We start from the raw sequence: 56,209 nt of genomic DNA on the forward strand, positions 1-56,209 counted from the left end.
CGGGGCGCAAGCCCCCTAAAGGACACTTGTAGACTACGAGTTTGATAGGCTGGGTGTGGAAGGCTCGTAAGGGCTGTAGCTAACCAGTACTAATCGTCCGTGCGGCTTAACATCCTTTGCTCCTGATAGACGTGGTCTTAATAAGAACAAATGAATGACGAACTATGTCTTCGTCGATCAGGGACGAGTCCCATATGATCGCCTAGAATAGGAACTCACTGGTTTGATTCTTCAGAAGTTCCCGGTGGCCTTGCCGGAGGGGTCACACCCGTTCCCATACCGAACACGGAAGTTAAGCCCTCCAAGGCCGATGATACTGCTGCCGTGAGGCAGTGGGACAGTAGGACGCTGCCGGGTTACAAAAGAGCCTGCTCGAGAAATCGAGCAGGCTTTTTTATTTTCAATTAGATAGCTTGGTGCATCCAGAGGGATGAATCCACATCGCTTTACTGATTCATGGGAAAATGGGCGGGCTCGATCTTCTCATGCGTGATAAAAGAGATAAAGGCACTCCTCACACGGTACCTTCTCGAATGCTTCCAGCTTTACCACTAGGATGGAAGTCCGCCTTGGACGACGTGTGTCGTGCCGATTCCTATCGAATCTTAGAGAATTTCCTGGGCCAAGAGGCGGAGGAAGGAGAATCCATCCTGCCGTCTCTGAATGACGTGTTTAAGGCGTTTGACCTCACCACCTACCAATCCCTTAAAGTTCTCTTACTCGGCCAGGATCCCTATCACACGCCTGGCATGGCCCATGGCCTCTGCTTTTCTGTTCCACCTCACATTCGCCCTGTGCCACCTTCACTCAAGAATATTTTCCTTGAACTGCGGAATGACCTTGGGTGTCGCATACCAAATAACGGATGCCTTGAGCCTTGGGCTCGCCAGGGGTTGCTCATGCTCAATACTGCGCTGACCGTACGGGCCCATCGTCCCAATTCCCATAGAATTCCATGGCAATTTTTCACGGATGCTGTGATTCGGGTTGCCAATGCAAAAACGAGTCGAATCGTTTTTGTATTTTGGGGTGCAGAAGCGAAGAAGAAGCACGTTTTTGTGACGAATCCACGACATGTCGTAGTTTCCTGCGCCCATCCGTCGCCGCTCTCCGCGAGAAAGTTTTTTGGCTCCCGCTGTTTCTCAATGATCAATCAGGCGTTAGTCGAAGCTGGGGAGACGCCGATAGACTGGCAGATCCCCGATCGATAAATTTCTCCCGACCGAACAATCCCAAAAGAATTGGCGTTGGACTGAGGCCTGTGGGTCCTCGACCTTGAGGTGGCATGCTTAGAATTGCGTTGCCAGCATTGTGTTCGTACGCCTAGATCAGCAGCGTCGTGAATACATTCTTGCTGTAGGCATAGACGGTGATGTTCGAATGGTTGAGAAGGGTTGCTCTTAAAGCGAAATGGTGAGGTTATAAAACGAAGCCTTGGTGATCCGAAGAAAGCTGTCACGCTCCGTATCTCGGCGTGTGGATAGTTTCCCGGCATTGCCCAGAAAGATGCTTGGGTATTATTGTAGGACCGCCAGTGCACTTCATAGTCGAGTCAAAGGCTAGGAGCATGCAGGAAGTGGGCAATTTGGGACCGGCTCAGTCCTGGGGATTGAACAGCCGAGGTGTCTTCACGTAATTGCTGAAAGCCCTGGGCAAGCGCACGCGGGGATCTGGAAACAAATGCGTGTGGTGAAGCGATTTGTCAGGCTCTGGATCTAGAAAGATCGGCAGGCTTGCGAACGAATGCGCATGACGGCTTTCTGGTGAAACCGTGTTTTGTAGGTTTGGATGAGGCGTTGAAGGCCGCGTTCTCGAGCCTCCCCTCCGTCGTGTGCGAGTTGCAGGAGATACGATGTTTCTGGTGCAACCGAGCCGCCCGAGTTTCTCCAGCGTCCATGCCCCGTCCAGGAGGTGAGTCCCTCAGGAAATTCCGCCCCCACTGTGTCGGTCAGGAAAGCCTGCCATTCCTGTTCCGTCACGACCCCATCTGGCGTCGTTGTGCCGAAATATAGCGAGTCGAGGACGATCGGATGTGTCCCAGGCAAACAGGTGGGTGGCGTGGATGCGCAGCCAATGCAGATCAGAAGCATGAGCAGAGTGAAAGACAGCCGAGCATGTCGCATGGAGGGGTAAGGTCCGAGCATACGGTAGTCATCTCCGCCGTTGCGTGGTGTTATGGCTTCGCGGAGTGCTGCGGCGCTTCTTTCGAATTATCGGTTTCTTTGTCACTGCCGATCATCTCGTCCAGGGTGAGGCCTTGACTGGTGTCGGTTTTGCCGCGGGTGGTTGAGTCGGATGCCGCCGCAACCGGTAGTGCGACTGCGCAGGTAAGCAGATGTATTGAGAGAAAACAAGGCGTCTGCTTCATGCGGTGTTCCTGTGTGCTTCGGCAAAGTATAGGAGAATGTCAATGTTGAACCAATCTGCTCCGATCTATTGTAGTGCCTACTCAGCGCTGCGGGAAACTGCGGACCTGTTGACCAGTCGAGGCACCATGGAGTAGAGTGATCGTATTATAGCAGTGCATCGGTCCACCATTGCTGTACCTCCTCTACCGTGGACCGCGCGATCGCATCGCGACCAGGTCCAGTTTGGAGCTGACTCCGTTCGGATTCACCCTCCCCTCGGTTCTCTGATCCCGTCTTAATGCGATCCACAACGAAAGGATACCTGCGTGCAGACGACTCCGTGTACGGGTTTTGAGTCTATTGGTGTGTCTCCGATCCTGTTGCGAAACTTGACCAAGGCAGGCTTTACTGAACCAACGGCCATCCAGGCTCAGGCCATTCCCCAGGCCTTGGCGGGTCGGGATGTGTTGGGCTGTGCGCAGACCGGGACGGGAAAGACCGCGGCTTTTGTGATTCCCATGCTGGAGCGATTGATCGGAACTCCCAAAGGGCAGCCGCGCGCACTCATTTTGGCACCCACTCGTGAATTGGCCATCCAGATTCAGGCGACGATCGATACGTTGGGCCGTGACCTGCAGCTGTTTGCCACGACGGTTGTCGGTGGGGCCGATATGCAAGCCCAGGTGCGAGGATTACGGCAACGCCCGGATATTATCGTGGCCACTCCAGGGCGCTTGCTTGATCATATGTGGAACGGCACGATCAGCTTGCTCGCCATGACCATCCTGGTACTTGACGAAGCCGATCGGATGTTGGATATGGGGTTTGCGCCGCAAATCAATCAAATCCTGGACGCCATGCCTGAAGAGCGACAGACGTTGCTGTTTTCCGCGACCATGCCGACGGATCTTGCGCGGTTGGCACAGGCCAGCGTGAAAGACCCGGTGCGGGTTATGGTGACCAAGTCAGCCACGACGGCCGACGGCGTCTCCCAAGCCGTGCATCACACCACGCACGACCGTAAAAATTCGTTGCTCATGTCACTTCTACAATCGGAAGACGACACCGTGCTGGTCTTCACGAGAACCAAGCATCGAGCGGATCGACTCGGCAACCTCCTGGGCTCCGCCGGTCATCGTGTTGCGGTGCTGCATGGAGGACGTACGCTCCCGCAACGCCGGGCGGCACTCGAGGGATTCCGGCGGGGAACCTTTCGCGTGTTGGTGGCGACGGATATTGCCGCACGAGGTATCGATGTGGCAAATATTGGACATGTGATCAATTACGATGTGCCGAATTGCCCGGAAGACTATGTGCATCGGATCGGGCGTACGGCCAGGATGAGAACGACAGGCCGTGCCACGACGTTTGTCACGGTGGAAGATCAAGACCAACTGCGGGCCATCGAACGCTTGCTCGGGCAGGCGGTGCCCCGCGCAGAAGGAAGCTCACCAACGCAGAGTGCATCGCGACCAGAGGGACATTCACCCCGAAGTGATGTGGCGCAGCGCCGCCGGCGCGGGCATTCTGCTCGAGGGTGGCGCCAGACCTCGGATAGCGGCTCCAGGGAAGGCGATGGGGAGATCAGGAACGGAAGTGACATCGAACCGGTGTCTTAACAGCACAAGCCTACGTTGCAAGGGAGGAACGAAGTGAGTGACCAGAACCAGGATGGGGCGCGGGCGGCAAGTCAGTGGGTGCGAATTCCGGACGGCACGATGGTACAGCACCGTCTCGATGGGCAGAAGGGGCACATTGATGGTTTGACGGAAATCGTCAACGGCCCGAGCCGAAACCCCGATGGGCGGACGCAATATCGGATCAATGTCGGGAAAGGGGATCGAGTTCTGATCGCAGAAGAAGATCTCCTGATCTTGACCGATTCTGAGGGGCTGGTGCGGATGGCAAAAGAGAAGGGCGAATATCGCTCCCTCGTCAGCAAGCAGTTACGTGGAGTGTTCGGAGAAGATCGTTTTATCGTGAAGTCGTCATAGTCCGGGCCGAGAGTCGTGGTTTGCCCAGGAGCCGCTGTTTAATACAGGGGCTCCTGCGGTCCCCACCGCAATCCTTCCAGATCAGGATCTTCCCCAGTCGATGTCGCCGGCCGCTCGGGTTTTTCGGCCTTCCGTTGGACGCGGCGAGCCTCTTTCTCACGCTGTTTGGCCTGTTTGGCTTTTTCTCGATCGCGTTTCGCGATGGTGGTCTTGCCTGCTCGTGCGATGGCGTCCTCCTTCTGTTTGCGCTCCGATGAGACAGCGAACTGACTTGCCTGATTACGACTGAGATGGTCGACGAGGCGTGCCGCTAGTCTTGGTTCGCGGACGAGAGCGAGCGGGACGCTCCGGCGGCTGCTCCGAACGAGCGCGGGTTTCCTCGCCGAATCCAGTACTCGCCAAGGCAGTGACCTCGCGCCGAATCTGCTCCATCGACCGCTCCTGGGAGACGGCGGATGGATCGATGAGGCCGAGCTCGGTCCAGGGAATCCTAAGCTTCGGGACGGACCGTTTCTGCTTACGATGCGATTTATTGCCACGCCAGACAGACGTCATTTTCATCATGCACTCCTTTCGACGAACGATAGAATGGCGATGTCCAGGCCATTCAACTGGTGCAGGAGGCAAGCATGCCGTGGCCCGCGATGGTGCCGATGTCCGGATCCGGAGTAAAGACACGTGTCCGTAGGAGGAGCGTACAGTAAAGACACGCTCGCAAGGCGAGCACTCGGAAACGCGAAATGTGGGGAATTCGCTCGTAGCTCGTACGGTTGATCACTTTATCATGCTTTCGACAACCGGGTCAAACGAGCGTCCTCTGTGCGGGGAGAAATCCCGAGAACGCGCGTTTCCCATGCCGACGTGACACAGTGATTCAGTTCACCACCTGTGAACGATGTGCAAGTTATCGATCGGGCATGGATTGTGATTCAGGCGAACTGGTTGCGGGCCGCCGGATGCCAAGTTTTCTCAACCGGCTCCGAAGCGTTTCCGGGTTGAGTCCCAACAGATGTGCGGCCCCCTGTTCACCATAAATTCGCCACTTTGTCCGCTGGAGGACCTCCGTAATGTGGTGTCGCTCCAGATCGCCAAGATTCACGGGCGTGACGCCATGTTGCTTGGGAGGGGTGTTGACGAGTGGAAGCAACATTTCCTCTACGGTCACTCGGGAGGAATGGGAGAGAATGATGGCTCGTTCGATGACGTTTTGCAATTCGCGCACGTTCCCCGGCCAGTTGTAGGTCAACAAGCGGGCCATCGATTGCGTGTCGAAGGTGAGATGGGGCCGTTTGAGCTTGGTGCCGATCTGCGCGAGAAAATGCTGCGCGAGGAGCGGAATGTCTTCGCGACGTTCTCGAAGCGGGGGGACCGAAATCGGGAAAATGTGAAGGCGGTAGTACAGATCTGCCCGGAAGGTACCTTGCCGGATGGCGGCCGACAGGTCGGCATTCGTGGCGGCAATGACGCGAACATCGACGGCGAGGGGGTGGGTGCTGCCGATGCGATCCACCATGCCATCCTGGAGCACGCGTAGCAGTTTGGCTTGAGTTTCCATCGGCATTTCGCCGATTTCGTCCAGGAACAAGGTGCCGGTGTGGGCCAATTCAAAGCGTCCCGGTTTCCGCAGTTGCGCCCCGGTAAATGCGCCTCGCTCATGACCAAAGAGCTCGCTTTCGATCAGACCAGAGGGAAGCGCGGCGCAGTTCACCCGAATAAACGGCTTGTCGCAGCGAGTGCTGAGGTCGTGCAGGGCTTGGGCCAACACCTCTTTCCCGGTGCCCGTTTCCCCGAGGAGGAGGACGGTCGTATCGGTAGGCGCCACGGCCTTGAGCAGGTCCACCACCTTTGTGAACGACGGGGATGTCCCCACGACGAGGCGAAGGTCGCGGCTCGCCTTCACCTCTGCGGCGAGGTACTCGTTCTCCCGTCGTAGTTGTTCGCTGAGTTGTTTGATTTGCTGATAAGCCAGCACATGGTCGATGGCATAGGCAATCTGCGTGGCCACCTGCTGGAGGAATTTGCAGTCGTCCGGGTCGGGCGTCCCCGGTTGGACGCCACCGATGTTGAGTGTGCCAAGACAATGTTCCCGAACCAGTAGCGGCAGGTTGATCATCCGTCCCAAGCCTTCACGGACGTAATAGCCATCCTCCAGAAACACCTGTTGCTGTTGTAGATCCTCTCTGATGTGCGGGCGTCGATGGTCGTACACCCACCCGACGGCGCTGCCCTTCCGTGGAATGACGCTATCGTGCGCAAGCGCCGGTGTGGCCATGTTGGTAATGACGGCGTAAAACCGGAAGGAATCGGTACTCGGTTCGTATAAGGTAATGCCGGCTCGGTCCCAGGGAATGACCTTTTGAATCTGATCGGCAATCACCCGCCACAGGCTTTCGATGTCCCGTTGCGAGTTCAGGGCATTCGTCACTTCCAGCAGCGTCTCGAAGTTGAGGGTGGCGCGTTGCATGGGTGCTTAGAAATTGGTCCAGAGTTGCACGATGCCCCAGTCCTGGTCTGTGGCTTTGCCCAGCTGTTCCCGGATGTAGGGCCCGGAAAAGAAATGGCCGTAGATGACCGCCAGTGAAATCTTCCCGTCGGCGAACATATGACTCCATGCGACATCGAGCTCGTCGCCGATGTGGGTGGTGGTATTGTCGGAGCGGGAGAAGATCAGCGGCCCTTGCGAACCACGGTACCAATTATCGCGCGCGCTTGCCAAGTACTTGCGCAACGCCCAGACTTCGAGGTGATCCCGGGCGGTCGGACGGGCTTGGAAGTTGACCTGTGGTTGGACGCTGTTGCGCCAGGCCCCGTTCAACATGTAGCCGACGTGGAGAAAGTTGGTCGGAAAAAAATTCTCAAAGGTGTTGGCATTGCCGCCGCAGCTTCGCGCGAGAGTCCCGCCTGGCGTGACGCAATTGCTGTCGCCGTCTCCTGAGGCATAGTCGAACCCCATCGCCACGCGAGGTTTCCAGGGATGTTGATACCATGTGTGGCCTAATGAGGTACCGGAGGCCCAGGCATTGATCCTGAGGTTTCGTTGGTTGTCTCCACTGAATCCGTCGCCAACGTGACCGAATTGGTACGCGGTCTCATGGAGGATGTCCCAGTTGCCGTGACGAACTTCGAAGCGAAGGCCGACCATATGTCGGAGTTGTGACGCGGATTTCGCGAGATATTGCCCGGGATTGGCCTGCTCAGGGAGTCGATTGGAATAGAGCACGTAGTAGGGTTCCACGACCATGTTCGGGAGGCTGCGGAGCTGGTTGTAGAACACCACCATGTCCACATCACTGCCCGCGTCAGTGGCATGTTGTGCCAATGTAGAATTGCAGGACTGGGTGGACGGGGCCGAAGTACACGTCAGGAGATTCGGTGTGAGACTTCCGCCTGGGTCGGCTTGGCCCAGATCCGTTTCCGAGTGTCGAAACCAACCGAGCTTCGTATCAAAGGCCGGTGTCGCATAACTGAGCATGATGCCGTCGTGAGAGTAGCCGGTATTGGCCCAATCAAAATGGCCGAACAGCCGTTGGTTGCCGAACACGAGGTATTGGCGTCCTACCTTCACGCCCAGCCCGTCGATGCCGCCGAGGTTGCGAATCAATCCGTACGCTGCGCGTAAGCCAAGCCGGCACTGTCCGGGACGTAGCACGGCGCAGTGATGATTGGAGGCATCCCCACCCTGGAGTGCATTGGTCGGATTGCCGCTGCCTCCCCAGGTCGCCGAATCTTGCAGCTCCACATAAAAGTTGACGTCTGGGGAGGGGTCGTAGCCGAGCCCCACGCGTGCCCATTGCTGGATGAAGAAGTCGTTTGCCTTGCTCCCGCTGAACGCGGACGTGCCGGACCCGGTCGTATTGAGGCTATTGCAGGTGCCGGCGATCGGGGGGCCGCCTCCGAAGCAGACACCGTTTCGCCATTCGGGTCTGACTCGAAGGTCTGCACGCATCCAGAAGTGCTGAAGTGCGAACAGCGATCTACCCGGCCCGGTGTGAGGGCTACTGGCCTCGTTGCCGTAGGTCTCGTACGACGAGGTAAACACCGGTGAAGGGGGCCCATAGCCGATCTGTCCGGCCTCGGCATAGACCAACGGGGCGTCGAGAACGGCCCAGAATTGGTGCATCAGGGCGAGGCACAGCAGAAACAGATTCTGCATGACGACATGAGGGCGCATCGGTAGTCACAGAACATGGAATCCTTCATCTCTCCCTGGAGGACGACGTGCGGGCCGGCGATCCACTCAGTTAGTCCCCGGCCCGTCAAGAGATTCGCTGTTCGACGCAGCGAACGATGGTTAGAAACTCATGCCGGCTCGTTCTTCCATGTTGCGCATGAATTCTTCATGCTCCTTCACGGAGTCGGCGCCTTTTGCGCGAATGTGCCGATCGCGGGCGTGAAATTCATCGGGCGTCACGCGGTAGCAGTAGTCCCACAGGGCCTCGGCGCTGTGTTCGTCGATGCCGCCCACTCGTGCCTCTAACATGACCATCAGCGCATTGACGCCATCATAGGTGGCGCGACGATTTCCGGATCGATGCAATTCGCGGATCTTGCTGGTTTGAGCAACATAGGCTTGAAAATCACCGGGAATCAGGCTTTTTTCAGCCATGGTTTGGTAGGTGACGACCTGACCGAGCAACTCTTCGGCCCAGGCAGCGGATTTCTGTTGGCTATTCCATACGACTGGTTCAATGCTGCTGGAAAATCCGTGGGCCGATGGAAGGCTCAATAGGGCAGAGGCTCCGAGCAGCAACGCCGTGGAATAGATGGTGAGATGTCGGGTCATAGTCTCCTCCCTGAGATGTATCCGGGGCGTCATGCCGCCGGGTGAAGGTGTGCTCGCGTACTATTCAGCGTCAACGTCCATGATTCACAGAGTTAGCAATGCCCATGCCGTGAGCGATAGACGAGATGCGCCTGCTAACGCATTGATTTATCGCGAGGACTTTCCGTCAACACGAGTAGGGCCCGCCGAGACCGTTTAGAGGCACGGTGGCAACGTGAAATGAAACGGTCTCCTTCGGCAGGGCAGGGCACTCCCATGCGGTCGATGGCCATCGAAGCATGAGGGGGTGACGCGGGGGACCGGCGCGCGGGGATGTCGGGATCAGTGCGTGAAAAAGTGTGAAAATGATTCGCAAGTCCGGGTGTCTTCTGTAGGGTAAGGGGAGCCTCTCTCTGCGAATGAGCAGGACACGGCGCTGAAGCGAGATCAAGAAAAGAAAAGGCTCATGGGCATAGCCCACATGGGGTGGCGGTTCAGGAACGGCGAGCGTTCGGCAGGGTATGATGAATAACAGTGTGTATCCCTATCTGTTGTTCTGGGGGATCGGTCTCCTCTGTTTTGCGGCGGAGTGGCTGTATCCTGCGCGTCCCATTCTCTATCGATCGGTCCTTTGGAGAGATCTCCTGGCGTTGGGGCTCTACAATCTGTCGTTTCTGGTGGTCGTGCAGGTGACCGACCGGATACCGATTCCGCAATACCTCCCGGTGGCTTTGTACAATCTGCCTTCGGTGGCGAAACTGGTCCTGTTTTACGTTGTCGAAGATTTCGCTCTCTACTGGGTGCATCGATTGATGCATACCCGGCTGATCTGGCCTGTGCATCGATGGCACCATTCACCGACGTCCCTCTATTGGCTGGCGGGGATTCGCGCGACGATCCCACATATCGCGCTGTTCAATCTGACCTATATTGTGGCACTGCCCCTGCTCCACGAGGCTTCAGGGTGGGTGTTTCAGGTCATCATGGTCGAGCACATTGTGCGGAACAATTGGATGCATTTGAACGTGACGTGGAATTCGGCGTGGCTGGAACGGGTCTTCGTCACGCCGCGCTATCATCACATCCATCACAGCAGCGATCCAGCCCATCAGATGAAAAACATGGGCGCGCTGCTGACGATCTGGGATCGACTCTTCGGTACTTACTACGATCCCGATCAGATCCAGAGACCGCTCTCCTTTGGGTTGAACGAACAAGTCGCCCCTGTCAGGCTGATGATAGGCGTGTAGAAGGTGCTCCCTTCAAGGCTCTTCATAGAGCCCGTTACCCTGAGAATTTCTGAATACAGACGAGGTATCGCCGCCCCCCCATGCCGGACCCGGAACGCTCGAGCCTCGGTCACGGTTGCTGTTGGGGAATTTGGTACAGCGCAAACTCTTCCGCCTGCACGACGGGAATGAAGTCTGAGGGCACCGGGGGACGCAGTGTTTGGGTGCGACGCACGATTACATAGTCGTATTGGGTGCGAAACCGGTCCCACGGAATGGGGACGGCTTGCGCGAGAAACTCTTCGACCGTCAGCAGGGGGCGCATCGCCGGGGTCAGTTGCACCGGCTGTTGTCCTGGGGTTGTGAACAAATTGGACACAAAAGCGGATCGACGGATGATGCCCCAACAGGACAGGTTGACCAGTGGTCTCGTCTCGGGGATCCTCGAAGCACGTGGCGAGTTGGCGTCGTACGAAGCAAGTTTAATCGCCGACAGCAACCGGGTTCCTTCCGGGAGTTGATCGAGCGCCGCGATGAATTGACGATAGTGGCGATCCGTCTCCACCCATCCCTCCGTCACCACACCCATGCGTACCACAAAGAGCAGGCTCAGCGCGCAGGCCAGGGGAACAAACCAGCGCCGACGCCAGTCCGGCCAGTCTGAACTCGCGATCGCTAGTAGAACCACGACCACAGGCATGCGGACATCAACGACCGCTGTCGTTCCGATCGATGCCGGCATTGCCAATGCGGCTCCCAGCGTCGCGGCCAATGGAAGGAACATGGAGCGGTGGAGAAACCACCGTCTCCGCCAAAGGCCCACCCCAATGAGGCCCACCAGTGACATCCCAGTCATCCGATCCAACCCCTGGTGTTCCGTGCGAAGCACTCCCTTGAAGGCTTCGATCTTGGTGTTCAGGGGGAGAAACGTCACTGCCGGCGGGGGGGGCAGTCCGCGAAGCCAGAATGGATAGTCGGCGGGAACGGTTCTGAACGTGGGTGCGAGGGCTAAGAAGATCAGCGGCAGGACGATCGTCGGCAGCGCCTTCATGAGCGAAGCTTCGCGCAAGCTCTCGCCCGCACGCCGTTGATTCCACCAAGACGCACTTTCATATGACAACACCACAAGTGCGAATACGCCGAAGGCGAATAGATGGGCGAAGAAGAGCAGCACCGCAATTACGGAAAAGAGTGGAACCAGCAGGTGCGGGGAACGATCGCGTAACGCGATCCAGAGGGCGCAAGCAAACAGGGCCAAGCCGAGACCGAACAAGTAATTCAGGAATCCCCACAGGAACACACTGTTATAGAGAAAGAAGAACGCCAAGAGTGGCCACGGCGACCACCGTCGATGAACGGCCAGATGCAAGGCCATCGTGCCGCCTGCCAGGAATGTAAGAATCACACCGAGAAACAACTTCCCGGCTGTTTCGATAGACACGACGGTCAACAAGGGCGGCAGGAGCAGATCGATGGCCAGATTGGGCATGAGGCCCCAGTGGATCTCGTAGTACTGCCGGAGAAAGGGGTGCTGTCCACCATCGGCCAGAATGTGGACACGAGCCATGTGGTTGGGATAGTCCACCAGCGGCGGTATCTGCACCAGCATGAGAGGGATCAGGGCGACGAGCAGCAAGGCGCCGGCCGCGCTGAGAATGCTCAAGCGGAGGTGTCTGTCGGAGGAACTGTCTATCGTGGCCCTCCCCTTTCTGGTCGATGGCTCGATTGGTGTGGCAAAGAGCGGTTTTTCACAGAACGGACAGGGCGAGAGGGTCTAGCGGAGCCCATTCTCGCCGCGACTCACGAACTGTTTACGAAACCCCACGACTTTAGCCAAGTAGTCCCGCGTTTCCTGGTAGGGGAGTCCACTGCGAAGGCGTTCGTAGAGTGCCGCGGGCTGGAGGCCGTTGATCTGTTGCAATGCGGTCCGTTGATCTTTGGAGAAGGTCTTGAAGACGTTACCGGCTCCTGTGTTGTAGGCAGAGATGACACAGTATTCACGTGAAACAAGATCCGCGACGTCGTCGAGCTGCGAATAGGTCAAGACGTTGAGGTAGGCGGTGCCCAACTCGATGTTGTTGTCAGGGTCGAACAGGTAGTCGCGGGTCGGAGCTTTATCTTCCCCCTTGGCTTTGCGATACGCATCTCGTCCCCCGCTGGTCGGTACCAGCTGCATTAATCCATAGGCCGGCGCAGAACTTACCGCAAAGGGGTTGAAATTGCTCTCCGTCCGGATGATGGCAAAGACAAGGCTGGGACTGATCTGATACCGCTCGGCAAACTGCCCGACGACAGCACGGTACTTCTCGGCCTGCTTATGCGAGAAATTAGCCACCATGGGAATAGTGACCGTGTGTGCGGTTTTCTCCCCATTCTCCTGATCGACTTTTCGCGTGGTCGTGCTTTTGGTGAGGAGCGAGTCCGCGAATTGTTCCGCCTCGGTCGGCGTGCGAACCGGTTTTCCTGCCTGATCTACCACCAGTCCAAGCAGGTAGGGCTCCTTATCTCCGGTCAGGGTGACTTCTTTGTCTGAAAACAGGTCGACGCTACGAGGATCATTCGGGGTAAGCAGGGTGGTGACCACGGCATTTTTCAGGCTGGCGCGTGGGTCGCGTTCGTCGAGTGTTTCGATCAGGATAGTTCCCGCATCGAAGTCGACAATCGCCCGGCTTCGATAATTTTGCGTGTATTTCACATATTTTTTCTGCTCCGGAAGTTTGACTTCTTTGGTGCCCCACTTCTTCCCGACCTCTCCGGTCAACGCCGCCATCAACGCCTGGAAGTCTCGCTGAACGGCTCGGAGGTCACGGAGCAGCGCTTGAGGGTCTCGGCCGTACTGCTCGACCCGTTGCCGTGCGATATCGGCAGGATCCTTCCCGTGAACGATATCCAGCACGGTTCTGCCGGTCGTGCTGCCGACAGCCCGCTCCGCGGCCCCGAGCATCTTGTCGGTCGTTTCGCAGCCGACGAACAGGAGTGGAATGGCAAGACTGAGGAGGAATGACGGCAATCTGCGAGCTGGCATGGCGGGAGTATACCGAAGCTGGGTCGGGGAGGAAAAGACATTTTGACCATGCTATAGGATTTTGCGTGAGAAGCATCCGAGGAGGGCCGCTTGCGGTCTACTTGGCGATCTAATGGTGCGATGCAGGCAGGTAGATCCACGTGCTTGACGGCGAATTTTCGTGGCCGGTAGGATAACCGATCAATGAACATTGCGTTGAGAATGGTGGGGGACATGGCGGGCGGGGCTGTTGAGAGGGGGCGAATGAGATTTGGGGGAACGATCCTGTTCGCTGCCATGTTGTGCCTGCTGATCGTGCTCTGTTTGCCGTTGCCGGGATCGACAGCGCAAACGCCGACCGAGACCGTCCAAGGGACTGTCAATGAGGTGCTGTATCTCCTGACAGAATTGAAAGAGACCAGCAGGGCCGGACAACGGCAGTGGGAAATCGAACAAATCGTGAGGCGCGCATTCAACTATCAAGAGATGGCGGAACGTGCTTTGGGCGAAGTAGGGGCGCAAGCGACTGCCGTCGACCGCCGGCAGTTCATTCGGCTGTTTGTGCAGGTGTTGCGCGATGATGTGGTCGACAGGCTCCGTGACTATACGGCCGCCCAGGTGGCGTATCTGGCCGAGCAGCCTGAGGAACCAGGCAGAGTACGGGTGTTGATCGCTCCGGCGGGCCTAGCGATCGATACCAGAATGGCCTTTCACCTGATCCATCGAGATGGGGGGTGGTTGGTCGACGATGTGAGCATCGATGGTGCCAGCATCGTGGCCACCTATCGTGCGCAATTCTCCCGTATTCTTCGCGAAGGCTCCTTCTTGGACTTGATGGAATACCTCAAGCTGAAAGCGCCGGTCGCGTAATCCGGTCCGGACCGCGGGTCATAGATCTCCTCCTCAATCCTTCCGTTCAACGTGTGTTCAGTCTAGCGTAGGCCTGGTGTCCGCATCCATTGAGTTGCAGGAGCCCATGTTGCTGGGCTCGCAGGAGCAGCTGTTGTCGGCTGCTCACATCAAATTTGTTGAACATGTGGCTCAGGTGATGGCGAACCGTTGTGGGGCATATCAAGAGCCGGCGGGCAATATCTTTGTTGGTTAGCCCCTCACCGAGTAGCGCCAGGACATGGGACTCACGCGTGGTGAGGAGCTCGGCTGCATGAGGCGGAACTGAACGCTCGCCGGAGTGTCTGCTCGGTCTCCCTTCACGTCGGGATGGGAGTGGCTCCTTGTCGTGATTCCACATCTCCGGTCGGTGAAGTGGCAGCAGTGTTTCGATGGCGATAAACAGGGCTGCCAGCGGCTGAGTCGTCAGCACAACTCCGTCGAGTACCGATGCATGGTTGGCTGCCGTGACGTCCCTGTCCCGCACACCACAGAGCGCGATGATTTTGATGGTTGGAAGCATCGCACGCAACGCGCGTGCGCACTCCACGGTCTCACATCCAGTATCCAGATCGAGGAGCACCATGTGCGGCTCGTGTCGCGCAACCAACGCCTCTGCTTCGCGCCTGCGGTCAGCCTGCCCGGTGAGCTGCAGCCGTCGGTGGAGGGCGACGAAGGTCTGTAAGCCAAGACGGTTGAGCGGACTCGTGCTGACGATTATCACGGTAGCGCAGGCCGGTTCTTTCTCCTGTGTGTGCATTGGTCGGTTCTCCGTGATCGATTACACTGGCGAGACGCCGGAGTGGTGAAGCGTCTGCTGTCGGCAATACTCGTAACAGCTGGAGAGGACGAGATCTCCCGAGAACCGTACCGTACCGCAGACCTGTCCGGTGAGCAGCGCCCAATCGGCAACATGGCCGGCCAGTTGAGTCGGAGCGATGCCCTGAACCCGAAAGAGGTTGATCGCCACTGTCGAGAGGACGACTTTGAGGTGCGAGAGCGACGGCCCATAGCTGAAGAGATATTCATGTTGGCCGGTGAACAGCAGTTGTACGCCGTCTCGCGCCTTCATGCCGCGATGTCGACAACGCGGACAATAGAGGTATTCGAGCCCGCTGACCGCATCATACCCGGCACGACTGTCCGGCTCCATCGTTTGACCGCAGTCCGTCGTTGGGCAGCGCATCGTCATGGTCTCCCTAGAAGGTGATCAATAGATCGTTCGAGTATCGCCGTCGCTCCGTCGGTGCCGTTTGGGCTACATGTGGACATGTTCGTCGGGGTGCCATTGCGACACCGCTCCTCACGGCCTCGTGGACAGTGAGGACTGTGATGCGGAGTTACTGTACTCGCATGCAGGGGATGCCGAGTTGTGTGCGAAGCACGTCTTCAACGAGGCGTCCGTGTAACACCGGGGGAATGGGGGAGGATGGCTGCGAGGGACCGGGCGGGTTCTCTGGGGTGGCTCGATTCAGTGTGAGAACCGGCGCCTGAGGGCAGAGCCTGTTGACGGCCCGAAGTGTGTCGCGGCCGGCGGCCGGCGTCTGCTCATCGGATGAATCCTGGCTCAATAGAATGAGCTCCGGTTGGATTTCGCCAAGCTCCGTGAGTGTGGAGTCGAGATCTCGTACCAGCACGGCCTGATAGCCGCTCGTCGCGAGACAATCAGCCAGCCTAAGACCCAGCCGCAGCTCAGGATCGACGATCACGATTCGAACCCGTCCTGCTGGTTTTGTGTGCGTGCTGGTTGCGTTCATGAGCGCGTCTCCTTCATGCCCCTGGGTGAGGTGCAGCCGTTTCTATGCTGTGGGCCGAGATAACAGGGCGATACGTATCCGTCCGTGGCCCTGCGAGGGAAACGACGTATTGGGATCGAGCGTGCAGCTGAAGGCGTAGCGCTCCCTCCCGTGACAGGGTATCGACCGCCATGAACACCTGGTTCCACGAGCAGGAGGGGAGTATGGCGGTCAGCGCCTCAATGGTGCAGGCGCCGTGTTGTTCCAATTCGTGAAGAATGCGCGTTCCTACGGTGGTGGGATCAGCGCCTCGCTGTCTTGCCAACTGCGTGGCGTTTCCGACTTCGCTGATCGGCATCGTTGTGTCGCCGCCTCCTCTATGATGCGGATGGTGGGAGTGACTGCTGCACCAGCACGCGTCCATGCTGCTATCATTACCGGAGGTGAGCTCTGGCCAGCATCGCTCTTTACGGAAATTCCGCGTCGCCGCTCGTGTGATTGAGGCTGTCGCCGTTTGTGCTACGAATTGTGACGGGATGGAGGGAGGGGAACACGCGGGTCAGGAGACGAGCCGGTTCACAAGACGGTTTTCGATCGCATAGTGAGTCAACTCGGTGTTGTTGCGCATCTGCATTTTTTCCAAAATGCGTGCCCGATAGGTGTTGATCGTACTGATGCCGACGCACAAGTCGTCCGCGATCTCTTTCAGGCTCCTCCCGACGGCGATCAGACACATCACTTGGTATTCGCGGTCGGACAACTGCTCGTGAAGCGGCTTCTCGAAATGGTCGTCCAAATTTGACGCCAGCAATTCCGCGACTGCGGCGCTGACGAATTTCCCGCCGCCCAGGATCTTTCGCAGCGCACGGACCAGTTCGTTTGGGGCGCTGTCTTTGTTGAGGTAACCGGCGGCACCGGCTTTCAGCATGCGTCGTGCCAACTGATCCTCCGGGTAGGCGCTCAGCACGAGGACGGGAAGCTTGGGCGAGGCTTGCTTGAGCTCCTTGAGGGCATCGAGCCCGCTTTTCCCCGGCATGCCTACGTCGAGCACGACGACGTCCCAGTTGTGCAACCGCAACTGTTCCATCATCTCCTGCGCGCTGGCCGCTTCGCCGATCGTCGCGTCCCGGAATTGTTCGCTGAGGATTTGCCGGACGCCCTGCCGAACGACGGCATGATCGTCGACCACCAAAATATGTGTCACAAGCGTTCCTTTCCGTAGGTTCGATTCTATCAAGAACGTCACCCGTGGCGTCATGCCGACTGTGGCCGACTGAGGGGAATCCTAACCGTGACCGTGGTTCCGCCGTTGGGGATGCCCGCTAGGATGGTTTCCCCGCCCAGGAGCAGGGCCCGTTCTCGCATCCCGACCAATCCTAACGAGTGGGGATCCGACAACTCGGATTCGGTTACCCCCCGACCGTTATCCCGCACCTCCAGCACAAGGTTGCCGGTCTGTTCCTGCAGCGTGATGGCGACGGCCGTTGCTTGTGAGTGTCTGGCCACGTTGGTCAGAATTTCCTGAAAGACTCTGAACATCGCGTTGGAGCCGGCGTGGGACAACGCGACGGACCGCAGATAGATATCAAGCGTGCATTGAATGCCCGTCCGCGTCTGAAATTCATGCGTTTGCCATTCGATCGCGGGGATGAGCCCAAGTTGATCCAGCACCACAGGGCGCAATTCGGTGGCAATTCGTTGCACCGATTGGATGGCGGTGTCGACGAGCAGGGAGATGGACTGCAGTTTTTTTCGTTGTGTCGGATCGGCCGCTTGCATCTGGTCGCTGAGTGACGACAGTTCGAGTTTCATGCCGGTCAGTTCCTGTCCGAGTTCATCGTGGATCTCGCGCGCAATCCGGATGCGTTCCTCCTCGCGCACAAGTTCCAGGCGGGCGGACAGATTTCTGAGTTGGTCATGCGAGAGCGTCAATTGCTGCTCCGCCCGTTTGCGTTCGGTGATGTCGACGAAGACCACCACCGCTCCGGTGATCTGCCCTTGCTCGATGACCGGAAACGAGGAGTATTCCACCGCAAAGGCGGTCCCGTCTTTGCGCCAGTAGACTTCGTGGTCGATCTTGCATCCGGTGCCGCTGTTGAGTGTGTCATGGATGTGGCAGCATTCACGCGGATAGGCGGTCCCATCCGGGTAGAGATGATGAATGCATTCATGCATGTCCTGCCCGAGGAGCTCATCCGACAGATACCCGAGCATGCGCGCCGCTGCCGAATTCATAAACGTACAACGGCCTGCCGTATCGATGCCATAGATGCCTTCTCCTGTCGATTCTAGCAGGAGGAGCTTGTCCTTGGTGAGTCGTTGCCGTGTCTCCTCCGCCTGCTTCCGATCGGTGATATCGGTGGCGATGCCACATAATGCGTAGCGATGGCCCTGCGCATTGCGCAGGGGAAACTTGACGACAATGCTGGTATGCAGCCCATCATCATGGAGCGCCGATTCCTCGAACCATATCGGCGCGTTGGCATCCAGAACCTGGCGATCATTCTCACGATATGTCTGAGCCTGGTCGGCGGGAAAGATTTGATCGTCCGTTTTTCCGATCAGATCCTGTTGTGACAAATGGGTGAGCGTTTCGAATTGGCGGTTGACCTGCAGGTACCGGCCCTCGAGATCCTTGATGAAAATCAACGCCGGGCTGTTGTCCATGATGGCTCGAAAGCGGTCTTCACTGTCCATCAAGGCTTCGTCGGTGCGTTTGGTGGCGGTGATGTCTCGAAAGACGACGACCCCGCCCTTCGGCTGTCCGCTCTCATCTCGCATCGGCCTCGCGGACACGTCGAGCCAGAGTCCATCCGTGTGCGCCGAAGGCCGAAGAAAGAGCAGGGCATTGGTCACCGATTCGCCGCGCAGCGCCTTTGCTAGCGGAACCTGCTCCGGAGGGTAGGGGCTGACCTTGTCCGGTAGAAAGAGGGCGTAGTGCTCGGACCACTGGCCGATTTTCCGGCCGGCCGGCCCGCTTCCGAGAATGCGTTCAGCGGCGGGGTTCCAGACTCGAAAGGTCCCTGTGTCATCCGCCATCACCACACCGTCGGCCATGCTGTTCAGGACGGACTGGAGAAACCGGGTTTGTTCCCGCAACTCTTCTTCCAGCCGCTTGCGGCCGACGGCATATTTCAACGTGCGGGCCAGCAGGGAGGCGGTCGTCTGGCCCTTGACGAGATAGTCTTGGGCTCCGGCCTGGATGAGTCTGAGTCCCAATTCTTCGTCATCTACCCCGGTCATGACGACAATGGGAATGCCGTGCGCCGCCGCATGTGTCTTGATCAGCGTTTCGGTCCCTTGGCTGTCTGGAAGGGAAAGATCAAGGAGAATGACGTCGATGGCGCGCGCATCGAGGTGCTCCATGCCGGCGGCCAGACGATCTACCTGGGCGACGACGAATGCGCCGGCTCCGGTATTGTCGAGCAATTCGCGCAAGAGGCGAACGTCGCCTGGATTGTCCTCAATCAATAGCACATGAATCGGTTTGCTGTTCATGCGGCTCCATGGTTCGACGCCGGCAGTACGACGATGCCTAGCCAGAAGTCTTCGATCGATCGCACCACCCGTACAAATTGATCCAGGTCCACGGGCTTTGAAATATAGCAGTTGGCGTGAAGGTTGTAGCTCTTGAGCACGTCCTGTTCGTCCTGCGAGGTCGTCAGGACGACCACCGGGATGTGTTTCACACTGTCGTCGGCCTTAATGGCGGCGAGGACTTCACGCCCGTCCATTCTGGGAAGGTTCAAGTCGAGCAGAATGAGGTGGGGGCGTGGCGCCGAGGAGTAAGGCTCCCGGCGGCGGAGAAACGCGAGCGCTTCGACACCATCCTTGAGTACGGTTAGATGATTGATGACCTTCGCCTCCTTCAGTGCTTCGATGGTCAAACGTACGTCCCCCGGGTTGTCCTCCACCAGGAGAATTTCGATCGGTTTCACCAGACTAGGAATGGCCATAGCCGTAACTCCTTCAATGGCGGCCGGTCAGTGAGTCGGACCGTGCTGCCTCGCGTGGATGATGCGTGACAGGCGGCGCCTGTGCGGGATCGGGAATGCTGAACCAGAAGGTCGCGCCCTTGCCGAGTTCTGATTCAACCCAGATGCATCCGCCGTGCCGTTCGATGATCTTTTTGCAGATAGCCAGGCCGATCCCGGTGCCCGGATACTCTGCTCTGGTGTGAAGCCTCTGGAAAATGACGAAGATGCGGCCAGCATATTGGGGATCGATGCCAATCCCGTGGTCATGCACCGAAAACCGCCACTCATTCTCTTCGCGCCGGGCGGAGATATGAATGCGCGGCGGCGATTCTCCACTGAACTTAATGGCATTGCTGAGGAGATTCTGAAACACGAGTGCTAACTGTGGTGCGTCGCCTCGTACGGTCGGCAACCGGTCGTGTGTGATCACCGCCTGACTTTCCTTGACCGCATTCACGATATTGTCCAGGGTACAGTTCAGCACTGCTCCCATCGGAGCCGGTTCAAACTCCCGCGCACTTGTGCTGAGACGGGAGTAGGCCAGGAGGTCTTGAATCAATGTTTGCATCCGGGTGGCCCCGTCTACGGCATACTCGATAAATTCATCCGCATCGGAATCCAGTTTCCCCCGGTACCGCTTCGCGATGAGTTGCGTGTAGCTGCTGACCATGCGTAACGGCTCCTGAAGATCGTGCGATGCCACGTACGCAAATTGTTGGAGATCGGCATTCGATCGCCCCAGTTCCGCCACAGACTGCTCCAGGGTGTGCCGGGTGTGGATCAACTCGTTCCGTTCTCGGCCCAATTGCCACGAGACCCAGATACCGAATCCCGTCAGCGGCAGAATGACCAAGAGACCGATTCCGCCGACCGTCCATAAGAGTCGGTCGACGGGCGCATAGACCTGCTCGTGAGTTTGGCGGAAGAGTACGATCCAATCGAGCCCGGGAAAATTGAGGTATCCCCTAGTCGAGGCGTAGCCGGTCACGACGGAGTCTCCACGGCGGTGATGCGTCTCTTCGACAAAACCCGATTGATCGCGGTTGGTTGCGGTTCTGGTGAGTGAAGGGATCTCCAATTGCACCGGTTCGCGTTCGGAGCCTTCGGGGAAGTGCTTCTCGCTGAGGATGACGCCCTCCCTGGTGAGTAGCAGCCAGTCATAGATATCCTGTCCGTATCGTAGCCGGCCTTCCTGTTCGAAGATCGTGCGGAGATTCTCCACTGGTACGCGCGTCGCCACGGCTCCTCGAAACACGCCTCCCGGTCCATAGATTGGGGCCATGAATCCGACCGCCTTTCCCTGTTCCAGCCCCGGGTTTGCAGACACCTTCTCCACGAAGACGGTTCCGGTCCCGCGCACGAATTCAAATGCGTCAACAGGGAACATGCGGGGGGTAGATGAGGGCGAGGAGTCAGTTGAGGCAATCACGCGCCCCTCGGCGTCGGCTATACCTAACCAGGAGTAATACCAGTAGAGCTGTTTGTAGTGCAGGAGCCTGGTCTGCTTTTCATTGGAAGTGCCGTCACGGAGGGTGCCGTCGTTTGCGAACAATTGGATATCACCGAATCGTTCGAAGAGGACGCGATCGAGTGTATCTGCAACTGCGGCCGCATTTCTGGCCAGCTCGTTCCCTCGTTCCGTTACCAGCATGGATCGAAGGAAGGACAAGGCATACAGTCCCAAGGCTGTGGCGATCAGGAAGCAGAGCAGTAGCAGCAGCGGGAGGATGCCACTGGTCCACCTGGGGCTGTATGCGAGCGCGCCTGTCGCTGAGGTTTTGTGGGCCACGATGCCTTTCATGGAGATGGACGGCCAGTTCACCTGCGGGTAACACCCTAATAGTACTCGGTTCCTATACTGAGATCCATCCGGGGGCGGCAGGTCTTGATCGTTCAATGAATGGTCTGTCTGATGCACCCGCTTGTTCGCGTGAGTGGTTGACTCGTCTGGGCTCGCCCGAGTACGTTCCTGCCACCGAGGGGGCAGGGATATGTTCATCATTTCGGCGCACGTGACGATTCCGGATGAAGACATCGAGTTGACGGCTGTGCGTGCGCAAGGCGCAGGCGGGCAGCATGTTAATAAGGTGTCGTCCGCGATCCATCTTCGTTTCGATGTCCGGGCGTCCTCTCTTCCCGATGCCTACAAGACACGGTTGCTGGCCGTACGTGACCATCGGGTCTCGCGCGAGGGCGTCATCATCATCAAAGCGCAGGACTCGCGGAGCCAGGAGCGCAATCGGGAGTTGGCGTTGGATCGTCTCCGGGAGTTGATTCTGCAAGCGACAGTGTCACGCCCGCCTCGGCGTCAGACAAAACCGACACGAGGGGCTAAGACGCGACGTCTGGAGGAAAAAGCAAAACGAGGGCGGCTGAAGGTGTTGCGAGGCAAACTCGACAAGGAATGACACGGCGGTGTCAGAAAAAGGAAGGGGCGCGTCGGATGACGCGCCCCTTCAGAGCCCAGGCGATGTCGCTCCTCGCTTAGAAGCGATTTCGTCCGCCGCGGTCGCCGCCGCCGAAGCGTCCGCCCCCGCCGCCGCCAGAACGCGACTCTTGCGGTTTCGCTTCGTTGACGGTGAGTTGACGTCCACCCATATCCGAGCCGTTCAAGGCGGTGATGGCTGCCTTTGCTTCCTCTTCCGTCGACATTTCCACGAAGCCGAAGCCGCGTGATTGTCCGGTGAACTTGTCCGTGATCACGCGCGCCGATTCGACGGTGCCGTGAGCCGAGAACAGGTCGTTCAGTTGCGATTCAGTGGCAGCATACGGCAGTCCGCCGACATACAATTTGTTACCCATGGGGGCCTCTCCTTTTGAAAAATGACATTGTCGGCGACACGAGAACAGAGGGATGAGGGGAATGAGCGGGCCGAAGACGCGATGATTGAGGCGACTTGGGTCGGACTTCCGATCAACTGCTCGCTGACAAACAATATCGGTGATGGGCCGTTTAGTCGTCTAAAGCTCATGCGGCCCGTCATGAACTTCCTCGGCATCGTATCAGATGTCATGCGCGATTGCTAGAGCTGTCACGGAGCCGGAAGTTTTGCCTATTCGAGGCGGATCTGGGAGCAAACGGAGGAATGGGGTCGGGAAAACCGGGTGCGGTCTGATCAGCTGCCTGAGGAGGCCGTGCGAAGTGATGAGGCCAGCCCTAGTTTGGAGAGGGTGTAGATCAGCCACTTCGAGGGATCGAAATTGTACCAGAGCGGGCCGTTGCGATAGTCGCTTGGGAAGGTGTGGTGATAGTTGTGGTAGCCCTCGCCGAAGGTGAGCAGGGAGACAAGCCAGGAGTTGCGGCTTGAATCCGCAGTCCCATACGGTTGATCGCCCCAGATATGACAGACGGAATTAATGCAGAACGTCGAATTCAGCACGGCGAAGGTGCGTCCAACTCCGGCCAGCATGAACCCTCCAATACCACCCTGCCATCCGTCGTAGAGGAAGCCCACAACAAAGGGAAGGGCAAGGCCGACGAGCACGATTGCGGCATAGTTGCGGTGTTGCCACATCGCCACCGGGTCCTGCATGACCCGGGAGCCGAATCGTTCATCGTTGCACGGCACCGGATTGAGTAGCCAGCCGCAATGGCTGTACCAGAACCCCCGTTTGGCGTTGTACGGATCAGCCGGGTCATCACAATGCGCGTGATGGCGCAGGTGATCAGCGGTCCACTTCGCGCCGGAATTTTGAAGCGCCCACCCTCCGGCGACCAAGAGACAGGCCTTGACCCAGTCGGGGCATTCAAAACTGCGATGGGTCAATAATCGGTGGTACCCGACGGTGATTCCCAGTCCGGTGACGACATAGAGAACGGCGAACATGGTCCAATCCAACCATGAGTATCCGAACAGCAGCCCATAACCGGGAACCGCAATGACGGAGCCGGCCACGACCGACCAAAAGAGCAGGTAGGTCCAGAACTTATGATGCACCCGGTGGACAATGTGGGCTGGAACTGCGTTCGGGGACGTCTGTTGCATCCCGCTACAATAGATAAGCAGGCGCCATTTCGCAAGAGCCTGTTACCGGCGTCGGGTTTCGTCAACCGCGAGAGCGGAGCGGCGTTGAATCAAGCACGATCGATCATCAACCAGTGTCCGCATGGGACATCTCGAGTCGAGGGCAGGCGGGTCATCAGGCATCGAAAGGAGTGAGTATGCGCAGGACATGGAGAGATCAGCGGGTAAACAGGAAAATCGTGCTCGTGGGTGGATTCGTGGCCGCGATGGTGGGGGCGCATGGCTTCGCCTGGTCGGCGGGTGATCCGCACGCTGCCCCTACTCAGGATGCGCCGGCGGCATCCTCCGTGCCATCCAACGCCGATGGGGCAGGGGCTGAGGACCGGGGGCGAGGAGGGCGCCAGGGGAGGAAGGCCTGTGCCGAGGATGTGAAAAAGCTGTGTGCGGGTATCAAGCCAGGAGAGGGGCGAATTGTTCAGTGCCTGAAAGAGCATACGCAAGACTTGTCGCCCGCCTGTGCGGACACCATGCAGCAACGGGGTAAACGCCGATCATAACCTCCAGCAGGGGGCGTGGCAGCGATTTCTGAGGTGTGTGAGCAACTGACGCTTGATCTGAAGACACGGTTCGGCGTCGCGCTTGTCCGCCGCGGATTTCGTCAATTTATTTTTCGAAGCGCATCTCGTGCGATACAGTGACCACTAGACATACGGGAGGGTACGTATGAGTGGCACTACGGGGCAGGAACAGTTTTCGGTCGATTTGCGTCAGCATCCCAGGTTACGGGTTTCGGCACCATTCGTCTGCTCGTTGTCGCGCTTAGGTTTGGCCAAATGGCTCAGTCGCGGAGGAGATGGAATTGGCGTGGTCTTTGACGTATCGATGCGAGGCGCCAAGGTCATGAGCGAAGCGGGGATTCAGCGCGGCGACAGACTGTCGGTCAGCCTGTCGTTGCCGAATCAGGTTTCGCCGATGACCGTCGAGGAGGCCACGGTCCGCTGGGAGCGGGAGCAGGTGTATGGCCTGGAATTTGTGAATCTTTCGTCTGTGGCGGAAATGAGGCTGCGGAAGTTCATCGCACTGGCGACAAAGCCCGCGTCCTAGCGCCAGACTTCGCGCGGCCAGACAGCAGGCACCAGACCTGGCCGATTTCACGGCCCGTTGGCACTGTTTCGACGGTGGCTGCTCCGCCGCGGTGAGGCGGCGGGCTGTTCATTACTGTGAGTGCGGGCTTCTGCAACGAATGTTCCGTCTGCCTTCGAGATTGCGCTCGCCGCTCCGTTTCCATACAATGGCCTCCCCATTCGGCCATGTCCAGGACACAGACCCACCATACGCGGCGGCACCCACACAGCCCCTATCATCCCATGTATTGGCCTACCTGGGTTGGCATCGCGCTGTTTCGTCTGCTGTCGTGGCTCCCGTATCACTCGCAACTGGCATTCGGGCGGCAGTGCGGGCGACTGCTGCATAGCCTCCTGAGTAAGCGGCGAGAGATCGTGCGCGTCAACTTGCAGCTCTGCTTCCCTGATCAGAGTCCGGAAGAGCGCAATGCGGTCGCGCTGCATTGTTTTGAGTCCATGGGGATGGGCGTCCTAGAAATCGCGATGGCCTGGTGGGCTCAGGATCCCCGCGAGCATTGCGAATGTACGATCAAGGGGCTGGACCATCTTCGTGACGCCCTTCGTGCAGGGCGCGGGGTGTTGCTCTGTGGCGCACATTTGCATTCGGCGGAGCTGGCCGGGCGGTTCATGGCTCTCGAGCAACCCGTGGCGATCGTCTATCGGCCGCAGAACGATATCGTGGCGGACATGGTCGCAAACCGTTGCCGGAGCCGCTACTATTCCGATTTGATTCAACACCGGGATATGCGGGGGATCTTGCGCGCGTTGGCAAGAAATCAGGTGGTTTGGTACGCCCCCGACATCGATGCGGGCACCAAACGCAGTGTCTTCGCCCCGTTCTTCGGGGTGCCGGCTGCGTCATTGACCGCGACCTCCAGATTAGCCAAGGTCAGTGGAGCTGCGGTGGTGCCCTGCTTCTACTACCGGCGCTCTGATGGATCCGGCTATGACATCGAAGTGGGGCAGTCGCTCGACCAGTTTCCGTCCGGAGAAATGGTCGAGGATGCGACACGCATCAATCGCTTGATCGAAAACGCCGTACGCCGGGTGCCGGAGCAATATTTCTGGCAGCACCGTCGCTTCAAGAGTCGCCCGCCCGGTGAGCCGCCGCTCTACAAGCGCTAGGCGGCACCCCATCACCGGAGTGATCGTCCGGCGGGTCTCATCGACGAGGTCCTGGTAACTTCTGCGGAAGTATTCGGCGTCTGTTCCCTGCTACGGTATACTGACCCTGCTGATTCACACAGACGATCGCATCATCCGCTTGGCCATGGATCAATCCAAGAAGCTCTCTCCTGCACAGAAAGAGTTGCGTCAGCACCAGCGGCGTGTGGCGCCGCCCGGGTGCCTGTTGTCCTTTGCCCCGTTTGCTCCGACTCTCAGTTTTAACGGCGATGCAGAGGGTGAGGGCGTCATTCTCAACCTCTCGCCCGGTGGCTGCAAAATCAACAGCGATGTGGGTGTGAAGGTGGGGGATGCGATGTCGCTGATCATGCTGCTCCCTGGGGAATCATCTCCCACAGCGGTGGATCTGGCCCTGGTGCGATGGGGACAGGATGCGTGTTTCGGTGTCGAGTTCGTGTCGATGGGTACGGTCGAACAGGATCGCTTGCGTCAGTTCGTGGTCGCCTCCGCGGTGGGGGGCTAGCACCACGCAGGCATGGGCGATAGGAGGGAAGGGGCACGTGGAACACACAAAGACATTGCGCAAGTCCCGTCGGGTCGCCACCGAGTGTCGCCTGGAGTTCGTCGGGGAGGACGACTTCGACGGTGAGGCCGAAATGTTGGATGTGTCCTCAACCGGCTGCATGGCTCGATCTGAGCGTACGATGTCGCCCGGGCTTCGCATGAAGGTCTCGCTGTTCCTGTCGGATGGGCTGGAGTGGCCGGTCCGGGTAGAAGAGGCGGTCGTTCGATGGGCGCGGGGAGGAGAGTTCGGGATCGAGTTTGTGGTCATGCGTCCTCCCCAGCTACAACGCATTCAGCAGTACGTCATCAAGCATCGTCCGCTGTCGTAACCCGTCTTCGATTCGTTGCCCCCTGCAGTTCCCTTTCCAGTCGGATCCCGATCTGGTCTCACGTCGTTGGTCTTCTCCATCTGCAGCGTGATGTCGGCCGGGAGCCTCGTTGCTTTACCTGCGATGCTCGCCTACAATTTCGACGGAATGCGGGGCGCATGTGCAGCGGGCCCGGCCCATGCTGCGGCTTCGTGAAGGAGGCGGCTCTCACCTGATGATCGAGTGGGTAGGACGGAAGACCATTGCCGGCTATGCATACCTGGCGGCCTTGGCCACGCTCTTCACGCAAGCGATGGTGGATGTGCTGTCCCCAGCGCGGCAGGGACGTGGGGAGACGCTGCGAGTTCTGATCCGCCAGATCCTCTTTACGGGGGTCGATGCATTGCCTGTCACCAGCGTCATCGCGCTTCTGCTCGGCATCATCATTGTGACGCAGGCCGGCACCCAGCTTCCCAGGCTCGGGGCAGGCGGGCTGGTGGGGAGCATCATCGTGGTCACGGTGATTCGAGAGCTCGGCCCCTTGATCACCGCATTCATTGTCGTCGGCCGGTCGGGAACGGCGATTGCCACGGAATTGGGCAACATGTCCGTGACGCGAGAGGTGGTCGCACTCCGACTCATGGGGATTCCCATCAGCCAATTCGTCATCATGCCGCGCATAGTCGGCATGGTGCTCTCGATGCTGTGCCTGACGTTCTACTTCGATGTCGTGGCGGTGTTCGGTGGATATCTGGTCGCAGATGCACAATTGACCATTCCCTTCTCCGCATTTGTCGAGAGTGTCACCCAGGCGCTGTCGACGACGGATGTGTTGATGACCGCAATCAAGGGGCTGGGGTTTGGATCGGCCGTTGCCGCCGTCTGTTGCTACCATGGCCTGGCGGTGCAATCCTCCTATACCGAAGTGCCGCAACAAACCACCAGGGCGATGATCAATTCCTTCGTCTTGTGTCTGCTGGTGGATGTCGTCGTGACGGTGCCGCTCTATCTATGAGCGAGGCAGCGATCAGCTTTTCGCAGATTCGGACGCCCCTGGAGGGCGGCTTGTCCTCCCTGGAGCTGGATGTGCACATCGCGGCAGGTCAGTTCGTGGCGCTGGTGGGGCCGAGCCGCTCGGGGAAAAGCCTGGTCATCGAGTTGGCAGCGGGGCTGGTGCTACCGGAATCCGGGAGAGTCACGGTTTTGGGGCAGGACTGGAGCACTGTCCAGGATGGAGCGGTCAGCCCGGTTCGACTGCGTGTGGGGACCGTGCTGCAGCAGCCGGGGCTCTTGAGCAATATGACCCTGTTCAACAACGTGCTCTTACCGCTACGGTATCATCGCGGGTTGCTGCCGGCTCGTCAACGGGAGCAGCTGGTGATGGTGCAGCTGGAACGGTTAGGGGTGATGGCATTGCGGGATCGATTTCCCGCTGAGCTCAATCAGGGAGAGATACGGAGGGGAGCCATTGCCCGCGCGTTGATGCTGGAGCCGGAGGTCCTGCTGTTGGACGATCCTGTGGCAGGATTGGATGCAGACACGGTGCTGGTTCTGAAGCAGTATATCGAAGAGCACCGACGTCGCCACCCATTGACCGTCGTGGCGGCGTTACGCGCCTGGTCACCTTTCATGGAAGGTGCGGATCGACTGGTGGTGTTGCAGGATGGACGGGTGGCGGCCGATGGCACTCCTGAAGCAGTGGCCGGGACGGTTCCTCCATCGCTGAGACGATATGTCGGGTAATCGGCTCGAGAGCACGGCGCAGTCTTCGGAGTGAGAGAGGATCGATCATGCATTATTCACATCGACTGTCGAGCGGCAGATTGGCGCAGATTGTCGGGACCTTCGTGGTGATTCCGGTGCTGATTTTGGTCGGTGCCGGTTTTTGGATGTCGCGGGCCGAACATCTGTTTGAACCCAAATATTCGCTCATGGCCAGCCTCAGCAAATCATATGGCCTGGAGCCGGGAGCTCCAGTGGTGGTCTCGGGCATTTCGATCGGCCGGGTCAAGCAGGTGGATTTGAATGATCGTGGAACCGTCGACCTGACCCTGCAGCTCTTGACCCGATACCAGAATATGGTGAAGGACAACTCCGAATTACGAATTACGAAGAGCGGTGTGGTGGTCGGTCAGACCCAAGTCGATATCGGGATGGGCACATCCAACAGTTCGGTCTTGGGCGATGGCGCGACGATCCGTGCCGTGGAACCGAAAGACATCGCCGATCTGCTCAGCGAGGTCGAGCCGGTGTTGATGGCGGTGAAGCACACGTTACTTCGAGTGGAAACGATCACGCAGGATCTGCAAGGTGGTCTCAAAGCAGGCGGAAAGGCATTGGAGCAGGTGGCCGTGGCGACGCAGGATCTGCCGTCGGTGGTGGCATCGGTTCAGCGAACGATTGCCTCGGTGGAGCAAACGGCGACGGCACTCCCGGCGATGACCGGTTCTATCAAGCGGACTCTGAGCGTGGTGGACCGTGTGACCGCGGACGTGCAGCAGGCCACCGGCCGCCTGCCGGCTATTCTGGACAGCGCCGAGTCCACGTTGACCAGCGTGAAGCGCCTTTCGGATTCCGTGGACGAGGTCAGCCAGGAATTGATGCCGGTGATTCGGACGGCCGAAGGCACATTGACCGATGTCTCGATTCTGGTGCGCGGCGCGAAGCAGACGTTTCCCTTCAATCGGTTTGCGCAGAACGCCGGGCCGACACCGAAGGAATCGCCTGTGCCATCCCAGCCGGGCACGCAGAGCTTGAGGGGAGATCAACTGCGTCGATGAGACCGCGATTGGATGGGTGCCACGCAGTCTTGGGCGTCATGGCGCTGTGCACGTTCCTGGGATGCGCAAGTCCTCCGCCACCTGCGTCTCCCGAACCACAGCTTGGGCCAGGGGCGGCACAGATTGCGTCTCTTCGGCGGCAGGGCGAGCATTGGCAGATGCGGGGGGATCGCGCCCGTTCAGCGGAGGCCTACGATGCGGCACGTCGCTTGGCGGAAAGTCTGGACGACAGGAGGAGCCTCATTGCGACGCTCAATGATATCGGTCGCTTGTCTCTGAGCCGAGGGGATTCGGCTCAGGCCATCATCTTGCACGAGCGGGCGGTCGCCATGGCTCGGGAACTTGGCGGTGCGGACCTCCTGCTCGAAAGTGTGATCGCACTGGGCGCTGCGCAGCATCAGGCCGGGCAAATCCATGAGGCCGAACAGCGTTATCAGGAGGCGCTGGAGTGGGCTCAACAGCAGGGAGATCAGTCGGCGGAGGCGACCCTTCGAAACAATCTCGGCTTACTGCGACAGGCGAAGGGAGACCTTGAGGAGGCCGCACAACTGTTTCGGCAGGCCATGGTCTTCAATCAGGCAGTCGGCAATCTCGCCTCCGAAGCCAGCAATCATGTGAACCTGGGGATGGTGGCCGAGGCCCGCCAGGCCTACGATACGGCTGAACAGGAGTTTGCACGAGCCCTGGAATTAGACAAAGCGGCGGAGCATCGGGACGAGATTGCGGCTGATCTCTTACGGTTGGGACGGGTTGCCGACCGCCGTGGATTTCCTGATCGCGGCTTGGTCTTCTTCGAGCGCGCCTACCACAGCTATCTGGCGCAAGGCGATCAGGCCCGAGCCGGGGCTGCACTGACGCAGGCCGTGGTCTGTGCGAAAAAGTTGGGACGGGATGCGGAGGTGACGCGTTTGGAACGCGCGCTGACGCGGTTGGCAATGCCCTCTCCCGCGAAGTAGCGGGTGTGACGATTGGCGGAGCGCCGGTTACTTGATGGCGACAGCCTTAACCTCTTTGTAGGTCGTGTGCCCCTGCAACACCTTTTGAATGCCGTCCTGCACCAGGGTCGTCATGCCGTCGTCCATGGCGGCCTTGAGCATTTCATCCGTTTTGGCTTTGTTTTGGATCAACTTCTTCATGTGATCCGTCCCCAGCAGCAACTCGTGCAACGCCACGCGGCCCTTTAACCCGGTGCGGTTGCAGGTATCGCAGCCTTTCCCTCGATAGAGTCGGAAATTGGCGTCGAAGGGAACGTTCAGCGATTCCCAGTACGCCGGGCCATACCCCAGCCGCAATTCTTCATATTCTTCCTTGGAGGGCTGATAGGCCTCTTTACAGTCTTTGCAGATGCGCCGTGCTAACCGCTGAGCCAGCACCCCCAACATGGCATCGGCGAAACTGAAGGAGTCGCAGCCCATGTCCAATAGACGCGTGATGGTTTCCACGGCGCTGTTGGTGTGCAAGGTGCTCAGCACCAGGTGACCCGTCAGCGAGGCTTCGATCCCGGTATCCGCCGTTTCCTTATCGCGCATTTCTCCGACCATGATGACGTCCGGGTCGGCGCGGAGAAAGGCGCGCATGGCGGCCGCGAAGGTGAATCCGATTTTCGCATGAACCTGCACCTGGCGGAGACCGTATTGCGTGATTTCGACCGGGTCCTCTGCCGTCCAGATTTTGATGTCCGGGGTGTTGATGTACCCGAGGACGGAGTGCAGCGTGGTGGTTTTCCCGGACCCGGTGGGGCCGACGCAGAGGATGATGCCGTAGGGCTTTTGAGCGATATTCTTGATCTCGCGCAAGTTCCGGTCTGAGAACCCCATCTTATCAACGGGGAGCGGTTCGCTTGCGGCGAGAATACGCATGACGACGTCTTCGTTATAGCCGGCGGTCGGGATGGTGGCGACACGCAGCTCAATTTCCTTGTTCTCGCCGATCTTGAATTTGATCTTGCCGTCCTGAGGCTTGCGGCGTTCCGCGATGTCGAGGCTGGCCATGATCTTGAGCCGGGACACGATGGCGCGGCGATAACTTGGCGGGATCTTCATGTATTCGAAGCAGTCGCCGTCGACCCGGAACCGAACGAGCGTGTCGCGTTTTTCGCCGTAGGGTTCGATATGAATGTCTGAGGTGCCTTGGCGGAACGCGTCCGCAATGATTTGGTTCGCGAGACGCACGATGGCATTGTCGTTTTCATCGAGTCCGGCACTGGACGCTTCTTCCTGAGCCTCCAGCTGGGACTCGCTGACCAACTCGCCGAGAATGTCCGAGACATTCTCGTTCATCTTGGTGACGGTTTCTGGAGTGCCGGTGGTACTCGTCAGAAACAGGGCGATGTCGCGGCGGAGACTGACGGCGAAGCGGATATTCAGGCCAGGAAAGGTGCGTTTAATGTCCTGGACGCGGTCCAAATCACCGGGGTCGTCGGTCAGGATCTCGATCGCGGCGCGATCCCGCTTCAGGGGCATCCAGTGGTTTTTTTTCAGATAGTCGACATTGAGATTTTTCAGTAGCTCGATGTCGACGATGGTGCGTTCGTTGTACTCGATGTAGGGGCACTTGTGGAAGTTGGCCAATGACTTGCCCAGTTCGGCCTTCGGAATTTTGTATTTCTCAATGAGAAGCGATTCGATGTCCGTCGTGCCCTTCTTCGCTTCGGTCAAGGCGACATCGAGATCCTGTTGTGAGATTTTGCCGTTGTTCAGTAGATAGTCGAATTTCGACGGTGGCTTTTTGGAGGTTTTTCGCAGCGTGTGAAATGCCGTCCCCAGCGCTTTGGCGATTTCCGCGACGCATTCCTCGTCTTTGCGCGTGAATCGCCCACCGCTCTTCTTGTTGAGAAGCTGGATGACGCCCATGAGATATTTGTTTTCGGCAACGACGGGATAGGTGAGGACCTGCTTGGTCTTGAACCCCGTGTTCTTGTCGTAGGTGGCGTCATGGGTCAGCGCGGGATGAATCGTGCCCAGCTCGGCCAGGCTATAGGCATCTCCCACATTGACCGGGCGGAGGTACTTGGCGCAGAACCCCGGAAGACTCTGTTCTGTGATCGGGGTGCGCACTTCCTGAACCGTATCGAGATGGGGGATCTTGGAAAAGATTTCCTTCTTTTCCGAGTCGACGACGAACAGCGTGAGATCTTCTGCGTCGAAACAGCTGAGAATGTCGTGGCGTAGGTCGAGGAGAATTTGATCGATGTCTGCCGCGGCGAGGATCTGTGCGCTGATCCGTTTGACGTTTTCGGCGTTCCCGGCCTTGAGTGCGGGGTCACTGACACCAGGCAGCGGAGCTTTGGGCTGCATCACGTTGTCTCCAACAGGCTGAACGGGGAGCTGAGTGTGGTGTCGGGATGCAATATCGGACTGGGAACCTGCGTCAGGCACAGGTTCCTGGCCGGGCTTCTTCCGTGTGTGTCAGTGTATCGCAACGGCGGGTCAAGGCAAGCAAAAGGCATTTTCTCAAACCCGGAGTTGCGGTCGGGTGGGGGCCTGGTGACGCAACGTGGAATGAGCGTGGTGACGGTGGAGAAGCGGAGGAAGGGTCAGGATGCAGACTGCATCAATGTCGTCAGTGTCTGGAGGACTTGGTCGGGGGCGATTTTTTTCGTTTCGCCGGTCTGACGTATTTTGAGTTCAACCTGCCCCTGTGCCAAGCCCTTTTCCCCGATGACCAGGTGGAAGGGGGCACCGATCAGGTCGGCATCGTTAAATTTGACCCCGGCGCGTTCGTCACGGTCGTCCCAGAGGACTTCGATGCCGGACTCTTGTAGTGATCGGTACAAAGAGCCTGCGAGCTGGCTGACCGGCTCGGACTGACTGAGCGGCAACAGGGTGACGTGAAACGGCGCGATGGGAATCGGCCACTTGATGCCCTTGGCATCGTGATTCTGCTCAACCGATGCGGCGGCCACGCGGCTTACGCCGATGCCATAACAGCCCATGACGGCCAACTGTTCCTGTCCTTGCGCGTCGAGGAACGTCGCCTTCATGGCCTGGCTGTATTTCGTGCCCAACATAAAGACATGGCCGACCTCAATGCCTTTGGCCGTCTTTAGCGTGCCATCGTTCCGCGGAGAGGGATCACCGGCCTGTGCATTCCGTAAATCCGTGAATTGATCCACGGTGAAGTCACGGTTCCAGTTGGCGTCGACGTAATGGGTATCGGGTTGGTTGCCTCCCACGGCGAAGTTGGCCATGGCTTTCACGGCCCAGTCGGCCAGGATCCGGATCTTTTTCAGACCGACAGGCCCAACGTATCCGACGGGAGCGCCGGTCAATTGCGGAACGAGTTCCGGGGCGACGAGTTCAATGTCGGTGGCACCTAAGAGGCGTTTGACCTTAATCTCGTTGACCGCATGATCGCCGCGAACCAGCACGGCCACGGTTTCTTTCCCTGTGCTGTACAGAAGGGTCTTGACCAGTTGGGCCGGAGTGATGTTCAGGAACGATGTGACCTCTTCGACTGTTCGCCGTCCAGGAGTCGATACGGCGGTGAGCGGGCGAAGTGCAGGCAACTCGGCTGGCTCAGGCGCCAACACCTCGGCCCGCTCGACGTTGGCGGCATACGTGCCTTCCCCGCTATAGACGATGGTTTCTTCGCCGGTCTCGGCCAGCACCATGAATTCGTGTGAGGATGTTCCGCCGATCAGGCCAGTGTCCGCCTCTACCGGTCTGAAGGTGAGTCCGCAGCGGGCGAAGATGCGGTTGTAGGCCTCGTACATCTTTTGATAACTCAGCCTGGCCCCGGCTTCGTCTCGGTCGAAGCTGTACGCATCCTTCATGATGAACTCGCGTCCCCGCATCAACCCGAAACGGGGTCGGATTTCATCCCGGAACTTCGTCTGGATCTGATAGAAGTTGAGCGGCATCTGCCGATAGGAGCGGACTTCGCGGCGGAAGAGGTCGGTGATCACCTCTTCATGCGTCGGACCGAGGCAGAAGTCACGCTCGTGGCGATCCTTGAATCTCAGGAGTTCCTTGCCGTAGAAATCCCACCGCCCCGTTTCCCGCCACAGTTCGGCCGGGGAGGCGACGGGCATGAGGACTTCCTGTGCGCCGGCGCGGTTCATTTCCTCACGGACAATCTTCTCGATTTTTCGAAGAACACGTAATCCAAGCGGGAGATAGGTATAGATGCCGGCCGCAACCTTGCGAATCATGCCGGCGCGCAGCATGAATCGATGGCTGACCGTTTCAGCTTCGCCTGGATCTTCTCGCAGCGTGGGGATGAGTGTTTCGGAAACGCGCATGTGGGGTTATGGGGAAATCAGTCGCTCAATGTCGTTCCAGAAGGCAAAAATCATGATGCCGACTAATAGCACCAATCCCACCTGTTGTGCCAGTTCTCGCTGCCGATCTTCAAGAGGTTTTCGTCGAATCGCCTCAATAAAGAAAAACAATAAGTGTCCCCCGTCCAAAATGGGAATGGGCAGCAGGTTGAGCACGCCCAGGTTGATGCTCAGCATCGCCATGAGAAAGACCAGGCTTGAGGTGCCCTGTTCGGCGGCATCCCCCGCCGTTTTGGCGATTGTGAGCGGCCCGCCGATGTTTTTCCGCGAGATATCTCCCGTGATGATCTTGTAAATGCCCACCACCGTCAGCTCGGTCCATCCCCAGGTGGCCTGGGCTCCGAGCCAGGGCGCCTTCAGCGGTTCGTTGGTTTGGAGAATCGTCTGGTTCTGAGCCGAAATGCCGATTTTTCCTATTTCAGCCGGTTTCCCGTCCACGGTCGCCTTTTCGCCCATGGGTGTCACGGCGACCGTTTGGGCGGATCCGTTCCGTTGAATCTCAAACTGCAGCGCGTGGTTCGGGTTCTCCCGCACCAGCGCAGTCATTTGGGACCAGGTGAAGATGTCGTGTCCATCGATGCGTACGACGCGGTCTCCGGCAGTGAGTCCTGCAGCCTGCGCGCGGGAGCCGGGGATGACGGCTGTGATGACCGGAGCCCGCTCCTCAATGCCAAGTTGATAGATCGTGGTGGGCTTGCCGTTGTCCTGCACGGTGGTTTTACCCGGAGTTACGAGCACCGTCTTGATCTGTTCCCCGCGAGTGAGGTCCAACGTCAGCTGCTTGCCGTTGCTTTGGGAGATGAATTTCAGCAACTCCGCATTAGTCGAGATCTCTTTCTCATTGACCCGGATGATCCGGTCGCCGGGCTTTAATCCGGCCTGATCGGCCGGCGAGCCAGGAAGGACGGCTTCGATTTCCGGAATGATGTCCTTGAAGCTGGGCACCGGCAGCGTGTAGCCGAGCCCGATATAGGCCGTATAAATCAAATAGGCGAGGATGAAGTTGAAAATCGGACCGGCTGCGACGATGAGGGTCTTCCCCCACAGCGATTGATGGACGAAGGCTCGCTTCTTGTCTTCGGGGGTCAGAGGCTCGTGTTCGTCCTCGCCGAAGAGCTTGACGTAGCCACCGAGCGGAACAACCGAAAGGAGGTATTCGGTTTCACCAATTTGCCGGCCGAAGATCTTGGGTCCGAAGCCGAGGGAAAACTTCAGCACCTTGACGCCGACCCAGCGTGCGGCCAGGAAATGTCCCGCTTCATGGAAGGCGACGAGGACGCCCAATACCACCAGGAACGGAAGGGCCCAGTGGGTCAGCATCGACACCACGTCAGGGGACCAGACAAAGGTTGTTCCCACAACAGCACTCCTTGGGTTCAGGGTATTACCGCGTCAAGGCGTGGACCAGGGACTCGGCCTTTTCACGAGCCCAACGATCAGCTTCGAGAGCATCATCCAAGCCCGCGATGGGTCGCGGCGTGTGAGCGTCCATTGTACTCCGAATAATGTCCGGAATATCCAGAAAACGGATTCCGCTCTGGAGGAAGGCCTCGACGGCCACCTCGTTGGCGGCATTCATCGTGGCCGGCATGGTGCCACCGATTCGTAAGGCGTCATAGCCGAGCTGTAAACAGGGAAATCGATCATGATCCGGCTTGAAAAACGTCAACGTGGCGATCTCGGTCAGGTCCAGGGATGGAAGGTCCAGCGGCATCCGCTCGGGATACCGCATGGCATAGGAGATCGGTGTCCTCATGTCCGGGAGCCCCAGCTGGGCGATCACCGACCGGTCTCTGTATTCTACCAGAGAATGGATGATGCTCTCGCGGTGGACCAGCACTTCGATCTGCGTCTCCGGAATATCGAAGAGCCACCGGGCTTCGATGACCTCCAACCCCTTGTTCATCAAGGTGGCCGAGTCGATGGTGATCTTGGCGCCCATTTTCCAGTTCGGATGTTGCAAGGCGCGCTCGGGTCCCACATCCTGGAGTTGCTCGCGAGAGAAGTTCCAGAGCGGCCCGCCCGAGGCGGTCAGGATCACGCGTTTCACGTCTTCCCGGCGATGGCCTTCAAGCGATTGAAAGATGGCGCTGTGCTCACTGTCGATGGGGAAGATGCGGACGTGGTGTTTCTTGGCCTCCGCTTGCATCAGGGCTCCGGCCATGACCATCGGTTCTTTATTGGCGAGTGCGATCTGTTTGCCGGCTCTGATCGCCGCCAACGTGGGGACAAGGCCTGCTCCGCCGACGATGGCGGAAATCACCAGTTCAGCGTCCGGCGATTGCGCCACCTGTGCCACCCCTTCCTGGCCGGCGAAGATCTTGACGGGGAGGTCGGCGCAGCGCTGTCGCAGTTTTTCTGCGGCGGCTTCGTTGGCTAGGGCGGCGAAGGCCGGGCGGAACCGGCGAATTTGTGCTTCGAGTTTGTCGTCGTTCGAGCCGGCGGTGAGGCCGATGACGCGAAACTCCTGCGGAAACCGATCCACAATATCGAGGGTGTTCGTGCCGATTGAGCCGGTCGAACCCAGAATGACAATGTTCTTCATGGCATGCTCCAGAGCAGGCGGACAATCATGCGTTACACGTTGGCGACGATCGCGACATAGTAGTAGAACGCCGGTCCCGTGAACAAGAGGCTATCGAGTCGATCCAGCATCCCGCCATGGCCGGGAATGAGCGCCCCGGAGTCTTTAAACCCCGCATGGCGTTTCATGGCCGATTCTGCGAGGTCGCCGATGAGGCCGGCAATCGTGAGGAGCAGACCGAGTGCGAGGCAGTCGACGAGTGAGAAGCGCGGAAGAAACCAGGCTCGTGCGACGACGGCTGCCAGGCAGGCGAGGACAATCCCTCCGGCCAATCCTTCATACGTTTTCTTGGGACTCACGATCGGTGCGAGCGCATGTCGCCCCAGCGACTTTCCCGCGATGTAGGCCCCGGTGTCTCCGGCCCAGGTGACCAGCACCACAAAAAAGATCAACATGGTTCCATCAGGCTGGGCTCTCGTCAGAAGGAGATAACCGAGCGACAGGCCGACGTATAAGACGCCCATGATCAGCACCATGCCGTCAAGAAGCGAATCTTTCAAAGGCTTGCCGGAGAACAGCGGCATACACAAGGCGGATGACAATGTCCCCGCTAGGACGGTGCGTTCGCTGAGCAGGCCCGGCCACTGCGTGCTGCCGAGGAACAGGCCGGTGAAGGCGACGCCGGCCCATCCCCACCAGGGCCAGGACGCGGGGCCGACATGCAGGCGATAAAATTCGCCTACTGCGAACATCCCCGAGATGACGACCAGCACGAAAAAAGCTACCGGTCCCAGGTCGCGCACGAGAAAAAAGAAAATCGGAACAAACACGACGGCCGCGAGGACGCGGCGAATCGTTTCCGACGAGGAACGGGGGCGAGCATGGTCCAGGGGGGGCGGCATCGTCTCCTCGCACTGGCATGCTCCCGGTTTCACCACGAAGAGACTAGGAGGAAACGCTGCTGAACACTCGACCGAAACGGCGCTCGCGCCGCTGGTATTCAATCAGCGCGACCAACGTTTCGCGTCGACGGAAATCCGGCCAGAGAGTCGGGGTGAAGTAGAGTTCCGTATAGGCCAGTTGCCATAACAGAAAGTTGCTGATTCGAGTTTCGCCGCTGGTGCGAATCAAGAGGTCTGGGTCTGGAAGATCGTGTGTATAGAGCGCCTGTTGTAGGACCCCTTCGTCGATCTGATCGATCGTGAGCCGACCTGCGTGCACGGCCTGCGCAAGATCCTTGGCTGCATCAACGAGTTCCGCACGGCCGCCGTAACTGAGGGCCACGTTGAGGATGAGTTTGTCGAGATGGGCGGTTTCCTGTTCGGTGGTGCGGACCCACTGCAGCGCCGACGCGGGAAGTGCCGTCACACGGCCGATCGTCTGGAAGCGTACGCCCTTCTCGACCAGGCTCGATCGCTCGGTCGAAAGATAATGTTCCAGCAATCCCATGAGCGCCGTGATTTCCTGGGCCGGCCGGTTCCAGTTTTCCTGTGAAAACGCATAGATCGTCAGGACTTTGATGCCCAATTCCAGGGAGAGTGAAATGAGCTCCCGAACGGACTTGATCCCTTCCTGATGACCGGCGATGCGTGGAAGCCCTCGCAGCTCCGCCCATCGGCCGTTGCCATCCATGATCACGGCAAGATGTTTGGGCAGCAAGTCAGGGTCGAGTTGCGAGAGCAGGTCGGCGTCTGGTGGTGGCTCAATTTCGCGGGATCGAGGGTCAGTCATGGAGCGGCGTGGGCACCTGTTTCGTATGTGATGCAAGCCCTGGAGTCAGTAATTCGAGTCTAGCGGTGGGGTCCTGGAAAGTCAAACGGAATTTCCCAATTTCGCTGTATTTGCAGATGGTTCGAACGTGCTCGCATTGCACCGCCGGAAATGAGTGCGTTATACTCACGCACCGCACGAGAGGAGAATGTTCATGGCCAAGGACGAGTCCGGGGCGTTGGCGCGTTTCGGAGTGACCGATCGAGACATCGAGCAGGCGCTGGGACGGGTCAAGGTGTCCAACGTCGACTACGCCGACCTCTATTTCGAATATTGTCAGACCGAGTCGGTCTCCATGGAAGAGGGGATCGTCAAACGGGCGACGAAGAGTATTGGCCAGGGCGTCGGAGTGCGGGCGACAGCCGGTGAGAAAACCGGCTTTGCCTATTCCGATGAGCTGACCTCCAAAGATTTGAACATTGCCGCCGATACGGCGCGGTATATCGCCAATTCCGCTCAAGGGACCGCTCCCGTTCCCGTCACCCATCGACCGGCCCCGACCCGTGATCTCTATCCTCATGATCGCGCGAATGTGGAAGTGGCGACCCGGGACCGGGTGACGTTGCTCAACGCCATCGACGCGGAAGCCAGGCGGTACGATCCGCGGATCAAGAACGTCATGGCGGCGTACAATACCGAATATAAGGTCATGCTGGTGGCAACGTCCGACGGGTTGATGGTCGGCGACATCCAACCGTTGTCCCGGCTTCAGGTGACCTGCATTGCCGAAGAGAACGGCAATCGTCAGGTGGGAACGTTCGGCGGGGGAGGCCGGATCGGGTTAGCCTATTTCCAGGACAATCAACGATATCTCCAGTTTGCCAGGGAAGCGGCTCGAGAGGCGATTCTGAATCTCAGCGCGGTCGACGCTCCCGCCGGAGTCATGCCGGTTGTGTTGGGCGGAGGCTGGCCCGGGATCCTGCTGCATGAAGCGATCGGGCATGGGTTGGAGGCTGATTTCAATCGCAAGAAGACCTCGGCCTTTTCCAACTTGGTGGGGAAACGGGTGGCCTCGGATGTCTGCACGATTGTGGATGACGGGACGCTGCCGTTCCGCCGCGGCTCGCTGAATGTGGACGACGAGGGGACAGCGACCAGTCGCACCGTGCTGATCGAGCGGGGGATTCTGCGTGGCTACATCACGGATAAATTGAATGCGCGGCTGATGGGCATTCCGCTGACCGGTAACGGCCGACGGGAAAGTTATCAGAGCGTCGTGTTGCCCCGTATGACCAACACCTTCATGTTGGCCGGCGAGTCTGATCCGCAGGACATTATCAAATCGGTGAAAAAGGGCTTGTACGCCGTGTCGTTCGGCGGCGGTCAGGTCGACATTACCAACGGCAAGTTCGTCTTCTCGGCCAGCGAGGCCTATCTCATCGAAGACGGGAAGATCACCAAGCCGGTGAAGGGCGCCACCTTGATCGGCAACGGTCCGGAGATCCTCACGAAGGTGTCGATGGTGGGACACGATTTGAAGCTCGATGAAGGCATCGGGACCTGTGGCAAAGACGGGCAGTCGGTGCCGGTCGGCGTGGGGTTGCCGACCATCCGGATCGATGAAATCACCGTTGGTGGAACGAAGGCATGACCATGACACGTGAGATCGGAGCGCAAGACTATACGAACGTCGCCCAGGATCTGTTGGCACGAGCGGCGAAGCATGGGGCGACGGCAGCGGACGTGATGGTCGCCGACGGGGAGACCCTCTCGGTGCAAGTCCGCATGGGGGCGGTCGATCGCCTCACAAAAGCCCGAGAGAAGCGGTTGGGGTTACGGGTCTTCTTCGGCCACCGTTCCGCGAGTGCCTCGACCTCCGATTTTTCTCACGATTCGCTGGATCGGTTCGTGGGAGAAACCTGTGCCCTGGCCCAGGCTGTGGTCGAGGACCCGGTGTCAGGATTGCCCGAGCCGGGGCACTATGCCACCGAATTGCCGGACCTGAACATCTACGACGCCACGAAACTGCAGACCGATCAGCAAATCGATCTCGCACTCCGCGCCGAACGCGCGGCGTTTGCGGCCGATTCCCGTATTACCAACTCGGAAGGAGGCGATTGCGATTCCTCATCCGGGCGGATCATCCTTGCGAATAGTCATGGGTTTCTCGGGCAGTATGCCAACAGTAGCTTTTCGTTGTCGGTGTCGCCCATTGCGTCCGATGCGGCGGGTATGCAGCGCGACTATTGGTACGGCGTCAATCGCACCTTCTCGAAGTTGGAGAGCCCGGAAGCCATCGGACAGGAAGCGACGAGGCGGACGGTCCGCAAGCTGGGAGCGCGTAAGGTCCCGACGGGCCGGGTGCCGGTGATCTTCGATCCCGAGGTTGCGGGGAGCCTGCTCAGTCATCTCTGTAGCGCCCTGTCGGGCTATGCGTTGTATAAAGGCGCCTCTTTTCTCATCGGACAACGTGGCCAGCAGATCGCTCCCGAGTTTGTGACGATCTATGATGATGGCCGGATGCCGGGAGGGCTTGGGACACGCCCCTTCGACGGTGAAGGACTGCCGACGCGGAAACAAGCGATCGTGGAACGCGGACGCTTGGCCAGTTATCTGCTGGATACCTACTCGGGGAAGAAGTTGGGGTTGCCTTCCACGGGAAACGCGTCACGAAGCATCGGCGAAAGTCCCTCCGCCGGGCCGACCAATTTCTATATGGTGCCGGGGACCACTGCTCCGGCGGAGATCCTGGCCTCAGTCAAGCAGGGACTCTATGTCACGGATCTGATCGGGTTCGGTATCAATATGGTGACCGGAGACTACTCCCGTGGCGCGAGCGGGTTTTGGATTGAGAATGGGGAGTTGGCCTATCCGGTTGAAGAGATCACGATCGCCGGCAATCTGAAGCAGATGTATGCGACGATCGAGACCATCGGATCGGATCTGGTGTTTCGTGGACGGATCGCCAGCCCGACGGTGAAGATTGCAGAAATGATGGTCGCGGGAAACTAACGTGGTTGGAAGGCCGGTGATGCGGTGGTCGGGGCAGTGCCCATCGGCCTCCATATCCGGAACATGGCAAGCATCACAAGAGAGTAAGGAAACACATTATGGCGCTGGATGCCGAATTCGGAAAAATCATGTTGCAGTTGATCACTTCCCGCTACGAGGATCGGCATTGGCGAAAGAGAATCGAGAAGACGCTTAGTTTGCCGCAGAGCGGCGTCGGCGATGAACGGCAGCAGCAGATGTTTCTGTATTTGAAGTTGAATTTGAAGGCCTACAAGTCCAGGCGTGCGGATCCCGACTCCTGGATTCTTGGTGGGTACGCCACGAAGGAAGTCATCGATCGCGCCAAGTTTCAGCCGCATCTCGTCGGCCAAGGGATCACGGCCGAGGAGGTGGCGTTTCTCGGGACCGATCCAGGTCCGGAGATCGACGAAGCCTGGTGGGAAGAGATGCTGGTGCAGTGGTTCGGCGCTCCAGAGGACGACGAGCCAGTGGAGCCGGCCGCCGAAGCTCCTGCGTCCGAGGCCGGTGCGGAGAGCAGCCCTGCCCGCAGCTAGCCGAGTCTCACATCTGCCATCCGCTGTCGCGGCTCAGCCACAGCGGGCGGCATCGGCCTCCCGGCTGTCATCCGAACAACTCCATCTGTTGGGCCTCGACGGCCGGTCGCTCGATCTCAATCGTGCGGGTTGGGCCTGTTGACGCCTGCGCTTCCGGCTCAGCCGCCTTGCTGTGCCGATCCAAAAACTCCTTCAACTTTTGGAAATCCTCACGCAAGGGCGGCAGCATGGCTGCCTGGTGCAAGGCTGCGGCCGGATGGAGGAGCGGGAAGAGCGCGAATTCTTTGAGGTAGAACACTTGCCCCCGCACTCGGGTAATGCCGACTTTGCGTTCCAAGAGCGTCTGTGTGGCCCAGTTGCCGAGGGAGCAGACAATTTTCGGGCGGATCAGGGCAATCTGTTTCAGGAGAAATGGCTTGCAGGTGTCGACTTCTTGAGGTTCGGGATCACGATTGTTGGGTGGGCGACACTTGATCACATTGGCGATGTAGATGTCCCCCCGAGACAAGCCCGCCGATTGGAGCAACTCATTGAGTAATTGGCCGGCCGCACCGACAAACGGCTCTCCTTTCTGGTCTTCGTGATATCCCGGCGCTTCTCCGACAAACATCACCGACGCTTGTGGGTTGCCCACGCCGAAGACGACCTGGCGCCGTCCGAGTTTGGCGAGAGGGCACCGCTGGCAATCGTGCAGTGATTCCGCAAGTTCTTTGAGTGCGATCTGAGGTGAGGACATGTATGACGGGTCCGAGTGGAGAGCCGAATCTTAGTCGCGGTCACCGACCTTGTCAATCTGGAGATCGAAGGAACAGGCGACGCTTAGGGCTGTGCACGTTGTTGCAGGGCAGTCAATGACGTGGCGCAACGCCGGCCGCTGAGAATGGCGGACTCAAGATTGGCCGGCCATCCCGTATCGGTCCATGCGCCGGCGACGAACAAATTGGTGAATGGGCTCGTGGAGAGCGGCCGAAAGTGTTGTGCGCCCGGCCTGGCCGCCAGCATGGCCGACGGCAGTCGGAGGATCTCGGCATCCAGGACATGAGGAGCCGATGTCTGTGTCGGGAAGGTTGCCGCCACATCGTCCAGGGCGAGCCGGATCAGATCGTCTTGGGCGTGGGGGAGGAGACCAGGCTCTCCCACGGCCGTGGCCCAGATCACCGAGGCGTGATTGTGTCGGGACTCGTCGGCATGCCGGATCATCCAATGGAAGGTCTTCCCTTCCAGCAGGATCAACTGTGTCTGATCGGCCGGCCGGTCGAGATGGAGCCGAACGACGAGCATCGATGAATCGCAGAGACGGCTCAATTGCTGGAAATAGGCGAAGTGGGTCACCACCCGTTCCGGCAGGAGCGAGGTCAGCCGGTGGTGTGGAAGTGCGGCGATATACCAGTCGGCAGTGAGCCTGCTGCGGTCCGTTAATTCGACGCTGGTCATACGATGTTGTGCAAAATGCAGTTGGCTGACGGTCGCAGGCTTCCGGAATTGCACCCCCAGTTGGTCGAGGCGCGCCTTCAGCGGTGCGAGTAGGAAGGTGTCGACCCCATGCGGCGGGATAATCAACTTGGTCGCGCGGGCGCCGGTCAGGAAACACCGCCGCAGGGTGCGCATGAACAGGCCTGCAGACACCAGCGGCAGGGCGGCTCCCAACAGCAGTCTGGCCAGGCTGTTCCAGACGCCGTGGCGCGCGTGTTCCGATTGGCCGATGCTGGTGAGCCATTCGTCGGCGGCTCGTGTATCGAGGTCATTCGGCAAGGGAGGATCCTGTTCCCAGGTCCGTTCGAGAAACGAGAGCAGATGCCAACGATCACGCATGGAGAGACCTTGGAACAGCGTCGTGCCGAGCAGGGTATTGAGGGGGGAGGGAAGAGGAAGGTGGAGGAACTGGACGCGGGCGCCGTCGGCCTGGAGAAACTCGAGCCGAGTGTGTCGACGTTGTCGCGTGGCAGATTCATGTCCCAGGTCGCTCAGCAGCGACCAGGTGGCGCTGTGGGCTTCGAGGAGTATCGGCGGCGGCCCATGACGGAGAAGGCCTCCGACCTGGTCGGCCTGTTCAAGTACGGTGACGGAGTAGCCGTCGGTCGCAAGGTGCAGGGCTGCGGTGAGGCCGGCAAGTCCCCCGCCGAGAATGAGCACCTGACCGGTCATGGAGCGGACGCAGGCAAGCGTGAGCGTAACCAGACGCCGGCCGCCACCGCCAATCGGTGGCTGGAAGACAGGCTGACGCGATCTCCCAGGACACGAAATCCGGACTCCTCGATGCGCTGCAGAATTCGGCTATACACGCCGCGCATGATCTCGGCGACGGTGAGGGCTCGACGTTCCTCTCGCGGCAGTGAGTCGAGGGCCCGGGCGGCCTTGGCATAGAAATCCTTCGCCCGCTCGACTTCGAATTTCATGAGCTCCGTGAATTCAGGTTGGTATCGCCGGTGAAGCAGGTCTTCTTCACGATAACCGAAACGCGCAAGGTCTTCTTGGGGGAGGTACACACGGCCGCATTCGGCGTCGTTGCCCAGGTCGCGCAGAATGTTCGTCAATTGAAATGCCATGCCGAGATTGACTGCATAGTCCTGCGCCCTGGGCGAGGTCGTGCCGAAGACATGAAGGCAGATCAATCCCACCACGGAGGCGACGCGGTAACAATAGAGTGACAGCTGGTCGAAGGTGGCGTAGCGCTTGGTGGTGAGATCCATCTCGACGCCTTTGATGAGTTCCTCAAAGTACGCCTGGGGAATGGAGAGTGCACGGACGTGTTGCGCCAGGCTGATGGTGACGGGAAAAGTCGGCGTGCCGCTATAGGTTGCGGCCAGTTCTTGCCGCCAACGCGCCAATTCCTCCTGGGGATGGCTGCCGGGCGGCGGTTCATCGACGGCGTTATCCACCTCCTTGCAGAAGGCGTAGACGGTGTACATGGCGTCGCGCCGGGCCTTCGGGAGAAACAGAAAGGAATAATAGAAGTTGCTCCCGCTTTTCTTTGTGAGTGTCGTGCAGTAGGTCTGAGCTTGAGTCGGTGTCATCATCATGTCATCGGGTGGAAGTCTGAGTCATCGCAAGTCGTTCGACGGTGGCCGGAAGCTGATGGCCATAGCAATCCGGGTGAAGGATGGCAGCCAGCTGCTCGACGCCCTCAACCAGCCTTGGGCCGGGGCGACTGAAGTAGGACAACGCATCGACCAGATAGACCTCGCCTCGTTGCACGGCCGGAAGACTCTTCCAGCGGGGATGGTTGGTCAACAGGGCCAGTTCGGTCTTGGTGCGTGCGATGGTGAAGCCGCAGGGCATGAGGATGATTACATCCGGCCTACTCGCCGCGAGTGCGTCCCAATCAATTTTTTGAGAAGGAGTTCCTGCCGCAGCCAGCGCGTCGATCCCCCCCGCGGCTTCCACCATGTCGGGAACCCAATGGCCGGCACAATAGAGCGGGGAGAGCCATTCGAGGCAAGCCACTCTCACGCGTGGTGATGATGTCGAAACCGTGCTTCGCACCGCATCGAGCCTGCGACGGAGGCCGGCGGCGAATTGTTTGCCGGCCTCTTCCCGGTCCATCGCCGCACCCAACGTTTCAATGTCGCGCAGCACATCATTGAGCCGATGAGGACTGAGGGTGACCATGCGCGGCGGCGGCGTGAGCGCACGCAGCACTCGAGCGACCTGCGTGGGTGTGATGGCGCAGACATCGCAGAGGTCCTGGGTAATGAGCAGATCAGGCTTGGCGGCCAGGAGGCGTGCTTCGTCCAACTCATAGAGGCCCGTGCCGGCTGACAGCAGCGTCCCGACTTGGGCATCGATCTGAGCGCTTGAATGCGTGTCGGCCGCGATTCGACCACGGACCATCACCGGAACGTGCGCGAGGTGTCGGGGGAAATCACATTCGTGGCTGATGCCGACGAGGTGGTGTTCGAGCCCCAGCGCGGCCACGACTTCGGTGGCTCCCGGTACGAGCGAACAGATGTTCATGAGGAGCCTTGGCCCGGTCCCCAGAGTCGTGTCCTGAGGTCCGAGAGCCGGGTGTCGGCGAGGGAATGGGTAATGGCATCGGCCTCGCCCAAGTCTTGCACCGTATGGGTATTGGCGACGGCCAGCACCTTCATGCCCGCTGCCCGTGCAGCCCTGATGCCAGGCAACGAATCTTCGATCACCAGGCAATCCTTCGGGGTTAAGGCCGGCTGCGCCGGCTGCCGATTCAACCCGGCCATGGCATGGAGAAACGGATCAGGCGCCGGTTTGCCTCGCGTGACGTCTTCGGCGCTGGTGATATGGCAAAACGCCTTGCGCAGCCCGGCTTCCTCCAAAATCATGTCGATTTCGTTCCGTAACGCTCCGGACGCAATGGCGAGCGGAACGCGCGCGGCTGCGTCATGGATGAGTTCGCGCACGCCGGGAAAGATGGCGAGGTGGTGTTTGATGGCGGCGAGGTAGGCCTGTGCCTTGCGGTCCATCAACTCGCCCAGGAGTGCGGGGGAGGCCTCACGTCGATGGAATTGCAAGGCGGCCAGGAAACACCCGCGATCATCAAAGCCGAGATAGTCGGCGTAATACTCCGCTTCGGTCAGGGGGATATCAATGTCGGCCAAGACCCTCTGAAGGGCGGCCAAATGCAGTGGTTCGGTGTCGGCAATCACGCCGTCGAAGTCAAAAATAATCGCGCGTAAGTCGTTCATAGGCGGTGCAGATGCATCCTGTTGTGGAGAGCCCCGCAGCTGGAGTGCCGGTGGAGCGGGCGCGGCATTATAACAAGGGTCGACCGGCAAAAAAAGACAACGGCCCGTTCCACGGAGGAACGAGCCGTTGCGGAGAAGCCGGAAGCCTGAATGGGCGTCAGCGTTTCAGCTTCAAATGGCGTTCGGCGATCCACCCCTTTTTGCCATCCTGGGTGCGGACTGCATACATCCACCCGCGTTTCTGATAATCGCCGTCCAGGATCGTCAGCGTGGCACCGGCCGGGACCGTCGTGCTGGTCTTGCTGCCGATGGAATCGACGAACAACGGCATGGGGGCCTTGGGTCGAGTGGGATCGGCCACCACCGTCACCCGTTGGCTCTCCGCGAACACCGGACCGGCGATGCGCACCGCCGCCGGGGCCGGCTTGACGACCGGTGCAGGAACAGGGGCAGCGGCGGCAGGGATGGGTTTCTGGGCCGGCGTTTCCACCGGGGCCACGGGTGCGCTGTCAACGACGGTAGGTGGGGCCATGGCTGGTGCCGGGGCCGGAGATGGAGCTGCTGAGGGCGCCGGCGTCGGTGCGGCGGCCGGTTTGGGTATGGGGAGCGCAGGACGTTGGGCGACCGGCGGGGTTGTCTCCGCGCCTCCGTCGAGATACGGTTGAATCAGTTGCAGCGCTGCGTCGGGATCCATGGCCACGTAGCCAATGCCGCCGACGAGTAGGAGGAGCAGGATCCACAGCAGCGGTCTTTTCTTCGACTGCTTGGGAGCATTCATGGGTGGGGCCGGAGGCGGGGCCGCCTCGTCCAAGTCTTCTTCGGTGAATTCCAGATCAGGCTCGGGCTGACTCGCGAACAGGAGACGCCAGTTTGTCCACTCACGACCGATCGCGGGAATGCCCATAGATGACACCATCGGAGGACCTCCTCATTCGGAACCATCGCTGTCTACTCGTAGGTACTTATCACCGGTTCCGGGGCCTGTCAATTTTGTTCGACAAAACGACAGTATGCGTTTGTCGGACCGATCGGATGTGCAGAACACGCACGCGCCTCGATGGCGAGAACCGGGCTCCGTTGCCTCGGCCTCGGCATCCGGAACTATAGCGGACACACGGCTGTCTCCACCGCGCAAGGGCTTGCAACTTTGAACATCGCCGTTGCAGAATCGCGCACGACCTGTGCGCGGAGGATCATGAAATCGTATCGCGAGGAACTCTGGTTCGAAACGAAAACCAGACGCGCCTATCTGAATATCACCGCGCACGTCGACGCCGCCGTGCGAAAGAGCGGGGTGCGCGAGGGGCTGGTGCTGGTCAATGCCATGCATATCACCGCCAGCGTCTATATCAACGATGATGAGGGTGGGCTTCTGCAAGATTACGATGCGTTTCTCGAACGGCTTGCGCCGCACGAGGCCACCTATCGCCACAACGAGACCGGCGAGGACAACGGCGATGCGCACATTAAACGACAACTGATGGGCCGGGAAGTGGTGGTGGCGATCACGGATGGAAAGCTGGATTTCGGGCCTTGGGAACAAATTTTTTACGGCGAGTTTGACGGACGACGGCGCAAGCGCGTGCTGGTGAAAATCATCGGCGAGTAAGTTGCGGGAATTGTTGGGATCGACCATCGAGGCCGGTCCCGCGAGGAACCGGCTTCAGGCTTGCCACGTTTCGGAAAGTTTGGCAACATGGACAACAGGATGACTGCATATTGTACCGTGCGACGTCGCATCGACCTGGGAGGCCAGCCATGTTGAGTTGGTCACGACCGGATCCGCTGACGCGAGATTTGATTCACCTCATCAATGCCCGTCGTCACGACCATGGGGATACGGATGCGGCGATCGATACGCTGCAAGCCTTCATCGAGCAAGGGCGGGAGCAGGACCTGCTGACGGTCCTGGCCGCACTCGACGAAGAGATGGCGGAATGGATGTTCGACCTGGTGGCGGAAGCTTCGTGTGCCGTCATCATGGATGGTCCGGACGAAGACAAGGGCGCCTATGCGGTGATGGCGGCGTTGGAGTTGCCGTTGCAGGCGAATCTGGGGCAGCCGCTCGGCTTAAAAATCGATCCGGTGGCGACGGCAGATCTGCTGCACCGACATCTACAGATTCCGTCCGGCGTGGTCGTGCGCGTCGAACCTCGCCTCTTGACGGATGCCACGCTCGAAGGGTTGACCCTGCAGACCTTGAACGAGCACCTTGTCAGCATCGCCGATTCTCAGCGTACACAGGCCATTGCTTCCCGACTCTATCCCCCGGTGGAAAATACCGCATTTCTCTTTTTCCAACTGATCGGGTTGCCGGATCCGGGGTTGCCGGATGTATTGGAAGAATCGGAGCGCCGCGCATTGCTCGATGGACTCGTGGCGCAATGTGCCGAGTTGGCCCTGGCGCCTGATACGCTTGAAGTGCCGGTCTATGCGTCCTATGCGTTGTTCGATGCGCAAAATGCCGTGCGGCTTCATCGGTTGGCCGACGAAACGGCCGCGGTCTGGCGCGACCTCGATCCGATGGTGCGGGCCCGCACCATCGTGCACCTGCATACGCAATGCGGCAACGGGGTGTATATGCCGGTCTGGACCGATCTCTTCGATCCGGAACTGCCGGAGGACCACGGGCCGGTTTGGACCTCGCCCGACGTGTGGGTCTTTACGGCCGACCTGCCGATCGAGTGGCCCGGCGAGATGTTGACCAATCGTCTGTTGGCAGAAGGTTGCACCCGGTTCGAAAATCACATCGTGGAAGCGCCGGAAAACTAACCGGCGCTCCAGTGTGTCACGCATTTCGTTGATCCATCGGCACCGAACATCTGTCACCGAGGGGTTCCTTGGCTGGCTCATCCCGCATCGGCGCCGTCATCTTGGTCACATTGCTGAGTTGTCTGGTCCTCGGCGGAGTCTGGGGACTGGTCATCCTTCTCCTTCCCCAAAGCGAGGTCGTGCCGGAAAGCGAGCCGATTTCTTCGCCGCCCAAGCCGGTTCTCCCTCCTTCGACCGCTCTGCCTTCCGGCAAGGCTGTGCCGGGCAATTCGCCGCCGCCAGTCGTCGCGCAGCCAGAAGTGCCGCTCGCTGCACAGGAGCCGCCACGTTCTTCCGCGACTGAGCCTGCAGGACTTCCGCCGGGGAAGGAGGTCAAATGTGGTCTGGAAATTGCCGCGCTCTGTCCGGAAGAGGAGGGAGAACGGCATGCCTGCCTACAGCGCAAGGCCGCACAACTGTCGATGCCCTGCCGACCGATGCTGCGGGAGAAACTTGCACGGATGAAAGAATCCATGCAGCAACTACGTACCGCGTGTGAGGCAGATCGGCGGCAATTTTGTCGGGAAGTCGCTCCTGGTGGTGGCGGGTTGGTCCAGTGCTTGGAGTCCCACGCCCAGTCCGTGTCGGACCAGTGCTTTCAACTCTTGCCAAAGCGTGGGCGTCTGCTCAATTGAATCGGGCTCGTGCCGCTTCCGTTCACCGGGTCCGGCCGACGGGCATGGAACACAGGCCCGCTGCTGGAGCTGGTCGATGGTGCAGGCGTCAGGCCGCGCTGCTCGTGTGGTCTCGCAGGAGAAACCGCATCGTAATGCCAGCCACCTCGACGACATCTCCATGGCGGAGTGGCTGTTCTCCTTGCGCCAGTCGGCCGTTGATGAGAATAGGCTTCCGGCTCTCCGTCTGGCTTACGACGTAGCCCTCGCTGTGGCGGCTGATCATCGCAGCCGTCTTCGGAGCAAACCAGCCCGTGAGGGTAATGAACGCGTCATCCTGCGCGCCGACCAGGGAGACCTGTCTGGTCAGTCGGTACTGTGCCTGACCGGTTTGCCCCGAGAGGATCTCGACGATGCCGATGTGGCGATCGGGCGAGAGTGTCTTGGCTTCCCGCCGGTGGGACACGACCGCGGGTGTGTCTTCCAGGCGTGGTTCCTGGGCGTGGGACGATCCGGCCACTCCCTCCTGTTGATCTTGAAACATCAGGCGGTATGTCCCGAGGCGAATGCTGTCCGCATCACAGAGCCGACGACGGTCGATGGTCTGTTCGTTGACGAAGGTGCCGCTGCGGCTCCCCAGGTCCTCAATGAACCACAGGTTCTGCACGTTGACGATGCGAGCATGGCGGGCGGAGACCGCACGGTCTTCCAGGCAGAGATCGTTCTCCGGTGCTCGGCCGATGGTGAAGGGCGTGCGAGAAAGTGCGCAGACTCGGGTGCCGCCTTGGGGCGATCTCACGAGGAGTGTGGGTGGTGAATCGGGCTGCGACATCGGTGTTCCTTATTGCGGGTCCATTGCGGAGGACGAAAACAGGCGGCCGTAGAGGCGACCCCAAAGGCCGGATGCCCGTTGCGTGACCTTCACCACGACGACGGTCGTATTGTCCGACCCCCCGGCGTCATTCGCCACGGCGATGAGTTGGTGCGAGACTGTCTGAAGATCGGATGATTCGAGGACGACGCGCAGGATGGTGTCGTCGGAGACGCCGGTGGTCAATCCGTCGGAGCAGAGCAGCAGAAGATCCTCGTTCAGGACGGGCCGCTCCCGCAGTTCCACATCCACCAGGGCCTGGACCCCGACCGCGCGGGTCAGCACATGTTTGTGCGCCGCGCGCAGGGCTTCGGCATCGGTCAGCAGTCCGGAGCGGACCTGTTCCTGCACCAGGGAATGGTCCCTGGTCAGCAACTGAATCGTCTTGTTGCGGATGAGGTAGAGGCGGCTGTCTCCGACATGCGCGATCGAGAGGATCGACCCCACGAGCCACGCCGCGACCACTGTCGTTCCCATTCCGGCATAGGCCTGGTCGTGTGTCGCTTCCTGATAGACCTGGTGATTGGCCACTCGCACGGCACTCGCCAATCGATTCGTGGCGACCGAACAGTCATGGCGAGCGCGGCCGACGAGGGGCAGCGTCGGGTCGGCAGTGGCGGCGGCGATATGTTGTGGAATCAGGGCAATGGTGCGGCTGCTGGCCACTTCTCCGGCACGGTGCCCTCCCATGCCGTCGCAGACAATGAACAAGCCGGCTGCGGGATCGGCATGAAAACGGTCTTCGTTGTGATGGCGGCTGAGTCCGATATCCGAGGCGGCTCCATGGGTGACGTGCCAGGTATACATGGGCGGGGCTATCTCGGCATGACCTGGAAGACGTCGCGCAGGTCCTGCGCCATGTCGCTGGCATGACGGTATCGATTCGGAATGTCCTTCTGCAGGGCACGATCAAGGATGCTTTGGACGCGGGTCGGCAGATCCTGACGGTACTTCATCAAGGGCGCATGCGGGGCTTTGGTGATGCGCGTCACGAGGGCGGGCATGTTATCGGCGTCGAACGGGCGTTCCCCGGTCAACAACTCGAAGAGCACGACTCCCAACGAAAACACATCGGATCGGCCGTCGACATCTTTCCCGGTCGCCTGTTCGGGCGACATGTAGCGCGGCGTGCCGACGATCAGGCTGGGCTGGGTTTTCGATGCCGTCGCCATTTTGGCGATGCCGAAGTCCATCACTTTTACCACGCGCTGTTTCAGGAGCATGATGTTGGGGGGCTTCACATCCCGATGGATGACGCCCTGGCCATGCGCATAGTCGAGCGCGTCTGCGACGGCCGCCACGATGTGCAGCACGTGCTTGGAGGGTAACAACGTCGATTTCTGACAGTAGCAGCTGAGCAGCGTCCCTTCCAAGTATTCCATGGCAATGTAGGCCAAACCGTCCTGCTCGCCCGCGTCGTACACGGTGACGATGTTGGGATGTGACAGACGTCCGGTCGACTCCGCCTCGCGAAAGAACCGGTCGCGAAAGTCTTTGAGTTCCTCCGCGCTGTCGATATCGTCCAAGCGCATGGTTTTGATCGCGACGAAGCGTTGGATCGTGGGGTCCTTGCCTAAGTACACCAGGCCCATGGCTCCGCGTCCCAATTCCTTCACGACGTGATATCGCCCCAATTGGGCAGGCGGACTCCCCCCGTTGCGGCCGGCCGCGGTCCCGGCCGGCCGAGTTGGTGCGGAAGCGGCCGGCTCGACGGCGGCCACACTGTCGGTGGCCTGATTGGCAGGCACGGCCTCCTGTTTTGGCTGGCGGCGGCGGGGGCGTCGGGTGAAGGCTTGGGTGAGGGCATCGACGTGGCGGACCCAGGCAAATGTCAGCCAGCTGGCTGAGCCGATAAGCCCACCGGTGACCAGCCAGGTGTAGAGCGGTTGCCTCGGCGGTCCCAGGACCGGAATCCCGTGTGCTTCATAGGCTCGTGACGCCATCAGGACGATCAGGAGCAGTGCGGCGGGGAAGAGAATGGCCCGGAGGAACGTTTGCCCTCTGCCGTTGTCGTGCAGGTCATATCTGGCTCTGGCCGCTCCCATCCAGACCATGAGCAGGCAAATGCCGTCGGCGATGAACAGGACGACTTGCGAGGCGTTCATGCCTAATGGCCGGAGGAAGGTGTGGTGAAACAGCGGAAGCGAGGCCAAGAACGGCCCCACGAGAATAGCCAGCACGATGACGATGAAATACGGGCCGATCCAGCCCCAGGCTGTGGTCATGAGTTGGAGTGATGCGTCGTTGTGTCCCAGTGTAACGGAAGGTCAGGGGGTGTCAACGAAACGAGGGAATCATGCACGGCCGGAGGCCGGGTGGGGGCATACCGGGGACGAGGAGGAGCGGGTTGCTGGGCAGCGGGATGAGCTAGGCGGCGGTTGCGGCCTTCTTCAGCGGATCGAGCAGTTTGTGCGAGACCTTCAGCTGGCCGCGTCCGATGCCGACTTCGATATCCGGTTTGGTGATGCCATGAAAATCGCTTCCGCCGGTCACCTGCAGGTCACATTGCTTGGCCAAGTCGAGATATTCGGTCGTCTGGCTTGGTGTATGGGTGCTGTAGTGGACTTCGATGCCTCCCAACCCGACAGCCTTGAGGTCGCGAACCAGCGTGCGTAAGCCGTCGGCCGAGGTGCGAACCCAGGTGGGATGGGCAAGGACCGGGACGCCGCCTGCTTCGCGGATCCACCGGACCGCCGTGGCCGGTTCCGGTAATTCCCGATCGACGAAGGCCGGACGGCCGTTGGCTAGATATCGATCGAACGCCTCTTTCGCCGAGGTCACAAATTTCTTCTCCATCAGGAGGCGGGCGATGTGAGGACGGCCCACGGACTCCGTGCCAGCCAGCGCCCGCACTTCGTCGTAAGTGATGGGGATGCCCAGTTCATTGAGACGTTGCACGATCCGGGGATTGCGCAGGTGACGACTGTCGCGCAACGTCTTTAACCGCTCCGCCAGCACAGGGTCGGTCCAATCCAGAAAATAGCCGAGGATGTGGAGTTCGCTTTCACCGAGCCGAGAACTGATTTCGACGCCGGGCACCACCTCGATCCCGAGTTCGTTCCCGATCGCCGTCGCTTCCGGAATGCCCTCGACGATGTCGTGGTCGGTGATCGCCAACGCGGCGAGCCCGGCCTGCTTCGCGAAGCCCATGACCTCGCGCGTGGAAAAGCTGCCGTCCGAATGGGTGGTGTGCAGATGAAGATCAATGCGGCTCATGGTGTTTCTGGCCCTGCTTTCTGCGCGACGAGGCGCGCGGTATAACTCGCTCCGCTGCCGTGGCCGCCGTCGTGTTCGCCTTCGTCGTAGTGCAGCACGCGCAGGGGAGACGTCAGGCGAAGGAGTTCGTTCGGGGCCAGGCAGAATTCCCATCGGCGCGGATGCCGATGGCGGAAATAATTGTCGATGGTGAACGTTTCGTATAGGAGGATGCCGTTCGGTTTCAACGCGTCGATGAGCGACGGAAACAGGGGGCGGTGCAGATAGTACGACACGATGACTGCATCATAGGCCGACTGGCCGAGGCTCGGCGGCCGGTCCGGATGTTCTTCCAAGTCCAACACCCTGGTTGTCAACCCAGTCAGGTGCCGAGCCTTGGCCGACTCGCCCAATTCGGTAAGCGCCTCCACATCCCGGTCGATGGCGTCTACCTGTGATCCCTGGGACAACAGGTACAGGGCATTGCGGCCTCGGCCTGCGGCGACATCCAGAATGAGACCTTTGGGGATTCGGCCCTGTTGTTCGACGAGGAACGGCAAGGGGGTCGGCTGTGCCGGCTGCTGTGCCGCGCGTGTGCGCTCGTAGCGGACACCCACCGATCCGGCCACCATGGCCAACGGGGCGTGGAGTTTGCGAATCCAGAGCTGTACCCGTTCGACAGGGAATTCGGCGAACAACAGGTCGAGCAGCCGTTCGGCTAGGGTCTCTAGGAGTTGGCAGGTGAGGCCGGTGCTCAGCGCAACCACGCGTTCGGCGACGCGTGCATAGTCGACGGTGTCGTCGAGGCGATCGGAGAGTCCGGCGGGCTCCAGCGCCGTGTCCAGTTCGAGATCGACGGCGATTAACTGGGGTTTGCGGCGTTCTTCTTCAGTCACGCCGCAGCGGCCATAAAACTCCAGACGTTCGATAATGATGCGCCCCGCCATGACGGCATTCTCATGGATGGGGTTTCAGACTGTCAAGCAAGGCGGGAGACGTGAAAGGGAAAACGTGAAAGGGGAAACGTCAAACGTCACGCGCACCTCGCGGGGTCTAGCCCGGGTTATTCATGAATGCCGTGGCGAGGCGTTTGGCGAGGCCGTTAGCCGGGGACAGTATTCGACGCAGAGCGGCGGCCACGGTTGCGGGTGCGAGTCTCGCCGTCAGTTCCTGCA

56 protein-coding genes and 2 rRNA genes (1 of these 58 cut by a window edge) are annotated in these 56,209 nt (G+C 59.5%); 23 read left to right on the forward strand and 35 right to left on the reverse strand.

Going from position 1 to position 56,209, the window contains the following annotated elements; translation table 11 throughout:
- From JNL86_03725 to ung, 3 genes are all read left to right on the forward strand, one after another.
- A 23S ribosomal RNA gene (locus JNL86_03725) occupies positions 1-114 on the forward strand; the annotation flags it as partial.
- Between the two features lie 126 nt (positions 115-240).
- A 5S ribosomal RNA gene (gene rrf, locus JNL86_03730) occupies positions 241-357 on the forward strand.
- A gap of 176 nt (positions 358-533) precedes the next feature.
- Positions 534-1,211, forward strand: coding sequence for a uracil-DNA glycosylase (ung, locus tag JNL86_03735; GenBank protein MBL8042007.1), 678 nt, complete (start codon positions 534-536; stop codon positions 1,209-1,211).
- 504 nt (positions 1,212-1,715) lie between these two features.
- Here the strand turns inward: ung and JNL86_03740 are convergent.
- Both JNL86_03740 and JNL86_03745 read right to left on the reverse strand, forming a co-directional pair.
- Entirely contained in the window at positions 1,716-1,979 is a 264-nt protein-coding gene (locus JNL86_03740) for a DUF3574 domain-containing protein (GenBank protein MBL8042008.1), read from the reverse strand.
- Positions 1,980-2,173: 194 nt separating this feature from the next.
- Positions 2,174-2,368: a hypothetical protein gene (locus JNL86_03745; protein MBL8042009.1), complete on the reverse strand. Its 195-nt coding sequence runs from the start codon at positions 2,366-2,368 to the stop codon at positions 2,174-2,176.
- 306 nt (positions 2,369-2,674) lie between these two features.
- Between JNL86_03745 and JNL86_03750 the strand changes: the two genes are divergently transcribed.
- Positions 2,675-3,967 carry a DEAD/DEAH box helicase gene (locus JNL86_03750; protein MBL8042010.1) on the forward strand — a complete coding sequence of 431 codons (1,293 nt, stop codon included), beginning with the start codon at positions 2,675-2,677 and terminating at the stop codon, positions 3,965-3,967.
- Between the two features lie 78 nt (positions 3,968-4,045).
- Positions 4,046-4,342, forward strand: coding sequence for a hypothetical protein (locus JNL86_03755; GenBank protein ID MBL8042011.1), 297 nt, complete (start codon positions 4,046-4,048; stop codon positions 4,340-4,342).
- A 279-nt stretch (positions 4,343-4,621) separates the two neighbouring features.
- Here JNL86_03755 and JNL86_03760 read toward each other — a convergent pair whose 3' ends face one another.
- The 4 genes from JNL86_03760 to JNL86_03775 all read right to left on the reverse strand — a co-directional run bounded on the left by JNL86_03760 (position 4,622) and on the right by JNL86_03775 (position 9,125).
- On the reverse strand, positions 4,622-4,906 hold the full coding sequence (locus tag JNL86_03760) for a hypothetical protein (protein MBL8042012.1): 285 nt from the start codon (positions 4,904-4,906) through the stop codon (positions 4,622-4,624).
- Positions 4,907-5,246: 340 nt separating this feature from the next.
- Positions 5,247-6,806 (reverse strand): sigma 54-interacting transcriptional regulator, encoded by a 1,560-nt coding sequence (locus JNL86_03765; protein ID MBL8042013.1) that lies wholly within the window; start codon positions 6,804-6,806, stop codon positions 5,247-5,249.
- 6 nt (positions 6,807-6,812) lie between these two features.
- Positions 6,813-8,513 (reverse strand): alginate export family protein, encoded by a 1,701-nt coding sequence (locus JNL86_03770; protein MBL8042014.1) that lies wholly within the window; start codon positions 8,511-8,513, stop codon positions 6,813-6,815.
- 120 nt (positions 8,514-8,633) lie between these two features.
- Entirely contained in the window at positions 8,634-9,125 is a 492-nt protein-coding gene (locus tag JNL86_03775) for a hypothetical protein (protein ID MBL8042015.1), read from the reverse strand.
- Positions 9,126-9,625: 500 nt separating this feature from the next.
- Here JNL86_03775 and JNL86_03780 point away from each other — a divergent pair, with 500 nt between their 5' ends.
- Positions 9,626-10,354, forward strand: coding sequence for a sterol desaturase family protein (locus tag JNL86_03780; protein ID MBL8042016.1), 729 nt, complete (start codon positions 9,626-9,628; stop codon positions 10,352-10,354).
- A 109-nt stretch (positions 10,355-10,463) separates the two neighbouring features.
- Here JNL86_03780 and JNL86_03785 read toward each other — a convergent pair whose 3' ends face one another.
- The gene (locus JNL86_03785; GenBank protein MBL8042017.1) at positions 10,464-11,996 is read right to left on the reverse strand and encodes a hypothetical protein; all 1,533 of its coding nucleotides are present in this window, start codon (positions 11,994-11,996) and stop codon (positions 10,464-10,466) included.
- Positions 11,997-12,107: 111 nt separating this feature from the next.
- Entirely contained in the window at positions 12,108-13,358 is a 1,251-nt protein-coding gene (locus tag JNL86_03790) for a DUF3393 domain-containing protein (GenBank protein MBL8042018.1), read from the reverse strand.
- 243 nt (positions 13,359-13,601) lie between these two features.
- Between JNL86_03790 and JNL86_03795 the strand changes: the two genes are divergently transcribed.
- The gene (locus JNL86_03795) at positions 13,602-14,207 is read left to right on the forward strand and encodes an ABC transporter substrate-binding protein (GenBank protein ID MBL8042019.1); all 606 of its coding nucleotides are present in this window, start codon (positions 13,602-13,604) and stop codon (positions 14,205-14,207) included.
- Positions 14,208-14,253: 46 nt separating this feature from the next.
- On the opposite strand, the gene JNL86_03800 is transcribed toward JNL86_03795, so the two are convergent.
- The 7 genes from JNL86_03800 to JNL86_03830 all read right to left on the reverse strand — a co-directional run bounded on the left by JNL86_03800 (position 14,254) and on the right by JNL86_03830 (position 21,760).
- Positions 14,254-14,985, reverse strand: a complete 732-nt coding sequence (locus JNL86_03800) for a response regulator transcription factor (GenBank protein MBL8042020.1) — start codon at positions 14,983-14,985, stop codon at positions 14,254-14,256.
- A 21-nt stretch (positions 14,986-15,006) separates the two neighbouring features.
- Entirely contained in the window at positions 15,007-15,411 is a 405-nt protein-coding gene (locus tag JNL86_03805; GenBank protein ID MBL8042021.1) for a hypothetical protein, read from the reverse strand.
- A gap of 154 nt (positions 15,412-15,565) precedes the next feature.
- Positions 15,566-15,982: a hypothetical protein gene (locus tag JNL86_03810; protein ID MBL8042022.1), complete on the reverse strand. Its 417-nt coding sequence runs from the start codon at positions 15,980-15,982 to the stop codon at positions 15,566-15,568.
- Between the two features lie 538 nt (positions 15,983-16,520).
- A complete protein-coding gene (locus JNL86_03815) occupies positions 16,521-17,165 on the reverse strand; it encodes a response regulator transcription factor (protein MBL8042023.1) in 645 nt (214 codons plus the stop codon).
- Positions 17,166-17,215: 50 nt separating this feature from the next.
- Positions 17,216-19,459, reverse strand: a complete 2,244-nt coding sequence (locus tag JNL86_03820) for a PAS domain S-box protein (GenBank protein MBL8042024.1) — start codon at positions 19,457-19,459, stop codon at positions 17,216-17,218.
- Positions 19,456-19,917, reverse strand: a complete 462-nt coding sequence (locus JNL86_03825) for a response regulator (GenBank protein ID MBL8042025.1) — start codon at positions 19,915-19,917, stop codon at positions 19,456-19,458. Before JNL86_03825 ends, JNL86_03820 begins: the two co-directional genes overlap by 4 nt.
- A gap of 13 nt (positions 19,918-19,930) precedes the next feature.
- The gene (locus JNL86_03830; GenBank protein ID MBL8042026.1) at positions 19,931-21,760 is read right to left on the reverse strand and encodes a hypothetical protein; all 1,830 of its coding nucleotides are present in this window, start codon (positions 21,758-21,760) and stop codon (positions 19,931-19,933) included.
- A gap of 169 nt (positions 21,761-21,929) precedes the next feature.
- Between JNL86_03830 and arfB the strand changes: the two genes are divergently transcribed.
- Positions 21,930-22,346 carry an aminoacyl-tRNA hydrolase gene (gene arfB, locus JNL86_03835; GenBank protein MBL8042027.1) on the forward strand — a complete coding sequence of 139 codons (417 nt, stop codon included), beginning with the start codon at positions 21,930-21,932 and terminating at the stop codon, positions 22,344-22,346.
- Between the two features lie 76 nt (positions 22,347-22,422).
- Here arfB and JNL86_03840 read toward each other — a convergent pair whose 3' ends face one another.
- Both JNL86_03840 and JNL86_03845 read right to left on the reverse strand, forming a co-directional pair.
- The gene (locus JNL86_03840; protein ID MBL8042028.1) at positions 22,423-22,740 is read right to left on the reverse strand and encodes an RNA-binding protein; all 318 of its coding nucleotides are present in this window, start codon (positions 22,738-22,740) and stop codon (positions 22,423-22,425) included.
- A gap of 314 nt (positions 22,741-23,054) precedes the next feature.
- Positions 23,055-23,924, reverse strand: coding sequence for an acyl-CoA desaturase (locus JNL86_03845; protein MBL8042029.1), 870 nt, complete (start codon positions 23,922-23,924; stop codon positions 23,055-23,057).
- Between the two features lie 176 nt (positions 23,925-24,100).
- Between JNL86_03845 and JNL86_03850 the strand changes: the two genes are divergently transcribed.
- The 9 genes from JNL86_03850 to JNL86_03890 all read left to right on the forward strand — a co-directional run bounded on the left by JNL86_03850 (position 24,101) and on the right by JNL86_03890 (position 30,760).
- Positions 24,101-24,460 carry a cysteine rich repeat-containing protein gene (locus JNL86_03850; protein ID MBL8042030.1) on the forward strand — a complete coding sequence of 120 codons (360 nt, stop codon included), beginning with the start codon at positions 24,101-24,103 and terminating at the stop codon, positions 24,458-24,460.
- Positions 24,461-24,626: 166 nt separating this feature from the next.
- Positions 24,627-25,007 (forward strand): PilZ domain-containing protein, encoded by a 381-nt coding sequence (locus JNL86_03855; GenBank protein MBL8042031.1) that lies wholly within the window; start codon positions 24,627-24,629, stop codon positions 25,005-25,007.
- Between the two features lie 263 nt (positions 25,008-25,270).
- A complete protein-coding gene (gene lpxL, locus JNL86_03860) occupies positions 25,271-26,152 on the forward strand; it encodes an LpxL/LpxP family Kdo(2)-lipid IV(A) lauroyl/palmitoleoyl acyltransferase (protein ID MBL8042032.1) in 882 nt (293 codons plus the stop codon).
- A gap of 145 nt (positions 26,153-26,297) precedes the next feature.
- The gene (locus JNL86_03865; protein MBL8042033.1) at positions 26,298-26,675 is read left to right on the forward strand and encodes a PilZ domain-containing protein; all 378 of its coding nucleotides are present in this window, start codon (positions 26,298-26,300) and stop codon (positions 26,673-26,675) included.
- A 37-nt stretch (positions 26,676-26,712) separates the two neighbouring features.
- Entirely contained in the window at positions 26,713-27,045 is a 333-nt protein-coding gene (locus JNL86_03870; GenBank protein ID MBL8042034.1) for a PilZ domain-containing protein, read from the forward strand.
- 214 nt (positions 27,046-27,259) lie between these two features.
- Complete coding sequence (locus JNL86_03875; GenBank protein ID MBL8042035.1) at positions 27,260-28,039, forward strand: ABC transporter permease; 780 nt, start codon at positions 27,260-27,262, stop codon at positions 28,037-28,039.
- Positions 28,036-28,767 (forward strand): ATP-binding cassette domain-containing protein, encoded by a 732-nt coding sequence (locus JNL86_03880; GenBank protein ID MBL8042036.1) that lies wholly within the window; start codon positions 28,036-28,038, stop codon positions 28,765-28,767. The genes JNL86_03875 and JNL86_03880 overlap by 4 nt, the downstream gene beginning before the upstream one ends.
- Before the next feature lie 47 nt (positions 28,768-28,814).
- Positions 28,815-29,804 carry an MCE family protein gene (locus JNL86_03885; protein ID MBL8042037.1) on the forward strand — a complete coding sequence of 330 codons (990 nt, stop codon included), beginning with the start codon at positions 28,815-28,817 and terminating at the stop codon, positions 29,802-29,804.
- Positions 29,801-30,760 (forward strand): tetratricopeptide repeat protein, encoded by a 960-nt coding sequence (locus tag JNL86_03890; GenBank protein MBL8042038.1) that lies wholly within the window; start codon positions 29,801-29,803, stop codon positions 30,758-30,760. Before JNL86_03885 ends, JNL86_03890 begins: the two co-directional genes overlap by 4 nt.
- Positions 30,761-30,787: 27 nt before the next feature.
- Here JNL86_03890 and tadA read toward each other — a convergent pair whose 3' ends face one another.
- The 6 genes from tadA to JNL86_03920 all read right to left on the reverse strand — a co-directional run bounded on the left by tadA (position 30,788) and on the right by JNL86_03920 (position 39,340).
- On the reverse strand, positions 30,788-33,100 hold the full coding sequence (gene tadA / locus JNL86_03895) for a Flp pilus assembly complex ATPase component TadA (protein ID MBL8042039.1): 2,313 nt from the start codon (positions 33,098-33,100) through the stop codon (positions 30,788-30,790).
- Between the two features lie 239 nt (positions 33,101-33,339).
- A complete protein-coding gene (locus JNL86_03900) occupies positions 33,340-35,046 on the reverse strand; it encodes a proline--tRNA ligase (GenBank protein MBL8042040.1) in 1,707 nt (568 codons plus the stop codon).
- Positions 35,047-35,052: 6 nt separating this feature from the next.
- Complete coding sequence (gene rseP, locus JNL86_03905) at positions 35,053-36,444, reverse strand: RIP metalloprotease RseP (GenBank protein ID MBL8042041.1); 1,392 nt, start codon at positions 36,442-36,444, stop codon at positions 35,053-35,055.
- Positions 36,445-36,469: 25 nt separating this feature from the next.
- On the reverse strand, positions 36,470-37,630 hold the full coding sequence (locus tag JNL86_03910) for a 1-deoxy-D-xylulose-5-phosphate reductoisomerase (GenBank protein ID MBL8042042.1): 1,161 nt from the start codon (positions 37,628-37,630) through the stop codon (positions 36,470-36,472).
- Positions 37,631-37,662: 32 nt separating this feature from the next.
- Complete coding sequence (locus tag JNL86_03915) at positions 37,663-38,511, reverse strand: phosphatidate cytidylyltransferase (protein MBL8042043.1); 849 nt, start codon at positions 38,509-38,511, stop codon at positions 37,663-37,665.
- A gap of 43 nt (positions 38,512-38,554) precedes the next feature.
- Positions 38,555-39,340 carry an isoprenyl transferase gene (locus JNL86_03920; protein ID MBL8042044.1) on the reverse strand — a complete coding sequence of 262 codons (786 nt, stop codon included), beginning with the start codon at positions 39,338-39,340 and terminating at the stop codon, positions 38,555-38,557.
- Positions 39,341-39,533: 193 nt separating this feature from the next.
- Between JNL86_03920 and tldD the strand changes: the two genes are divergently transcribed.
- The 3 genes from tldD (at position 39,534) to JNL86_03935 (ending at position 42,885) form a co-directional block, all read left to right on the forward strand.
- Positions 39,534-40,970, forward strand: a complete 1,437-nt coding sequence (gene tldD, locus JNL86_03925; GenBank protein ID MBL8042045.1) for a metalloprotease TldD — start codon at positions 39,534-39,536, stop codon at positions 40,968-40,970.
- A gap of 2 nt (positions 40,971-40,972) precedes the next feature.
- A complete protein-coding gene (locus JNL86_03930; protein ID MBL8042046.1) occupies positions 40,973-42,331 on the forward strand; it encodes a TldD/PmbA family protein in 1,359 nt (452 codons plus the stop codon).
- A gap of 98 nt (positions 42,332-42,429) precedes the next feature.
- Positions 42,430-42,885, forward strand: a complete 456-nt coding sequence (locus tag JNL86_03935; GenBank protein ID MBL8042047.1) for a hypothetical protein — start codon at positions 42,430-42,432, stop codon at positions 42,883-42,885.
- A gap of 67 nt (positions 42,886-42,952) precedes the next feature.
- On the opposite strand, the gene JNL86_03940 is transcribed toward JNL86_03935, so the two are convergent.
- From JNL86_03940 to JNL86_03965, 6 genes are all read right to left on the reverse strand, one after another.
- Entirely contained in the window at positions 42,953-43,621 is a 669-nt protein-coding gene (locus tag JNL86_03940) for a uracil-DNA glycosylase (GenBank protein MBL8042048.1), read from the reverse strand.
- An 83-nt stretch (positions 43,622-43,704) separates the two neighbouring features.
- Positions 43,705-45,030 (reverse strand): FAD-dependent oxidoreductase, encoded by a 1,326-nt coding sequence (locus tag JNL86_03945; protein MBL8042049.1) that lies wholly within the window; start codon positions 45,028-45,030, stop codon positions 43,705-43,707.
- Entirely contained in the window at positions 45,027-45,905 is an 879-nt protein-coding gene (hpnD, locus tag JNL86_03950; GenBank protein ID MBL8042050.1) for a presqualene diphosphate synthase HpnD, read from the reverse strand. The genes JNL86_03945 and hpnD overlap by 4 nt, the downstream gene beginning before the upstream one ends.
- A gap of 1 nt (position 45,906) precedes the next feature.
- Positions 45,907-46,839: a cobalamin-binding protein gene (locus JNL86_03955; protein ID MBL8042051.1), complete on the reverse strand. Its 933-nt coding sequence runs from the start codon at positions 46,837-46,839 to the stop codon at positions 45,907-45,909.
- The gene (locus JNL86_03960; GenBank protein MBL8042052.1) at positions 46,836-47,543 is read right to left on the reverse strand and encodes an HAD family phosphatase; all 708 of its coding nucleotides are present in this window, start codon (positions 47,541-47,543) and stop codon (positions 46,836-46,838) included. The genes JNL86_03955 and JNL86_03960 overlap by 4 nt, the downstream gene beginning before the upstream one ends.
- A 157-nt stretch (positions 47,544-47,700) precedes the next feature.
- The gene (locus JNL86_03965) at positions 47,701-48,459 is read right to left on the reverse strand and encodes an SH3 domain-containing protein (GenBank protein MBL8042053.1); all 759 of its coding nucleotides are present in this window, start codon (positions 48,457-48,459) and stop codon (positions 47,701-47,703) included.
- Between the two features lie 279 nt (positions 48,460-48,738).
- Between JNL86_03965 and JNL86_03970 the strand changes: the two genes are divergently transcribed.
- The 3 genes from JNL86_03970 (at position 48,739) to JNL86_03980 (ending at position 50,989) form a co-directional block, all read left to right on the forward strand.
- Entirely contained in the window at positions 48,739-49,152 is a 414-nt protein-coding gene (locus JNL86_03970; GenBank protein ID MBL8042054.1) for a YjbQ family protein, read from the forward strand.
- A gap of 149 nt (positions 49,153-49,301) precedes the next feature.
- Positions 49,302-50,315, forward strand: a complete 1,014-nt coding sequence (locus JNL86_03975) for a hypothetical protein (GenBank protein ID MBL8042055.1) — start codon at positions 49,302-49,304, stop codon at positions 50,313-50,315.
- A gap of 68 nt (positions 50,316-50,383) precedes the next feature.
- Positions 50,384-50,989: a hypothetical protein gene (locus JNL86_03980; GenBank protein ID MBL8042056.1), complete on the forward strand. Its 606-nt coding sequence runs from the start codon at positions 50,384-50,386 to the stop codon at positions 50,987-50,989.
- A gap of 88 nt (positions 50,990-51,077) precedes the next feature.
- Here JNL86_03980 and JNL86_03985 read toward each other — a convergent pair whose 3' ends face one another.
- The 6 genes from JNL86_03985 to JNL86_04010 form a co-directional block, all read right to left on the reverse strand.
- The gene (locus tag JNL86_03985) at positions 51,078-51,800 is read right to left on the reverse strand and encodes an FHA domain-containing protein (protein MBL8042057.1); all 723 of its coding nucleotides are present in this window, start codon (positions 51,798-51,800) and stop codon (positions 51,078-51,080) included.
- 9 nt (positions 51,801-51,809) lie between these two features.
- Positions 51,810-52,646, reverse strand: a complete 837-nt coding sequence (locus JNL86_03990; GenBank protein ID MBL8042058.1) for a Stp1/IreP family PP2C-type Ser/Thr phosphatase — start codon at positions 52,644-52,646, stop codon at positions 51,810-51,812.
- 8 nt (positions 52,647-52,654) lie between these two features.
- A complete protein-coding gene (locus JNL86_03995; protein MBL8042059.1) occupies positions 52,655-54,064 on the reverse strand; it encodes a serine/threonine protein kinase in 1,410 nt (469 codons plus the stop codon).
- Positions 54,065-54,206: 142 nt separating this feature from the next.
- Complete coding sequence (locus JNL86_04000; protein MBL8042060.1) at positions 54,207-55,055, reverse strand: PHP domain-containing protein; 849 nt, start codon at positions 55,053-55,055, stop codon at positions 54,207-54,209.
- Positions 55,052-55,981: a dihydroneopterin aldolase gene (gene folB / locus JNL86_04005; protein MBL8042061.1), complete on the reverse strand. Its 930-nt coding sequence runs from the start codon at positions 55,979-55,981 to the stop codon at positions 55,052-55,054. The genes JNL86_04000 and folB overlap by 4 nt, the downstream gene beginning before the upstream one ends.
- Before the next feature lie 106 nt (positions 55,982-56,087).
- Positions 56,088-56,209, reverse strand: the final stretch of a protein-coding gene (locus JNL86_04010) for a hypothetical protein (protein MBL8042062.1). The gene runs 364 nt beyond the window's last position; 122 of the gene's 486 nt are visible here — the last part of the coding sequence; the start codon falls outside the window, past its right edge — the gene reads right to left on this strand; its stop codon occupies positions 56,088-56,090.

This window comes from Nitrospira sp., from assembly GCA_016788885.1.
Classification (GTDB): domain Bacteria; phylum Nitrospirota; class Nitrospiria; order Nitrospirales; family Nitrospiraceae; genus Nitrospira_A.

What these genes read in the sequence shown, in the direction of transcription:
- JNL86_03890 (MBL8042038.1), top strand. Translation starts at nt 29,801, where the DNA reads ATGAGACCGCGATTGGATGGGTGCCACGCAGTCTTGGGCGTCATGGCG.
- JNL86_03845 (MBL8042029.1), bottom strand. Translation starts at nt 23,924, where the DNA reads ATGCAACAGACGTCCCCGAACGCAGTTCCAGCCCACATTGTCCACCGG.
- JNL86_03865 (MBL8042033.1), top strand. Translation starts at nt 26,298, where the DNA reads ATGGATCAATCCAAGAAGCTCTCTCCTGCACAGAAAGAGTTGCGTCAG.
- JNL86_03910 (MBL8042042.1), bottom strand. Translation starts at nt 37,630, where the DNA reads ATGAAGAACATTGTCATTCTGGGTTCGACCGGCTCAATCGGCACGAAC.
- JNL86_03920 (MBL8042044.1), bottom strand. Translation starts at nt 39,340, where the DNA reads ATGACTGACCCTCGATCCCGCGAAATTGAGCCACCACCAGACGCCGAC.
- JNL86_03855 (MBL8042031.1), top strand. Translation starts at nt 24,627, where the DNA reads ATGAGTGGCACTACGGGGCAGGAACAGTTTTCGGTCGATTTGCGTCAG.
- folB (MBL8042061.1), bottom strand. Translation starts at nt 55,981, where the DNA reads ATGGCGGGGCGCATCATTATCGAACGTCTGGAGTTTTATGGCCGCTGC.
- JNL86_03760 (MBL8042012.1), bottom strand. Translation starts at nt 4,906, where the DNA reads ATGATGAAAATGACGTCTGTCTGGCGTGGCAATAAATCGCATCGTAAG.
- JNL86_03805 (MBL8042021.1), bottom strand. Translation starts at nt 15,411, where the DNA reads ATGCGCTGCCCAACGACGGACTGCGGTCAAACGATGGAGCCGGACAGT.
- tadA (MBL8042039.1), bottom strand. Translation starts at nt 33,100, where the DNA reads ATGCAGCCCAAAGCTCCGCTGCCTGGTGTCAGTGACCCCGCACTCAAG.
- JNL86_03795 (MBL8042019.1), top strand. Translation starts at nt 13,602, where the DNA reads ATGAGATTTGGGGGAACGATCCTGTTCGCTGCCATGTTGTGCCTGCTG.
- JNL86_03770 (MBL8042014.1), bottom strand. Translation starts at nt 8,513, where the DNA reads ATGCGCCCTCATGTCGTCATGCAGAATCTGTTTCTGCTGTGCCTCGCC.
- JNL86_03990 (MBL8042058.1), bottom strand. Translation starts at nt 52,646, where the DNA reads ATGTATACCTGGCACGTCACCCATGGAGCCGCCTCGGATATCGGACTC.
- JNL86_03820 (MBL8042024.1), bottom strand. Translation starts at nt 19,459, where the DNA reads ATGAACAGCAAACCGATTCATGTGCTATTGATTGAGGACAATCCAGGC.
- JNL86_03825 (MBL8042025.1), bottom strand. Translation starts at nt 19,917, where the DNA reads ATGGCCATTCCTAGTCTGGTGAAACCGATCGAAATTCTCCTGGTGGAG.
- JNL86_03945 (MBL8042049.1), bottom strand. Translation starts at nt 45,030, where the DNA reads ATGACCGGTCAGGTGCTCATTCTCGGCGGGGGACTTGCCGGCCTCACC.
- JNL86_03960 (MBL8042052.1), bottom strand. Translation starts at nt 47,543, where the DNA reads ATGAACGACTTACGCGCGATTATTTTTGACTTCGACGGCGTGATTGCC.
- JNL86_03955 (MBL8042051.1), bottom strand. Translation starts at nt 46,839, where the DNA reads ATGAACATCTGTTCGCTCGTACCGGGAGCCACCGAAGTCGTGGCCGCG.
- arfB (MBL8042027.1), top strand. Translation starts at nt 21,930, where the DNA reads ATGTTCATCATTTCGGCGCACGTGACGATTCCGGATGAAGACATCGAG.
- ung (MBL8042007.1), top strand. Translation starts at nt 534, where the DNA reads ATGCTTCCAGCTTTACCACTAGGATGGAAGTCCGCCTTGGACGACGTG.
- JNL86_03940 (MBL8042048.1), bottom strand. Translation starts at nt 43,621, where the DNA reads ATGTCCTCACCTCAGATCGCACTCAAAGAACTTGCGGAATCACTGCAC.
- JNL86_03970 (MBL8042054.1), top strand. Translation starts at nt 48,739, where the DNA reads ATGAAATCGTATCGCGAGGAACTCTGGTTCGAAACGAAAACCAGACGC.
- JNL86_03810 (MBL8042022.1), bottom strand. Translation starts at nt 15,982, where the DNA reads ATGAACGCAACCAGCACGCACACAAAACCAGCAGGACGGGTTCGAATC.
- hpnD (MBL8042050.1), bottom strand. Translation starts at nt 45,905, where the DNA reads ATGATGATGACACCGACTCAAGCTCAGACCTACTGCACGACACTCACA.
- JNL86_03985 (MBL8042057.1), bottom strand. Translation starts at nt 51,800, where the DNA reads ATGTCGCAGCCCGATTCACCACCCACACTCCTCGTGAGATCGCCCCAA.
- JNL86_03935 (MBL8042047.1), top strand. Translation starts at nt 42,430, where the DNA reads ATGGCGCTGGATGCCGAATTCGGAAAAATCATGTTGCAGTTGATCACT.
- JNL86_03765 (MBL8042013.1), bottom strand. Translation starts at nt 6,806, where the DNA reads ATGCAACGCGCCACCCTCAACTTCGAGACGCTGCTGGAAGTGACGAAT.
- JNL86_03780 (MBL8042016.1), top strand. Translation starts at nt 9,626, where the DNA reads ATGATGAATAACAGTGTGTATCCCTATCTGTTGTTCTGGGGGATCGGT.
- JNL86_03885 (MBL8042037.1), top strand. Translation starts at nt 28,815, where the DNA reads ATGCATTATTCACATCGACTGTCGAGCGGCAGATTGGCGCAGATTGTC.
- JNL86_03975 (MBL8042055.1), top strand. Translation starts at nt 49,302, where the DNA reads ATGTTGAGTTGGTCACGACCGGATCCGCTGACGCGAGATTTGATTCAC.
- JNL86_03915 (MBL8042043.1), bottom strand. Translation starts at nt 38,511, where the DNA reads ATGCCGCCCCCCCTGGACCATGCTCGCCCCCGTTCCTCGTCGGAAACG.
- tldD (MBL8042045.1), top strand. Translation starts at nt 39,534, where the DNA reads ATGGCCAAGGACGAGTCCGGGGCGTTGGCGCGTTTCGGAGTGACCGAT.
- JNL86_03880 (MBL8042036.1), top strand. Translation starts at nt 28,036, where the DNA reads ATGAGCGAGGCAGCGATCAGCTTTTCGCAGATTCGGACGCCCCTGGAG.
- JNL86_04000 (MBL8042060.1), bottom strand. Translation starts at nt 55,055, where the DNA reads ATGAGCCGCATTGATCTTCATCTGCACACCACCCATTCGGACGGCAGC.
- JNL86_03745 (MBL8042009.1), bottom strand. Translation starts at nt 2,368, where the DNA reads ATGAAGCAGACGCCTTGTTTTCTCTCAATACATCTGCTTACCTGCGCA.
- JNL86_03965 (MBL8042053.1), bottom strand. Translation starts at nt 48,459, where the DNA reads ATGGTGTCATCTATGGGCATTCCCGCGATCGGTCGTGAGTGGACAAAC.
- JNL86_03930 (MBL8042046.1), top strand. Translation starts at nt 40,973, where the DNA reads ATGACACGTGAGATCGGAGCGCAAGACTATACGAACGTCGCCCAGGAT.
- JNL86_03995 (MBL8042059.1), bottom strand. Translation starts at nt 54,064, where the DNA reads ATGACCACAGCCTGGGGCTGGATCGGCCCGTATTTCATCGTCATCGTG.
- JNL86_03840 (MBL8042028.1), bottom strand. Translation starts at nt 22,740, where the DNA reads ATGGGTAACAAATTGTATGTCGGCGGACTGCCGTATGCTGCCACTGAA.
- JNL86_03790 (MBL8042018.1), bottom strand. Translation starts at nt 13,358, where the DNA reads ATGCCAGCTCGCAGATTGCCGTCATTCCTCCTCAGTCTTGCCATTCCA.
- JNL86_03900 (MBL8042040.1), bottom strand. Translation starts at nt 35,046, where the DNA reads ATGCGCGTTTCCGAAACACTCATCCCCACGCTGCGAGAAGATCCAGGC.
- JNL86_03775 (MBL8042015.1), bottom strand. Translation starts at nt 9,125, where the DNA reads ATGACCCGACATCTCACCATCTATTCCACGGCGTTGCTGCTCGGAGCC.
- lpxL (MBL8042032.1), top strand. Translation starts at nt 25,271, where the DNA reads ATGTATTGGCCTACCTGGGTTGGCATCGCGCTGTTTCGTCTGCTGTCG.
- JNL86_03875 (MBL8042035.1), top strand. Translation starts at nt 27,260, where the DNA reads ATGATCGAGTGGGTAGGACGGAAGACCATTGCCGGCTATGCATACCTG.
- JNL86_03850 (MBL8042030.1), top strand. Translation starts at nt 24,101, where the DNA reads ATGCGCAGGACATGGAGAGATCAGCGGGTAAACAGGAAAATCGTGCTC.
- JNL86_03800 (MBL8042020.1), bottom strand. Translation starts at nt 14,985, where the DNA reads ATGCACACACAGGAGAAAGAACCGGCCTGCGCTACCGTGATAATCGTC.